Origin of the sequence: Sedimenticola sp. (assembly GCF_050289425.1) — a bacterium.
Lineage (GTDB): Bacteria > Pseudomonadota > Gammaproteobacteria > Chromatiales > Chromatiaceae > Sedimenticola.
The window spans coordinates 1-57,157 of record NZ_JBNKFS010000025.1; the positions used below are offsets into that span (position 1 = coordinate 1).

At 57.6% G+C, this 57,157-nt stretch carries 50 protein-coding genes and 1 pseudogene (1 of these 51 cut by a window edge); 22 read left to right on the top strand and 29 right to left on the bottom strand.

Features of this window, described 5'->3' with window-relative positions; genetic code table 11:
- Positions 1 to 266: 266 nt before the first annotated feature.
- Entirely contained in the window at positions 267 to 470 is a 204-nt protein-coding gene (locus ACQY5R_RS15415; protein ID WP_428609931.1) for a 2-hydroxymuconate tautomerase family protein, read from the bottom strand.
- A 59-nt stretch (positions 471 to 529) separates the two neighbouring features.
- A complete protein-coding gene (locus ACQY5R_RS15420; RefSeq protein ID WP_428609932.1) occupies positions 530 to 1,717 on the bottom strand; it encodes a YbfB/YjiJ family MFS transporter in 1,188 nt (395 codons plus the stop codon).
- 111 nt (positions 1,718 to 1,828) lie between these two features.
- Here ACQY5R_RS15420 and ACQY5R_RS15425 point away from each other — a divergent pair, with 111 nt between their 5' ends.
- Positions 1,829 to 2,671, top strand: a complete 843-nt coding sequence (locus ACQY5R_RS15425) for a LysR family transcriptional regulator (RefSeq protein ID WP_428609933.1) — start codon at positions 1,829 to 1,831, stop codon at positions 2,669 to 2,671.
- Positions 2,672 to 2,807: 136 nt separating this feature from the next.
- Entirely contained in the window at positions 2,808 to 3,236 is a 429-nt protein-coding gene (locus ACQY5R_RS15430) for an acyl-CoA thioesterase (RefSeq protein ID WP_428609935.1), read from the top strand.
- Here ACQY5R_RS15430 and ACQY5R_RS15435 read toward each other — a convergent pair.
- From ACQY5R_RS15435 to ACQY5R_RS15455, 5 genes are all read right to left on the bottom strand, one after another.
- On the bottom strand, positions 3,233 to 4,540 hold the full coding sequence (locus tag ACQY5R_RS15435) for an HD-GYP domain-containing protein (protein WP_428609936.1): 1,308 nt from the start codon (positions 4,538 to 4,540) through the stop codon (positions 3,233 to 3,235). The two genes, ACQY5R_RS15430 and ACQY5R_RS15435, sit on opposite strands and share 4 nt — an antisense overlap.
- Positions 4,541 to 4,560: 20 nt before the next feature.
- The gene (locus tag ACQY5R_RS15440; protein WP_428609938.1) at positions 4,561 to 5,820 is read right to left on the bottom strand and encodes a putative bifunctional diguanylate cyclase/phosphodiesterase; all 1,260 of its coding nucleotides are present in this window, start codon (positions 5,818 to 5,820) and stop codon (positions 4,561 to 4,563) included.
- Between the two features lie 9 nt (positions 5,821 to 5,829).
- Positions 5,830 to 7,077 carry an HD-GYP domain-containing protein gene (locus tag ACQY5R_RS15445; protein ID WP_428609940.1) on the bottom strand — a complete coding sequence of 416 codons (1,248 nt, stop codon included), beginning with the start codon at positions 7,075 to 7,077 and terminating at the stop codon, positions 5,830 to 5,832.
- 234 nt (positions 7,078 to 7,311) lie between these two features.
- Positions 7,312 to 8,223 (bottom strand): cysteine synthase A, encoded by a 912-nt coding sequence (cysK, locus tag ACQY5R_RS15450; protein ID WP_428609941.1) that lies wholly within the window; start codon positions 8,221 to 8,223, stop codon positions 7,312 to 7,314.
- Positions 8,224 to 8,280: 57 nt separating this feature from the next.
- Positions 8,281 to 8,619, bottom strand: a complete 339-nt coding sequence (locus ACQY5R_RS15455) for an AF1514 family protein (RefSeq protein WP_428609943.1) — start codon at positions 8,617 to 8,619, stop codon at positions 8,281 to 8,283.
- A gap of 272 nt (positions 8,620 to 8,891) precedes the next feature.
- On the opposite strand from ACQY5R_RS15455, the gene ACQY5R_RS15460 reads away from it, so the two are divergent.
- Positions 8,892 to 9,785, top strand: a complete 894-nt coding sequence (locus ACQY5R_RS15460; RefSeq protein ID WP_428609944.1) for an HDOD domain-containing protein — start codon at positions 8,892 to 8,894, stop codon at positions 9,783 to 9,785.
- A gap of 70 nt (positions 9,786 to 9,855) precedes the next feature.
- Here ACQY5R_RS15460 and trpD read toward each other — a convergent pair whose 3' ends face one another.
- The 3 genes from trpD to trpE form a co-directional block, all read right to left on the bottom strand.
- Positions 9,856 to 10,878 (bottom strand): anthranilate phosphoribosyltransferase, encoded by a 1,023-nt coding sequence (gene trpD, locus ACQY5R_RS15465; protein WP_428609945.1) that lies wholly within the window; start codon positions 10,876 to 10,878, stop codon positions 9,856 to 9,858.
- Positions 10,879 to 11,107: 229 nt separating this feature from the next.
- Positions 11,108 to 11,689, bottom strand: coding sequence for an anthranilate synthase component II (locus tag ACQY5R_RS15470; protein ID WP_428609946.1), 582 nt, complete (start codon positions 11,687 to 11,689; stop codon positions 11,108 to 11,110).
- Positions 11,690 to 11,691: 2 nt separating this feature from the next.
- On the bottom strand, positions 11,692 to 13,185 hold the full coding sequence (trpE, locus tag ACQY5R_RS15475; protein WP_428609947.1) for an anthranilate synthase component I: 1,494 nt from the start codon (positions 13,183 to 13,185) through the stop codon (positions 11,692 to 11,694).
- A 270-nt stretch (positions 13,186 to 13,455) separates the two neighbouring features.
- Between trpE and ACQY5R_RS15480 the strand changes: the two are divergent.
- Positions 13,456 to 13,857, top strand: a pseudogene (locus tag ACQY5R_RS15480) (EAL domain-containing protein).
- Here the strand turns inward: ACQY5R_RS15480 and ACQY5R_RS15485 are convergent.
- Entirely contained in the window at positions 13,828 to 14,508 is a 681-nt protein-coding gene (locus ACQY5R_RS15485; RefSeq protein ID WP_428609949.1) for a phosphoglycolate phosphatase, read from the bottom strand. The pseudogene ACQY5R_RS15480 and the gene ACQY5R_RS15485 overlap by 30 nt on opposite strands.
- A complete protein-coding gene (rpe, locus tag ACQY5R_RS15490; protein WP_428609951.1) occupies positions 14,505 to 15,191 on the bottom strand; it encodes a ribulose-phosphate 3-epimerase in 687 nt (228 codons plus the stop codon). The genes ACQY5R_RS15485 and rpe overlap by 4 nt, the downstream gene beginning before the upstream one ends.
- Before the next feature lie 230 nt (positions 15,192 to 15,421).
- Between rpe and ACQY5R_RS15495 the strand changes: the two genes are divergently transcribed.
- The 6 genes from ACQY5R_RS15495 (at position 15,422) to ACQY5R_RS15520 (ending at position 21,458) form a co-directional block, all read left to right on the top strand.
- Positions 15,422 to 16,198 (top strand): alpha/beta fold hydrolase, encoded by a 777-nt coding sequence (locus tag ACQY5R_RS15495; protein ID WP_428609953.1) that lies wholly within the window; start codon positions 15,422 to 15,424, stop codon positions 16,196 to 16,198.
- 62 nt (positions 16,199 to 16,260) lie between these two features.
- Positions 16,261 to 16,740, top strand: a complete 480-nt coding sequence (locus ACQY5R_RS15500) for a PaaI family thioesterase (RefSeq protein ID WP_428609955.1) — start codon at positions 16,261 to 16,263, stop codon at positions 16,738 to 16,740.
- A 499-nt stretch (positions 16,741 to 17,239) separates the two neighbouring features.
- A complete protein-coding gene (locus tag ACQY5R_RS15505) occupies positions 17,240 to 18,259 on the top strand; it encodes an amino acid ABC transporter substrate-binding protein (protein WP_428609957.1) in 1,020 nt (339 codons plus the stop codon).
- Positions 18,260 to 18,348: 89 nt separating this feature from the next.
- Entirely contained in the window at positions 18,349 to 19,539 is a 1,191-nt protein-coding gene (locus ACQY5R_RS15510) for an amino acid ABC transporter permease (RefSeq protein WP_428609958.1), read from the top strand.
- Between the two features lie 3 nt (positions 19,540 to 19,542).
- A complete protein-coding gene (locus tag ACQY5R_RS15515) occupies positions 19,543 to 20,643 on the top strand; it encodes an amino acid ABC transporter permease (RefSeq protein WP_428609959.1) in 1,101 nt (366 codons plus the stop codon).
- Between the two features lie 35 nt (positions 20,644 to 20,678).
- On the top strand, positions 20,679 to 21,458 hold the full coding sequence (locus ACQY5R_RS15520; protein WP_428609961.1) for an amino acid ABC transporter ATP-binding protein: 780 nt from the start codon (positions 20,679 to 20,681) through the stop codon (positions 21,456 to 21,458).
- Positions 21,459 to 21,550: 92 nt separating this feature from the next.
- On the opposite strand, the gene ACQY5R_RS15525 is transcribed toward ACQY5R_RS15520, so the two are convergent.
- From ACQY5R_RS15525 to ACQY5R_RS15535, 3 genes are all read right to left on the bottom strand, one after another.
- Complete coding sequence (locus ACQY5R_RS15525; protein ID WP_428609962.1) at positions 21,551 to 22,432, bottom strand: cytochrome-c peroxidase; 882 nt, start codon at positions 22,430 to 22,432, stop codon at positions 21,551 to 21,553.
- Between the two features lie 308 nt (positions 22,433 to 22,740).
- Positions 22,741 to 23,622 carry a fructosamine kinase family protein gene (locus ACQY5R_RS15530; RefSeq protein WP_428609963.1) on the bottom strand — a complete coding sequence of 294 codons (882 nt, stop codon included), beginning with the start codon at positions 23,620 to 23,622 and terminating at the stop codon, positions 22,741 to 22,743.
- A complete protein-coding gene (locus ACQY5R_RS15535; RefSeq protein ID WP_428609965.1) occupies positions 23,619 to 24,236 on the bottom strand; it encodes an HNH endonuclease in 618 nt (205 codons plus the stop codon). Before ACQY5R_RS15535 ends, ACQY5R_RS15530 begins: the two co-directional genes overlap by 4 nt.
- A 597-nt stretch (positions 24,237 to 24,833) precedes the next feature.
- Between ACQY5R_RS15535 and ACQY5R_RS15540 the strand changes: the two genes are divergently transcribed.
- The 3 genes from ACQY5R_RS15540 (at position 24,834) to ACQY5R_RS15550 (ending at position 29,531) form a co-directional block, all read left to right on the top strand.
- Positions 24,834 to 27,035 (top strand): primosomal protein N', encoded by a 2,202-nt coding sequence (locus ACQY5R_RS15540; RefSeq protein WP_428609967.1) that lies wholly within the window; start codon positions 24,834 to 24,836, stop codon positions 27,033 to 27,035.
- A gap of 112 nt (positions 27,036 to 27,147) precedes the next feature.
- On the top strand, positions 27,148 to 28,908 hold the full coding sequence (argS, locus tag ACQY5R_RS15545) for an arginine--tRNA ligase (RefSeq protein ID WP_428609969.1): 1,761 nt from the start codon (positions 27,148 to 27,150) through the stop codon (positions 28,906 to 28,908).
- Positions 28,908 to 29,531: an SPOR domain-containing protein gene (locus ACQY5R_RS15550; protein WP_428609970.1), complete on the top strand. Its 624-nt coding sequence runs from the start codon at positions 28,908 to 28,910 to the stop codon at positions 29,529 to 29,531. Before argS ends, ACQY5R_RS15550 begins: the two co-directional genes overlap by 1 nt.
- Before the next feature lie 23 nt (positions 29,532 to 29,554).
- Here the strand turns inward: ACQY5R_RS15550 and ACQY5R_RS15555 are convergent, their stop codons facing one another.
- From ACQY5R_RS15555 to ACQY5R_RS15570, 4 genes are all read right to left on the bottom strand, one after another.
- Positions 29,555 to 29,791: a FeoC-like transcriptional regulator gene (locus tag ACQY5R_RS15555; RefSeq protein ID WP_428609972.1), complete on the bottom strand. Its 237-nt coding sequence runs from the start codon at positions 29,789 to 29,791 to the stop codon at positions 29,555 to 29,557.
- Positions 29,791 to 32,103 (bottom strand): Fe(2+) transporter permease subunit FeoB, encoded by a 2,313-nt coding sequence (gene feoB / locus ACQY5R_RS15560; RefSeq protein ID WP_428609974.1) that lies wholly within the window; start codon positions 32,101 to 32,103, stop codon positions 29,791 to 29,793. The genes ACQY5R_RS15555 and feoB overlap by 1 nt, the downstream gene beginning before the upstream one ends.
- 42 nt (positions 32,104 to 32,145) lie before the next feature.
- Complete coding sequence (locus tag ACQY5R_RS15565) at positions 32,146 to 32,400, bottom strand: FeoA domain-containing protein (protein ID WP_428609976.1); 255 nt, start codon at positions 32,398 to 32,400, stop codon at positions 32,146 to 32,148.
- Positions 32,401 to 32,549: 149 nt separating this feature from the next.
- Entirely contained in the window at positions 32,550 to 33,269 is a 720-nt protein-coding gene (locus tag ACQY5R_RS15570) for a class I SAM-dependent methyltransferase (RefSeq protein ID WP_428609977.1), read from the bottom strand.
- Positions 33,270 to 33,375: 106 nt separating this feature from the next.
- Here ACQY5R_RS15570 and ACQY5R_RS15575 point away from each other — a divergent pair, with 106 nt between their 5' ends.
- The 3 genes from ACQY5R_RS15575 (at position 33,376) to ACQY5R_RS15585 (ending at position 36,364) form a co-directional block, all read left to right on the top strand.
- Positions 33,376 to 35,136, top strand: a complete 1,761-nt coding sequence (locus ACQY5R_RS15575) for a chloride channel protein (protein WP_428609979.1) — start codon at positions 33,376 to 33,378, stop codon at positions 35,134 to 35,136.
- Between the two features lie 52 nt (positions 35,137 to 35,188).
- Entirely contained in the window at positions 35,189 to 35,842 is a 654-nt protein-coding gene (locus tag ACQY5R_RS15580; RefSeq protein ID WP_428609981.1) for a methyltransferase family protein, read from the top strand.
- A 189-nt stretch (positions 35,843 to 36,031) separates the two neighbouring features.
- Entirely contained in the window at positions 36,032 to 36,364 is a 333-nt protein-coding gene (locus tag ACQY5R_RS15585; protein WP_428609983.1) for a PilZ domain-containing protein, read from the top strand.
- A 56-nt stretch (positions 36,365 to 36,420) separates the two neighbouring features.
- Here the strand turns inward: ACQY5R_RS15585 and ACQY5R_RS15590 are convergent, their stop codons facing one another.
- On the bottom strand, positions 36,421 to 37,389 hold the full coding sequence (locus ACQY5R_RS15590) for a 2-hydroxyacid dehydrogenase (RefSeq protein ID WP_428609985.1): 969 nt from the start codon (positions 37,387 to 37,389) through the stop codon (positions 36,421 to 36,423).
- A 380-nt stretch (positions 37,390 to 37,769) separates the two neighbouring features.
- On the opposite strand from ACQY5R_RS15590, the gene ACQY5R_RS15595 reads away from it, so the two are divergent.
- Entirely contained in the window at positions 37,770 to 41,633 is a 3,864-nt protein-coding gene (locus tag ACQY5R_RS15595) for a DUF3683 domain-containing protein (RefSeq protein WP_428609987.1), read from the top strand.
- Positions 41,634 to 41,744: 111 nt separating this feature from the next.
- On the opposite strand, the gene ACQY5R_RS15600 is transcribed toward ACQY5R_RS15595, so the two are convergent.
- The 3 genes from ACQY5R_RS15600 to ACQY5R_RS15610 are packed head-to-tail and all read right to left on the bottom strand — an operon-like array spanning position 41,745 to position 43,933.
- On the bottom strand, positions 41,745 to 42,407 hold the full coding sequence (locus ACQY5R_RS15600) for a hypothetical protein (RefSeq protein WP_428609988.1): 663 nt from the start codon (positions 42,405 to 42,407) through the stop codon (positions 41,745 to 41,747).
- Between the two features lie 6 nt (positions 42,408 to 42,413).
- The gene (locus ACQY5R_RS15605) at positions 42,414 to 43,517 is read right to left on the bottom strand and encodes an AI-2E family transporter (RefSeq protein WP_428609990.1); all 1,104 of its coding nucleotides are present in this window, start codon (positions 43,515 to 43,517) and stop codon (positions 42,414 to 42,416) included.
- Positions 43,517 to 43,933, bottom strand: coding sequence for a hypothetical protein (locus tag ACQY5R_RS15610; RefSeq protein ID WP_428609991.1), 417 nt, complete (start codon positions 43,931 to 43,933; stop codon positions 43,517 to 43,519). The genes ACQY5R_RS15605 and ACQY5R_RS15610 overlap by 1 nt, the downstream gene beginning before the upstream one ends.
- A gap of 180 nt (positions 43,934 to 44,113) precedes the next feature.
- Here ACQY5R_RS15610 and ACQY5R_RS15615 point away from each other — a divergent pair, with 180 nt between their 5' ends.
- Positions 44,114 to 45,313 (top strand): TraB/GumN family protein, encoded by a 1,200-nt coding sequence (locus tag ACQY5R_RS15615; RefSeq protein WP_428609993.1) that lies wholly within the window; start codon positions 44,114 to 44,116, stop codon positions 45,311 to 45,313.
- Positions 45,314 to 45,400: 87 nt separating this feature from the next.
- On the opposite strand, the gene ACQY5R_RS15620 is transcribed toward ACQY5R_RS15615, so the two are convergent.
- Complete coding sequence (locus tag ACQY5R_RS15620) at positions 45,401 to 48,619, bottom strand: efflux RND transporter permease subunit (protein ID WP_428609994.1); 3,219 nt, start codon at positions 48,617 to 48,619, stop codon at positions 45,401 to 45,403.
- The gene (locus ACQY5R_RS15625) at positions 48,616 to 49,671 is read right to left on the bottom strand and encodes an efflux RND transporter periplasmic adaptor subunit (RefSeq protein WP_428609996.1); all 1,056 of its coding nucleotides are present in this window, start codon (positions 49,669 to 49,671) and stop codon (positions 48,616 to 48,618) included. The genes ACQY5R_RS15620 and ACQY5R_RS15625 overlap by 4 nt, the downstream gene beginning before the upstream one ends.
- 255 nt (positions 49,672 to 49,926) lie before the next feature.
- Between ACQY5R_RS15625 and ACQY5R_RS15630 the strand changes: the two genes are divergently transcribed.
- The 3 genes from ACQY5R_RS15630 to ACQY5R_RS15640 all read left to right on the top strand — a co-directional run bounded on the left by ACQY5R_RS15630 (position 49,927) and on the right by ACQY5R_RS15640 (position 52,347).
- On the top strand, positions 49,927 to 50,850 hold the full coding sequence (locus ACQY5R_RS15630; RefSeq protein WP_428609997.1) for an SPFH domain-containing protein: 924 nt from the start codon (positions 49,927 to 49,929) through the stop codon (positions 50,848 to 50,850).
- Positions 50,850 to 51,302, top strand: coding sequence for an NfeD family protein (locus tag ACQY5R_RS15635; protein WP_428609999.1), 453 nt, complete (start codon positions 50,850 to 50,852; stop codon positions 51,300 to 51,302). Before ACQY5R_RS15630 ends, ACQY5R_RS15635 begins: the two co-directional genes overlap by 1 nt.
- A gap of 70 nt (positions 51,303 to 51,372) precedes the next feature.
- Positions 51,373 to 52,347, top strand: a complete 975-nt coding sequence (locus ACQY5R_RS15640; RefSeq protein ID WP_428610001.1) for a hypothetical protein — start codon at positions 51,373 to 51,375, stop codon at positions 52,345 to 52,347.
- 77 nt (positions 52,348 to 52,424) lie between these two features.
- Here the strand turns inward: ACQY5R_RS15640 and crp are convergent, their stop codons facing one another.
- On the bottom strand, positions 52,425 to 53,078 hold the full coding sequence (gene crp / locus ACQY5R_RS15645) for a cAMP-activated global transcriptional regulator CRP (protein ID WP_428610002.1): 654 nt from the start codon (positions 53,076 to 53,078) through the stop codon (positions 52,425 to 52,427).
- 117 nt (positions 53,079 to 53,195) lie between these two features.
- Here crp and ACQY5R_RS15650 point away from each other — a divergent pair, with 117 nt between their 5' ends.
- The gene (locus ACQY5R_RS15650) at positions 53,196 to 53,612 is read left to right on the top strand and encodes an OsmC family protein (protein ID WP_428610004.1); all 417 of its coding nucleotides are present in this window, start codon (positions 53,196 to 53,198) and stop codon (positions 53,610 to 53,612) included.
- Between the two features lie 99 nt (positions 53,613 to 53,711).
- On the opposite strand, the gene nspC is transcribed toward ACQY5R_RS15650, so the two are convergent.
- The 3 genes from nspC to ACQY5R_RS15665 form a co-directional block, all read right to left on the bottom strand.
- The gene (gene nspC / locus ACQY5R_RS15655) at positions 53,712 to 54,842 is read right to left on the bottom strand and encodes a carboxynorspermidine decarboxylase (RefSeq protein ID WP_428610006.1); all 1,131 of its coding nucleotides are present in this window, start codon (positions 54,840 to 54,842) and stop codon (positions 53,712 to 53,714) included.
- An 18-nt stretch (positions 54,843 to 54,860) separates the two neighbouring features.
- Positions 54,861 to 56,075, bottom strand: a complete 1,215-nt coding sequence (locus tag ACQY5R_RS15660; protein ID WP_428610008.1) for a saccharopine dehydrogenase family protein — start codon at positions 56,073 to 56,075, stop codon at positions 54,861 to 54,863.
- Positions 56,076 to 56,292: 217 nt separating this feature from the next.
- Positions 56,293 to 57,157, bottom strand: partial view of a (Fe-S)-binding protein gene (locus ACQY5R_RS15665; RefSeq protein WP_428610010.1) — the 3' portion only. 323 nt of this gene lie beyond the right edge of the window; the window shows 865 of its 1,188 coding nt (coding positions 324-1,188); its start codon lies off the right edge, out of view; its stop codon occupies positions 56,293 to 56,295.

The following is a 57,157-nucleotide window of genomic DNA, read 5'->3' on the forward strand; positions in this document are numbered from 1 at the left end:
AAACTCGCCGCTGTGCGGCTCAGACAATTTCACGCTTATTCCCGCTCAGCCCTGCGATGCTCGACAGGCCGAACGGGGAAGTGCCCTAACCTGCCGCCGGTGATGCAGATATCACCTGCAGTCAAAATCGGGGGTAGGGGCAGGCCCCCGTGCCTGCCCTTTTTCGACAGCGTCGCTCTGGCTTGTGCAGCCACGGGGGGCCTACTCAGGGGAATTCAGCATCGCGATCTGGGTACGGGGAGGGGACTCCCGTGCGATGGATGTGACTATCTCTTCTCCCGTCGCAGCTCGGTGACTGAACGCCCCCCGATGCCCCAATTGTCGGTCGGCACTTCCTCGATCACGACCACGGTCGTGGCCGGATTTTTATTCAGGGTCTCCTGCAGTAGCCGGGTCACGCCATCTATCAGGATCGCCTTCTGTTCGGCAGTGGCGCCTTCGTTGGTGATTTTGATGTTTACATAAGGCATGGGTCTCTCCTTGTCATGGACAAAAGGTTATAGGAGGGGCGCAATGGCGCCCATCGAGGCTAGCCGGGCTGGGGACAGCGGGTTGTGACCAGCGCCGACCGCTCGCGGGTGCCGATCGCCAGCAGGGTGCCCGCGCCACTCAAGATGGCAGCCAGCCAGAGGGCGACCTGGGGATTTCCACTCTGCACCATCAATTGGCCGGCGACCAGAGGGCCGCTGATCTGGCCGACGCCATAAGAGGTGACCAGCAGGCCCATCAAACGGGCTGGATTGTGCTGGGCCAGGTGTCCGGCCTGGCTCAGCACCATGGCGACAATCCCCATGAAGGTAAAGCCGAAGCAGAGTCCGCCGGCCAGGGTGGCACTGCCGGTTCCCCATAGTGGCAGCAACAGACCGATCGTCTGGATTAGATAGGCGGCCAGCAGGGTCTGTAAGTTGCCCAGACGTGCCGCCCAGCGTACCCAGAGGTAACAGGAGGGGGCCGCCGCCAGGCCGAGTAGCAGCCAGGCTGAGCGGTCGAAACCGGCCAGGTCCGGATTGGTTTGAATAACGGCAATGATGAAGGTGGTGCCCACGGCAAAGCTGGCTCCGGCAAAAAAGTAGCTACCGGTGAGGTAGAGAAACGGTCGTCCCAGCTCCCGCCAGGCAATGGGTTGTCCCGCCTGTGGATGGGATGCCCCACGGCCACCCCGGACCCAAAACCAGGCGGGTAGTACAAACAGTATCCCCAGCAAGGCGCTGGCCCACCAGGTGAGTTTCCAGTTCAATGGGCTGTCCGCCCCTCCCAGTGCCAGGGCGGTAAGCACGATGCCGACCCCGACCCCGCCAAAGTGGACGCCCACCAGTTGCCGGACTCCTTGTCGGGTCAGATACTCCAATACCAGGCTGGTACCGATCACCATACCGGCGGCACTGCTGAGTCCGGAGAGGTAGCGCAACAGGGACCAGACGGGAATCGATTCGGTTAACGGCAGCAGGGCGTTGCAGAGGACGGCCAGGATCAGGCCAGCCCGGAACAGGCGCTCTTTAATCCGGTTGTCGCCCAGGCTGCTGGCCAACAGGGCGCCGCTGAGATAGCCGGCAAAATTCATCGCCGCCAACAGGCCGGCGGTGTCATCGCCCAGCCCAAGGTCCTCCTGCATGCGTGGCAGCGCCGGGGTATAGGTGAAGCGGGCAATGCCCATGGTAAGGATCAGGCTGCTGATCCCGCCCGCCAATACGGCAAGGTTATTGGGTGATCTGTTCAAGACCGTTCTCCTGGAAGGTTATCTGCCTGGAAGCATGAAGGGGCTTGTCTATCAATACAAACGATTTATAATGATCATATCATTCGTAATTAGTGATGTTTGAGGTCTGTTATGGAAGTCAGCAGTCTGCGTATCTTTCTCAGTGTTGCCGAAACCGGGGGTATCTCGGCCGCCGCCGAGAAACTGCATTATGTCCAGTCCAATGTGACGGCCCGGATCAAAAAACTGGAACAGGAACTGGGTGCCGCGCTGTTTGTACGCCAGAGCCGCGGCATGTCCCTGACCGCCGCCGGCCGGGTGCTAAAGGGTTACGCCGAGCGCATTTTGCGCCTGGAGCTACAAGCCTCGGATGCGGTGCGCGGCACCATCAAGGATGGCGGCTCGGTGCGCCTCGGGTCGATGGAGACCACTATGGCGATCCGTTTGCCGGCCATTCTCAAGGCGCTGCATAGCGATATGCCGGCGGCGGAAATCAGTGTCAGCACCGGGCGCACCGAGGGGTTGATCCGGGATGTGCTGGAGCTCCGGCTGGATTGCGCCTATGTCGGGGGGCCGGTGGAGCATCCCGAACTGGAGAGTGAGATTGCCTTCGAAGAAGAGCTGGTGTTGGTCACGGCGCGCCAGGCGGTGTCGCCCAATGTACTGTTGGTGTTTCGTACCGGCTGCGTCTATCGGGCACGGGCCGAGCAGTGGCTGAGGGAGGAGGGTCGGCTGCCCTACTCCATCATGGAGTACGGTACCCTGGAGGGGATTTTGGGCTGTGTCGATGCCGGTCTCGGCTGTACCTTGATGCCGCGGGCGGTGGTGGAGCGTTCAGCCTTCCAGGTCGACGTGGCGGTGACACCGATTCCTGAACATATCGCCCGGATCCAGACCCTGCTGGTCCGCCGCAAGGATACCCCCCTGAACGGCGCGATGCGGAAACTGATTGCCCTGACCGGGGAAAACCGCTGACAGTTTGTTGCTTGCCTGATAGTATCAAATGCGACTATGCTGTATCGCAGCATCAATAAAATACCCTTAATTCATGCGGTTATATTCTGCTCGGCTATGAGTGGGAGAGCGCTTGAGGAGACATAGAGTTATCCCCATGATCAACAATGAATGGCTGAAGCGTGACGATTACCGCTACTTCTATACCATCCCGACGCGCTGGAACGACAACGATCAGTTCGGGCATCTCAATAACGTTATTTACTATCGCCTCTATGAAGCGCTGATCGTGCAGTACCTGACCGAGGCCGGGCTGGATTGGATGCAGGATCCGGTCATTCCCTATGCGGCCGAGAGCTTATGCCGGTTCCGCCGGGCGGTCAGTTTCCCCGATATCCTCGATCTTGGACTGCGTGTCATCAAGGTGGGTCGTACCAGCGTGGCTTACGCCCTGGCCATGTTCCGTCAGGGCGAAGATGAGGCGGCGGCCACTGGGCACTGGGTACATGTCTATGTTGACCGCCAAAGCCAGCAACCGATGCCGGTGCCGGCGTTGATTCGCGAGGCGATGTTGCGGGATGTTTAACCGCCACGGCGTGTGGGGTGATTGAGCAGACCGGCGGCGATGTCCAGGTTTTGTTCAGCCTCGGCTATCCACTGCCGGACGCCGGCCTGATCCGGTTGGCCGGCATTTACCCCTTCGCTACGGCGTCGGTGCATCTCCAGCAGCGTCTTGCGTAGCTGGAAGATGGCTTCCCGCATCAACTCCTCCAATTCAATGAAAGACCCCGGATCGTCGCCGATCATCTGCAGTGTTGCTTCGGTCTGGTGTGGATCGAATCCGGCGCGGCGCAGGGTCTGTTGCAGTTTAATAATGGATGGCCCCAGCAAGCAGGGCTCAGCGCCGTTGAGCGGGGAAGCGGCGGCCTCAACCATCGATTCAGCGCTGGTCACCAGCTGAGAGATCAATTTGAATAGGGTGACAACATTTTCCTTGTGAATCTCGGTTGGAGCACTCTGGTCAGCGCTCTGCGACAGGTGCAGGGCATCCAGGAATACCGATACCGGCTGCGGGTCGAGGGCATCCAGGTTGGTCTTGATGATGGTGCTAAGCTGCCGGAGCGAGTATTTACGCAATGCACCGATGGCAAGTTCAGTGAAGGCGAGCAAGCGGCCGGCCCGACTGATGCGAATGGCCTGGCTACCCTGCGGATAGCCGCTGCCGTCAAGGCGTTCATGGTGTTCCCGGACGGTCCTTGCGACGTGGGGGCGATAGGCGGGAAATTGCTCCAGTATCATGGCGCCGACGATAGGATGGCTACGTACCTGCTGCCAGTGGTCGAGACTGAGGTTCTGTTCCAGCGGCAGATCTCCGATCCCCAGGTGCAACTCTCCCAGGTCGTGCAGCAGGCCGGCGGAGGCCAGCACCTCCAGCTCCTTTTCCGGCAGGCCGAGCTGTTCCCCGATAATCGTAATGGCCAGTAAGACCCGCAGGCTGTGTTCCAGCAGCTCCGGCCGGAGTTTCTGCGCCACCGTCAGTTTGTTCTGCAGCGGCGTCTCCAGATGAATGCGCAGACAACTTAGTCTGATAAACCCCTCACCGCGCATCATACGCAACAACCGACCCATTTCGGTTTCCCGGGCCATCATTTTGTTTCCCAGAGCGATCAGCGCCTGGTGATCGAGCGCGTCCTCGATGCGAGTGGTAAAATCGATCGGCTTGAGCAGCTTATGACTGAGCAGGCGCTGGATGACCTGGCGGTTTATTCGAGCACCTTTAGGCAGCAGTTTGAGACCATCGGCGGACTGAATTTGCTCGGTGCAGATGATCGACTGCACCTCGCCCAATTCAGCCACTTGCTGCAGATAGTTGGAGTCCGGGATGCGCATGCGTAAGGGGCTGTTTCAGGTTAACTATGCGTGGCCGACCAAGTGATGAAATCGGCTTGCGGCATCGGCCGGGCGATATGGTAGCCCTGCATGATGTCACAGCCCAGCTCAAGCAGTATCTGTTGCATCAAGGCCGTCTCGACCCCTTCGGCAACGATATCAAGCTGCAGTTTTCGCGCCATCTGGATAATCGTGCTGACAATATGTTTGTCCAGGTCGTCCTCCGGAATATTGAGGATAAAGGAGCGGTCGATCTTCAGCTCATCGGCCGGCAGTTGTTTGAAGTAAGAGAGTGAGGAGTAGCCGGTGCCAAAGTCGTCGATGGAAACCCGTATGCCATAACTCTGCAATCTTTTCAGGATGGTGGCACTGAGGGCGATGTCCTTCATCAATGACCCCTCGGTGATCTCCAGGGTCAGCAGTTCCGGTCTTGTATCCCAGATGCCGAGGGCGCCGGTTACCGATTTGATGAATCGCTCATCGGTCAAATCGAGTGCCGAGATGTTTACGGCGACGGAGAGTTCCGCATCCGCCCTGCCCCACTCGATACGCTCCCGCAGGGCGGTGTTGAGGCACCACCAGGTCAGCTTCGGCATAATGCCCATACGTTCGGCCACCGGTATGAAACGGTCGGGGGGGATCATGCCATGAACCGGGTGATGCCAGCGCATCAGCGCTTCAGCGCCAAGCAGTTCGCCACTGCGGGATGATATCTTGGGCTGGTAGTGTAGGCTGAGTTGGTCCTGGGCGATGGCCCGGTCCAGATCACCTTCAATATCCCAGTCGGTGACAATGGCGGCTAGATCGTCTTGGGTGTAGATTTGGTAAGGTGTCTGGGTGATCTTCGCCGCTAAAACGGCAATCTCGGCGTAACGGAACAGTTGCTCCGGGTCGGTACTGTGTTCCGGGGAGAGGGAGAGGCCGATCGAGAAGGGCAGTTTGCGCTCTTTGTCGCGGATCTCGATGGGGTTATCAAGTATGCCGGCCAGTTTATTTACCGCGAGCACGGCATGGCCACGATTCAGCAGGCCCGGGATCAGCACGGCAAACTCAAAGCGTCCGGTACGTAGAATCCTGTCGTCGGGTCGAAGTGCGCGGTGAATCTGCCCGAGCAGCTCGACGAGAATCTCTTCTGAAAGCCGGGCGCCGAAGATTCGGCCCATACGCCGTAATCCGTGTAGGCCAATGAGCATCAGTGCGCAATTTTTGTCGGACGTCGCCATCAGCGCCTCAAGATGGGCGAGTAACTGTGCAGGCGTTGAAATGAATTCGTTTAGCATAGTTTGGACTTAGAAGTAGTATTGGCTCTGGTCCAAATCATAGGCGCCCGGTGGCAACCCACGCGATATGGTGGGTAAGGTTGCCGATTCGCTCTCCAGGTCGACACGCAGGTCAATCTCGTAGAACTCGTCCAACAGCTTTTTGTCGGCATCCAGCAATACCATGATTTGTGGTCGCAGACGGAAATGTTCGTTTTGGCTGATTACCACGCCGACGGTGTCGTCACTCAGCTCCACCAGGCTGCCGACCGGGTAGATGCCCACTACCTGGATAAACTGCTCCACCAGCTCAGTCTGAAAATCGACCCCGCGCCATTGGTACAGCCCGTCTATCGCTTCATAGGCCGGAATCGGTTTGCAGAAGGGACGATGGGACGTGATGGCATCGTAGGCGTCCACGATACCGGCAATACGACCAAATAGTGGGATCTGGTCATCTGATAGACCCAGTGGATAACCGCTGCCGTTATGGCGCTCGTGGTGGGTGCGGATCATGTCCAGTACATCTTTGTTGACCCCTTTGGCCTGTTTGACCATTTCCAGGCCAAACAGTACATGCTGCTTCACTGTGTTGAACTCTTCGCTGCTGAGGCGACGCGTGTTGTTGAGCAGAGCTTTAGGGAGCTTGCACTTGCCGATATCGAACAGAAAACAGCCGGTTGCCAACGAGTTGAGCTTTTCTGTTGGCAGTCCCAGGTGGCGACCGAAAGCGACCGCCCACACCGAGCAACTGACAGCATGGTGATAGGTGTAGTTGTCCATGTTTTTCAGGTGGGTCAACCAGATGAAGGCGTCGGGATTGCGTATGATGCTTTGGACCATCGGCTCGATCGATTTCCGCAAAACGGGCAGATTCAGCTTGGCATTGTTTTCCGCATCCCTAAGCAGGGTCTGGTAGGTGTTCTCTACTGATCGGTAGTGGGTTTGGGCGGTCGACAGCTCCTCTTCTCGTGAGGTGGCTTTTTCATAGATGATACGTGGTCGTTGGGTCAGCTTGAGAATTTGTGCGGCGTCAGATTTCGGTTGGTCACCTTCGTCATTGAGCAGGATATGTTTGGGAATGGAGAGCGCTTCGCTCTTAATTACGTCGACATAGACATAATCGCAGTACTGCTTCAGGTGTCTTTGATCCCGTTCCGAAGCGATGCGAAACCCCTGGATAGGATAGGGCGTCTCCAGCCAAGGCCGGTCGAGACTGGAAACATACATGCCCGGCTGCAGGTCATTGACGCGAACTTTTAGGACGGTTATCGGCATCGGGCTATTTAAGCTTGCTGTTCTTAATTAACGGTTATCCGGAAGCGCCCAGCCTTTCCTTGTTTTCTACTTATGGGGTGTGCATGGTTTCCATCAGGCTAAGGGCACATTCCCCTTGCCAGTCGAATCCGCATCCTCCGGGATTTCCTTCTATGTCGGCCGTAACGGTCGGAACTTTATTCGCTCACACGGTTACGGATCTGCCACTTCAATGAGATTGCCTTGAAGGGGCCCTTATGTCCAGAGATCCGTACTGAGGTAGCGTTCGCCGGTGTCCGGCAGCATGGCCAACAACACCTTGTCTCGGAACGTCTCTTCGCGCGCCGCCTTGATCATTCCCACCACGGCAGCTCCGGAAGAGATGCCGGCGAAAATGCCCTCTTGCTGTGCCAGGAAGCGGGTGGTGTCATATGCCTCTTCGGTCGTGATCGAGTAAATACGATCGTAGATCTTGGTGTCCAGGGTTTCCGGGATAAAGCCGGGTGCGGTGCCCATGATTTTGTGCTTGCAGGCGATGCCTTGGGAGAGGATAGGCGAGTCGGCCGGCTCGGTGGCAATAATCTGGATAGCCGGGTTGTACCGGCGCATATATTTGCCGATCCCTGAGATGGTACCGCCGGTGCCGGTGGTGCAGACGATGGCGTCGAGCTGCGTGCCGAAGTCTTCCCATATTTCATCGGCGGTTCCCTGATGGGCATCCGGATTGTCTGGGTTGAAGTGCTGTCCCACGAAGAACCAGCCGTTTTCTGCAGCCAGTCTTTTGGCTTCTTCTATGGCGCCCTTAGTGCCTTTTTCAGCCGGAGTGAGTACCAGTATACCGCCGAAGGCGCGCAGGATGGTTTTGCGCTCTTCGCTCATATCCTCGGCCATTACAAATACGGATGGATATCCTTTTTGGGCTGCAATCATGGCCAGCCCGATACCGGTATTGCCTGAGGTGGGCTCGATAATGGTATCGCCGGGCTTTAGTGTGCCGCGCCGTTCCGCGCACTCGATCATGTTCAGTGCCGGGCGATCCTTGACCGAGCCTGCCGGATTGAAACTTTCCAGTTTGACCCAGAGTTCGGCCGCCAGGATGTCGCTGACTTTGTTTAGGCGGATGACGGGCGTATGACCAATAGTCTGCAGTATATTGTCGTATTTCATCAGGATAGCCGGCTGTTAACGAGCCCGGGATAATAGCCTATTTAGCGCTTTCCTGCCTCAGAGATCGACCGGCAGGTAGAAAAAGACAAAGCGTCCCTGCTGGAAATCGATGCGCAGGGTGGCATGGCGATAGAGGGCATAATCCACGTAGCCGGGGATGGCGCTCCGCTGGTGGCATTCACTGGCGTGTTGGGGGGACTCGAAATCACGGTCCCGGTCGTACCAGGAGAGCAGCATGTGCTCACCGAGTCGGCGTTGTGCCTCCTGGTTAGCCAGTTGCATCGCTTCCTGGTAGTCCTGCGGCGCTTTGTCCGGCTCAAGCGTGACCAGGGTGACACCGCTGTAGTCCGGCTCTGTGGGCAGATGGCAAATACTGTCGGAATGCGGATCGTCCATCGTTGTCTCCGTGTCGTAAAAAGGGGTGTTGCGGTTTTAGGGTTACCGGCAAACGGATGAATCGAAGTAGGATGTGCAAGTAATGATAGAGGCCAAGTTGTCACCCGGAAGGGCGAATTATAGGTAGGCTGAGGCATTGCACAGGGTATCCGGGGGTAATGACTGCTATATTTCCTGGCAGAAAAGTAAAAAATGAGACCTTCCGCACACAGGATTTGCCGCGGCCGGCCGCTATACCTAAAAGGATTATCAGGTTACTGCAGGAGAGAGACATGTCAATGAGTACCGGTGCACAGCCCCATGTGCTACACACTTCCGAACAGTTGGTACAGGATTCCCTTACCCTGATCTCCCTGCCGGCTGCCTATACCCGTCTGCAGGAGGTGATGGCTTCGGAAGACAGCAGCATGAAGGATGTGGCCGATGTGGTCTCGTTGGATCCGGCGCTGGCCGCTCGCCTGCTGCGCATCGCCAACAGCGCTTATTACGGATTGCCCTCGCAGGTGGAGACCATTACCCGGGCGGTGAATATTCTCGGTACCCAGCAGATACATGACCTGGCTTTGGCCACCAGTGTGGCCCAGGCATTCGAAGGATTACCCAATGAACTGATGGATATGAGTACCTTTTGGTACCGGAGCGTCATGTGCGGATTCCTCGCCCGTGAGTTGGCCAGGGCGTCTGGCATACGCGAGACCGAGAGCCTGTTTGTGCGCGGGCTATTGCTGGATATCGGTCACCTGATTCTGTACAGCCGTTTTCCGGATGAGTGCCGTCAGGCGCTGGCGGAGTCGGGAGATGATCTGCTGGGTTTTTACGCGATGGAGCGCCAACTGATCGGTTGTGATGCCAATGAGTTGGGTATGCAGTTGATGAAGGCCTGGAAACTGCCGCAAAGTTTCGTCGATTCCTTCGCCTATCTGCAGCGGCCTGAAAATGCCCAGTCCATCGCTAAACAGGTAGCCGTGCTGAATGTTGCCGCCTGGATCACCCATGGGTTGAATACAGATCTGTTGATGGAGCAGATATTCGATAAGATAGCGCAGCCCGCCTGGGATCTGACGGGGCTCAGTCAGCGCCAGGTGGTGCAGGTGACCGATACGGTTTCCGGAGAAATGATCGAGGCGATGTACCGGATCTTCGCTGTCGACGAGAGTGCGATCTGATATTCCCCGGGATAACCACTTCCGCTACTGATGGCCGATAGCCCGGTGCCAATCCGGGGCATCGACTGTCTCAGTCGAAACTCTGGGTGAGGATGACCAGCCGATCCAGACGATTTCTGGCCTCGCCGCTGGCGATGGCCTGTCCCGCCCGTTCGATCCCTTCGTGTAAAGTATCGGCTACGCCAGCGGTGTAAATGGCTGCGCCGGCGTTGAGTTGAACAATATCCCTGGCGGGTCCGGCCTGGTTGTCCAGCACGTCGCGAATAATGGTCAGGCTGGCGGTGGCGTCTGCCGCCTTCAACTGATCGATCGGGGTCCGTTTCAGGCCGAAGTCTTCCGGTTGGATGCTGAACCGCCTCACCTGCCCCTGTTTCAGCTCCGCCACCTCGGTCCGGTCGCCGATGCTGATTTCGTCCAGCCCATCCCGGGAGTGCACCACCATAACGTGGCGGCTGCCCAGTTTCTGTAGTACCTGGGCCATGGGATCCAACAGCTCTTCGCTGAACACGCCGAGCAACTGGTTGGGGACGCCGGCCGGATTGGTCAGGGGACCGAGCACATTGAAGATGGTGCGGGCGCCCATCTCCCGGCGCGGCCCGATGGAGTGCTTCATGGCGCTGTGATGCCCCGGGGCAAACATAAATCCGACGCCGACCTGGCGTACACACTGCTCCACTTGTTGCGGAGTGAGATCGAGGCGGATGCCGGCAACTTCCAGGGCGTCGGCGGCACCGGATTTGCTGGAGACGGAGCGGTTGCCGTGCTTGGCGACATTGCAGCCGGCTGCCGCGGCAACAAACATCGAGGCGGTGGAGATATTGAAGGTGCCGGACGCGTCGCCGCCGGTGCCGACAATGTCTACCGTATTCGGCAGGTCGCTGATGGCGACACCGCTGGCCAGTTCCCGCATTACGGCTGCTGCAGCCGCAATTTCGGTTACCGACTCCCCTTTCATGCGCAGTCCGATAAGAAAGCCGCCGATCTGCGCCGGGGTGGCGCCGCCGGTCATAATGGTGCGCATCACGCTGGTCATCTCCTCGGCGGAGAGATCTTTGTGCGCCAGTACCTGATTGATCGCCTGTGGCATCTCCATAGTGTTTCCCCTCGACTTTAAACTGTGCGTCCCGTTATCCGGGTAATTTTATTGATCTCTCGCAAAGACGCCAAGAACGCGAAGGAACAGTGCCTTATTTTTAGTTTGTCACGGCAGTTGCCCTTTAGCGTTGCCGCGCCCCCGTGGCGATGGTTAAACGCGGCATTCCGAGGGTGGCTGCTTTCCGTGATCTTTGCGTACTTTGCGTCTTTGCCAGAATAATTTCTGATTATTTACCGGTTAAAAAATTGCGCAGCAAATCGTGTCCGTGTTCGGACAGGATCGATTCCGGATGGTATTGCACACCCTGGACATTCAGTTCGCGATGCCGGATACCCATGATCTCATCCATTTCACCCGCTTCGTCCTGGGTCCAGGCGGTGATCTCCAGGCAGTCCGGCAGGTTGTTCCGGTCGATCACCAGTGAGTGATAGCGGGTGGCGGTGTAGGGATCGTTCAGCCCGTTGAAGATGCCGGCATTGGCGTGGTAGATCAAGGATGTCTTGCCATGCATCACTTCCCGGGCATGGATGATGCGGCCGCCAAAGGCTTGGCCGATCGACTGGTGCCCCAGACAGACACCGAGTATCGGTATCCGGCCGGCAAAATGCCGGATAGCGGCGACCGAGATGCCGGCTTCGTTTGGGGTGCAGGGGCCGGGTGAGATCACGATATGGGCCGGCTGCAGCGACTCGATCTCATCCAGGGTGACGCCATCGTTCCGGTAGACGCGCACGTCTGCGCCCAGCTCGCCGAAGTACTGCACCAGGTTGTAGGTGAAGGAGTCATAGTTATCGATCATCAGTAACATGGCTATGCCTCCCCACAGCTGTTGTTTTCCAGGCCGGCTTCCGCCAGGGTCACGGCACGGAAGACCGCGCGCCCCTTGTTCATGGTTTCGTCCCACTCCATTTGCGGCTGCGAATCGGCCACCACGCCGGCCCCGGCCTGGATGTGCAACTGCTTATCCTTGATCACGGCGGTGCGGATGGCGATGGCGGTATCCATGTTGCCGTTCCAGGAGAGGTAACCGACGGCGCCGGAGTAGATACCGCGCTTGACCGGTTCCAGTTCGTCGATAATCTCCATAGCGCGGATCTTGGGTGCGCCGCTGACGGTACCGGCGGGGAAGGTGGCGCGCAGTACATCGATGGCGTTCATCCCCTCTTTCAGTTCCCCCGTGACATTGGAGACGATATGCATGACGTGGGAGTAGCGCTCCACGATCATTTTATCCGTCAGCTTGACGCTACCGGTTTTTGCGACCCGGCCGGCGTCATTGCGCCCCAGATCGATCAGCATCAAGTGCTCGGCCAGCTCCTTGGGATCGGCCAGCAACTCTTGTTCCAGGGCCAGGTCTTCGGTGTCGGTTTTCCCCCGTGGGCGGGTGCCGGCGATTGGGCGTACCGTCACTTCGCCGTCCTCCAGTCGCGTGAGTATCTCCGGCGAGGAGCCGACGATGTGGAAATCACCCAGATTGTAGAAGTACATGTAGGGGCTGGGATTGAGTCCGCGCAACGCCCGGTAAAGGTCCAGCGGTTGTGCGTGGTAGGGGATCGAGAGGCGTTGCGAGATTACCGTCTGCATGCAGTCCCCGTCCAGGATGTACCGCTTGATCCGCTCTACCGCCTGCTTGAACCCCTGCTCGGTAAAGCCGGAGATGAAATCGGCTTCGTTAATCTGACGGCGTTGGCTGGACGGTTGGTCCGGTAGGCATTCGCGCATCTGTCCTACCACGGTTTTCAGTCGTTGCCGACCGGATTCGTAGGTGCCACCCGTGGTGGGGTCCACGTGTACGATCACATAGAGCCGGCCGCGCAAATTGTCGAACACCACCACTTCGTCCGATACCAGAAGCAGAATATCCGGGGTGCCGATGCTGTCCGGGTTGGGACAGTCAGCCAGTTTGGGTTCGATATAGCGGATGGTGTCATAGCCGAAGTAGCCCACCAGCCCACCGGTGAAGCGGGGCAGATCGGGATGACCGGCCACCCGGTAGCGCTGCTGGAAGGATTCGATAAAGGCCAGGGGATCCTCGACCACATGGGATTCCACTACAGCACCGTCGGCCTCGACGGTAACCTGATGCCCGTTCACGCGTAGCAGCGTGCGGCATGGCAGGCCGATGATCGAATAGCGGCCCCACTTCTCGCCACCCTGCACCGACTCCAGCAGATAAGAGTTGGGGGCATCGGCCAACTTGAGGTAGACGCTTAACGGGGTGTCCAGGTCGGCCAGCACTTCACACATCAGTGGGATGCGGTTATGGCCCTGGGCGGCCAACTGATTGAATTGTTCCGGAGTCATGTGCCTCTCCACACAAGCAAAACTAAAGATAGGGATATCGTGACGCGGGCATCACCAACGCCATCGTGTTCCTGTCTTGTCTATCTCGTGGTGGAGCATGCGGAAGGGCTTATTGCTGTTTAATTTGTGGGAGTAAGATAATCGATTCGAGGCAAACTATCCACCCTGGATTACCGTTTCGCGCTTGAGTAGAGCGATGAAAGGGATACCGGGTACGGTCGATAGTACCAGAGAGGGCTATTCACCGCCCGGTGAAGGCGGGCATTAAGTGTGTTACAGCAGGATTTTGAAACGGCGATGGAGGCGTTGAACCGGTTACGACGGCTCGGCTTTACCCTGACCATTGATGATTTTGGCGTCGGCTATTTCAGTCTCAATAACTTGAGCCGGTTTCCCATTGATGCGTTCAAGATCGATCGTAGTTTTATCGGCGGAGTTTGTGATGATCAGGATGCGGTCGCAATTGTCCAGGCGGTGGTCGGCCTGAGTCACAGCCTGTAACTCAGGGTCGTGGCCGAGGGGTGTGAAACAGCGGGGCAGTTCGATTACCTAAAACGAATCGGCTGTGACCAGGTGCAAGGGTATCTGATCAGTCGACCGCTGCCGGCGGAAGATGTCACGTCGTTTTTTCAAGCCGATTATCTATTCAAACAGTCCCTCGAGTTGCTCTAGCGACTCGATCACCGCATCCGGCTCGGAAGCGCGAATGTCCACCCCATGATTGTATCCATAGGGGACGCAGACAATATCAAACCCGGCGGCCCGGGCCGCTTGTACATCGTTCGATGAGTCACCGACCATCAGGGATGCGGCCGGGCTGATCCCCAGCTGTTCGGCGCTATGCAGTAACGGCAGGGGATCCGGTTTTTTTCTCGGTAGGGTGTCGCCACTGGTGATCAGACTGAAGCAGTCGTGGATTCCCAGCGCCTTTAACAGGGGGCGGGTGAACTGATCGGCCTTGTTGGTTACGCAGGCCAGGGTGTAGCTGCCCTGAATCAGGTGCTCAAGCGCCACTTTTACACCGGCATAGAGCGTCGAACGCTGGCCGTTGTATTGACGATAGAGCGCCATGAAGATGGGGAGTGCCTGCTGATAGTCGCTCTCTTCCGGCTCGCCGTGTAGTTGACCGATCAGGGCGCGCTGTACCAAGCGTTCCACGCCGTTGCCGACCCACTCCCGGACCCGGGATTCGCCCCAGGCCGGACGGCCCAGTTGTTGCATCATGCCGTCGACACAAAAAGCCAAGTCAGGCACGCTGTCCACCAGCGTGCCGTCCAGGTCGAACAGTATCAGTTGCGGCTTTTTCAGTAATCCGGCACTCATGCCTTGGCCAGCTCTTCACGCATTTGGCCGATAATAGAATCATACCGGTGTGGATCGGAGGCACTGGCCTTGCCAAAGATGCCGGAACCGGCAACAAAGGTATCGGCCCCGGCGGCGGCGATCTCACGGATGTTGTCGGCTTTGACGCCGCCATCGATCTCCAGTCGGATATCCCGTCCGGAGGCGTCGATCAGTTGGCGGCAGGCCCGCAGCTTGTCCAGTGCGGCGGGAATAAAGCTCTGTCCGCCAAAGCCGGGGTTGACCGACATGATCAAAATCATGTCAACCTTGTCCAGCACGTAATCCAGGTGGCTAAGTGGGGTGGCCGGATTGAATACCAGCCCGGCTTTGCAGCCGTGGTCGTGGATCAACTGCAGTGAGCGGTCCACGTGTTCGCTCGCTTCCGGATGGAACGTGATATAGGTGGCGCCGGCGGCGGCGAAATCGGGAATGATGCGATCCACCGGTCTCACCATCATGTGGACGTCGATATCCGCAGTGACGCCATGCTTACGTAAGGCTTCACACACCAGCGGGCCGATGGTCAGGTTGGGGACATAGTGGTTATCCATCACATCAAAATGCACAATGTCCGCACCGGCTGCCAACACATTGTCAACTTCCTCGCCCAATCTGGCAAAGTCGGCAGAGAGGATGGATGGTGCTATTTTGTAATCGGTCATGGAACTTCTCCCGTCTGGCCTGGCCGGCCTGTCTTATTGTGAATGGGGGCACTCTACCGCATGCGTCGGTACATTTCACCTGCAAATTTCGTAAGATATTGATTGAGAAGAGTTATTTATGGTTTCTATAAATAAAGCTTAAGCATAATCACCACATTGGTAAGCGACAGGGATCGTCTAAGACCGGGTTATTGGAAAGCGTTGTCGGAGGATATATGGGGATCAGATGGATGTTACTTGCCGTATTGCTGTTTGCGACTCCACTGTGGGCGTCGGATCTGGCTCGGGAGGGGCGCATTGCCAACGAGATTCAAGATATGTTGTTGGTGGGAGAGCCGGTGACGCTGCAGGCGCAAGGCGCCCCCTTTTTTGGTATTTATGCCACAGAGGCGACCGCTTACAGCCAGGGGGCGGTCATTATTCTGCATGGGCGCGGGGCGCATCCTGACTGGGTGGACGTGGTTAATCCGTTACGCTCCCGGCTACCCGAGTATGGTTGGAAGACGCTTTCCATCCAATTGCCGATAGCGGCTTCCGATGCGTCGGACTGGGTCTATCGAGCCTTGATACCGGAAGCCTTCCCCCGTATCACAGCCGCGGTCGAGTTTCTCAAGCAGCAAGGCGTCGCCAACATTGTTCTGATTGGGCACAGCCTGGGTGCCCGTATGGGGGTTGAGTATTTGGCTCAGACCGCCCCGGATGAGCTCCGGGCCTTTGTGGCAATCGGCTTACCGGCGGAGGTGGCAGAGGCGGATACCGGCACCTTGGGCGCATTGAAAAAACTGACCCTGCCGGTACTCGATATCTATGGTAGTCGCGATATCGATTCGGTGCTTGACACGGTACCTGCCCGTGCCGCATCTGCCAGGCAGGCCGGTAATACCGCCTACCGACAGCACCAGGTTGCCGGCGCCGATCATTTTTTCAATGGCTTGAGCGACACCTTGATTGCTGAAGTACGTGCCTGGCTGGGACGGGTGGCGCCCGGTGAAACCGTCAACCGCTGATTATATTGACGTTAACGCAAACGTTAACTAAGGTTTGGCCAGGAGTGACTGGAGAAAACCCGATGAGACAGAGCCGCCACAGTGATTCGCTGATTTTTGAACCGCGCAATCCCGATTATGCCCAGCGGGTGCGGGAGGCGTTCGCCGGCCAGGCGATGCTGGCGTCGCTCGGTGTGGAGTTGGCGCGAATCGAGCCGGGCTTCTGTGAATTGCAACTCCCCTACCGACCGGATATCAGTCAGAACCACGGCTATTTCCATGGCGGGGCGATCGCCACGCTGGCGGATGTGTCGGGGGGATTTGCCGGTTGGAGTTTGTTGCCGGAGGGGATGTGGATCGTTACCGTGGAGTATAAAACCAATATCGTTGCGCCGGGTCGGGGTGAGCGCCTGATTGGTCGTGGCCGCGTTGTCAGGGCGGGACGTTCTTTGACCACCACGGAAATCGAGATCATTGCCGTCAATCAGGGGCGGGAGACGCTCTGTGCCACGGCACTGCAAACCTTGATGGCGGTAGAGGCCAAACCTGAGGTTATCGGATAGCGAATGCAGGATGGGTATCCGGGGAAGGGGTTGGAGGCCGGGAATAATCTGTCTATCCGCTACCTCAATCCCTATTGGATTTTACGATTAGTACTTTTATTTCCAGTCGGCTGCCGCGGATTGCGTTCTGTTCAAGACACGCCGGACCCTTAAAGTCCATGGAGATTGAAAGGGTAACCCTGGAAATAGGGCCCCTTGTTTGCTTCGCTACTCCTTATATGTGTCATCTTGTAATTGATGCGCAGCAGCATTTTTCTCGATGCCGAAATTCACAAATAGGCTTGCAGATCGCACTCTGTAGGGCTAGAGTTTGTTCGACTTAGCATGTTGTGCATCAGTACTTTAGCATTTTTGGATAAACGTCTGATCTCAATGTGATCTGTTGGTACGAAATCGTCGTTGCTGAGGAGGATCAGCGCGCGATGGGCAGAACCGCTGCACGTGCCGGAATACATCAAACCGATGTCAACAATATCTCTCACAAGGGGAAAACTGTACCATGAAGAAAATTCATGTAATCGCCTCGGCAGTCGCTCTGACTGCAGCCATGTCAACCAACGCCTTTGCCGGTGCCACCCTCGATGAAGTTAAAAAGAAAGGGTTTGTGCAATGTGGTGTCAGTACCGGTCTGCCCGGTTTCTCTACGGCCGATGAAAAAGGTAACTGGTCGGGTCTGGACGTGGATGTTTGTCGTGCCGTGGCGGCAGCCGTGTTCGGCGATGCAAGTAAGGTCAAATTTACACCACTGACCGCCAAGGAACGTTTTACCGCGCTGCAATCCGGCGAGATCGACATGCTCTCTCGTAATACCACCTGGACTCTGACTCGTGATTCGTCTTTGGGCCTCAATTTTGCGGGCGTCAACTACTATGACGGTCAAGGCTTTATGGTGACCAAGAAACTGGGAGTGAAGAGTGCACTGGAGCTGAATGGTGCCTCTTTCTGTATTCAGGCGGGTACCACGACAGAACTCAATCTGGCTGATTACTTCCGCGCCAACGATATGTCCTACACCCCGGTAACCTTCGACTCTTCTGACGAAACCGTCAAGGCGTTTGATGCCGGCCGTTGTGACGCACTGACGTCCGACCAGTCGCAACTGTACGCATTGCGCATCAAACTGGGTAATCCGGATGGTGCGCTGGTGCTGCCCGAAGTGATTTCCAAAGAGCCGCTGGGGCCGGTTACCGCACAGGGTGACGACGAGTGGTACAAGATTGTCCGCTGGTCCTTGTTTGCCATGCTGAATGCCGAGGAATTGGGGATCAATTCAGGCAATGTGGATGAAAATATGTCCAGTGCCAACCCCAATGTTCGCCGTCTGTTAGGTAAGGAAGGTATCAAGGGAAGTGGTCTTGGTCTCTCTGACAACTGGGCGGCCGACATTATTAAACAGGTCGGTAACTACGCTGAGGCGTTTGAACGCAATGTCGGTATGGGCAGTCCGTTGAAGATCGCCCGTGGTCAGAATGCGCTCTGGAACAAAGGTGGCCTGCAGTACGCACCGCCTATCCGCTAAGTAACGTGCCCGAGCACGCTTAGGGAGCCACAGGGTGGGTCAATACTGCCCTGTGGCTTACTTGCTTTAACTGCCCTGAAGGTATTTTTATGGCGGATGAACAACGGACAGTGCTGGAACCCGCAAAACCGGCACTCTGGAGACGACCGGCTGTCCGGTCGCTTTTTTTCCAGATCCTGCTGGTAACCGGCATCGGACTATTTGGCTACACCATTTTTCAAAATACGCTCCACAACATGGAGCAACGTGGCATCAGTACCGGTTTTGGCTTTCTCAATAACGAGGCCGGTTTCGGTATTTTGATGACCCTGATCCCCTTCGATGAGACGTACACCTACGGGCGCACCTTCCTGGTGGGTTTGCTTAACACCTTGTTGGTCGCGTCATTGGGTATCTTTTTTGCCACCATTATCGGTTTCATCATGGGTGTGGCGAGACTATCCAAGAATTGGATTATCTCAAAACTGGCAACAGTCTATATTGAGACGTTCCGCAATATCCCCCTGCTGCTGCAGATCATGTTTTGGTATTTTGCCGTGCTTAGGCCGCTTCCCGGTCCCCGTCAAAGCATGATTTTCAACGATACGCTGTTTCTCAATAATCGCGGACTTTACATGCCAAGCCCCATTTTTGAGCAGGGTTTCTGGCTGGTAGTCGTGGCCCTAGGGGTGGCGATCATGGCCAGTATCCTGGTGGTTCGCTGGGCACATAAGCGACAGGAAGAGACCGGTGAACAGTTTCATACAGTTTATGCGTCTATCGGGTTGATTGTCGGCTTGCCGCTGTTGACGTTTATGATGCTGGGTATGCCTTTGAGTTGGGATTTTCCCGTACTGCAGCGTTTCAATATGGGCGGCGGTATGGTGATTATTCCCGAGCTGGCGGCGCTATTGGTTGCGTTGAGTATCTATACCGGAACATTCATTGCGGAAGCGGTCCGCTCCGGAATTCTGGCCGTCAGCCATGGTCAGACGGAAGCCGCTCATGCGCTGGGACTGCGTCCCGGTCCCACCTTGCGCCTGGTGATCATCCCTCAGGCACTGCGAGTGATTATTCCCCAGTTAACCAGTCAATACCTGAACCTGACCAAGAACTCCTCGCTGGCGACAGCGATTGGGTATCCCGACCTGGTGGCGGTGTTTGCAGGAACTACCTTGAACCAGACCGGACAGGCTGTAGAGGTGATCGCCATGACCATGGGCGTCTATCTCACGGTCAGCCTGACGATCTCGCTGTTCATGAACTGGTATAACAAACGTATTCAACTGGTGGAGAGGTAAACCATGACAGTTCATACCCCCCATCCCGATCTGCCACCGCCCACTTTGAGTGTCGGCGTGCTCGGTTGGTTGAGGAGCAATCTGTTTTCTTCGCCAATACATTCGGTGCTGAGTCTGTTTGCGATCTATCTGATTTACCTCACGGTCCCACCGGTCATCAGCTGGGTGTTTCTCGATTCCACCTGGGTCGGCGAGACCCGTGAAGCCTGTACTGGCGATGCGGGCGCCTGTTGGGTGTTTGTCAAGGTGCGCATGAATCAGTTTATGTATGGCTTTTTTCCAGAGTCGGAGTACTGGCGAATCAATCTGGCCTTTGGTCTATTGATCGTGATGGCGATCCCCTTGTTTATCAAAAAGTTTCAGCATAAGGGCAAGCTGGCCGGCTTCATTTTGGTGTTCTACCCCATCATTACTTTCCAACTCTTCTCCGGCGGTCATTTCGGCCTGACCCATGTAGAGACGAGTAGATGGGGCGGATTGAGCTTAACCCTGATTTTGGCCGGAGTCGGCATTGTTGCCTCGTTGCCATTGGGTATTGTGCTGGCGTTGGGAAGGCGTTCAAAGATGCCCATCGTCAGGTCGGTCTGTGTGGTGTTTATCGAGTTTTGGCGCGGCGTGCCGTTGATCACCGTGCTGTTCATGTCCTCGGTAATGCTGCCGCTGTTTTTGCCGGAAGGGACCAACTTCGACAAATTGCTTCGGGCCATGATCGGTATTGCCCTGTTTCAGTCGGCCTATATGGCCGAAGTTATCCGTGGTGGTTTGGCGGCGATACCGAAGGGGCAGTATGAAGCGGGTGAGGCGCTGGGACTCAGTTACTGGAAAAGTATGGGACTGATCATTCTGCCCCAGGCGTTGAAGCTGGTGATTCCCGGCATCGTCAACACCTTTATCGCCCTGTTCAAGGACACCACGCTGGTGCTGATTATCGGGCTGTTCGATTTGCTGGCCATTATCCAGCAAGCCTTTGCCGATCCGGATTGGCTGGGGTTCTCGATTGAAGGTTATGTATTTGCCGCCAGCATTTTCTGGATCTTCTGCTTCAGTATGTCCCGTTACAGTATGGCCCTGGAAAAGAAACTTCACACCGGCCATGCCCGGTAACACTAACGAATACGCAAGAGAGTTGGAGACACACTATGTCTGAAACCGACAACGCAACCGGCAAGCCGCAGGTATCCGATGACCTGACCATTGAGCTGCGGGGTGTACACAAGTGGTATGGTCAGTTCCACGTCCTCAAGGACATTAACCTGGAGGTGACTCGTGGTGAGCGCATTGTAATCTGTGGGCCTTCAGGGTCCGGAAAGTCGACCATGATCCGTTGTATCAATCGTCTGGAGGAGCACCAGCAGGGACAGATTATTGTCGACGGTACCGAGTTGACCGATGACGTCAAACATATCGATCAAGTGCGCAAAGAGGTGGGGATGGTGTTCCAGCACTTTAATCTATTCCCACATCTGACTGTGTTGGAGAACTGCTGTTTGGCACCGATCTGGGTGCGCAAGATGCCACGTAAGGAGGCAGAGGCGGTCGCCATGAGGTACCTGGAGAAGGTGAAGATTCCGGAGCAGGCAAAGAAGTATCCGGGACAGCTCTCCGGTGGGCAGCAGCAGCGTGTGGCGATTGCCCGCAGTCTCTGCATGAATCCGCATATCATGCTTTTCGATGAGCCGACCTCCGCGCTGGATCCGGAGATGATCAAGGAAGTGTTGGATACCATGATCGAACTGGCGGAAAGCGGCATGACCATGCTCTGTGTGACCCATGAGATGGGCTTTGCCAAAACCGTGGCCAATCGGGTGATCTTCATGGATGCCGGTGAAATCATCGAGCAGAACGAGCCCCACGAATTTTTCAACAATCCTCAGTCTGACCGGACCCAACTGTTCCTCAGTCAGATTTTGCAACACTAAGGTAATCTATACAGACTGGACAGCTTGTCCGCATAAAAAAGCCCGGCCAATGGCCGGGCTTTTTTTCTATACATACTTAATGCAGGGGCTCTCTATTCGAAAGGTTTGGGTTGAGGTGTCTTGTCTGTTGAAGGGGGCAGGATCGGCATCTGGAATGAAGGCTGATCGCCGGTCAATGTCTTCAGGAAAGCCACAACCTTGGCGTTCTCATCCGGGGTGAATTGCTTCCCCAATTGCAGCCGCCCCATCAGGTTTACCGCTTCAGTAAGGGTCTCGGCCCCGCCATCATGGAAGTAGGGGTAGGTCATCTCGACATTTCGCAAGGTCGGTACCTTGAACTTGAAGCGGTCCGCGTCCTTGCCGGTTACACCGCTGAGCCCCTGGGCCGTGCTGTTTGCTTTATACGGTTCCACCACACCCATTTTCTGGAAAGAGGAGCCACCCACCGCGGGGCCGTTATGGCAAGCGGTACAGCCGCTTCCTTTGAATAGGTTATAGCCTGCTATTTCCTTGCTGGTCAGCGCCTCCTTGTTACCCAGTAGCCACTGATCAAAGCGGGAATTGGGGGTAACCAGGGTTTTCTCAAATTCTGCAATGGCCTGTGTCACCTCGTCGATGGTGATCTTGTCGGTTCCAAAGACTTGCCTGAATTGGACAACGTACTGTGGTATCGACTCCAGCACATCGATGGCAAGCGTATGCGTCGATGCCATTTCACCCGGATTGGCAATCGGTCCGCCGGCTTGCGCCTTGAGATCGGCAGCTCGCCCGTCCCAGAACTGGGCGACATTCATGCTGGAGTTGAGCACGGTCGGGGCATTGATCGGGCCCTGCTGCCAGTTATGGCCGATCGATGTTTTTAGGTTATCGGTGCCGCCCATGCTCAGGTTGTGGCAGGAGTTGCAAGAGATGAAGCCGGATTTGGAGAGGCGGGGGTCAAAGTAGAGTTTTTTGCCAAGCTCAACCTGAGCCAAATTGATCTCTTTGACTGGCGTGATGGGAGAGATGGGCTCGTTGGCCCACGAGGTTGGTATGCCTGCCGCTGTAAAAACAGTGCAGGCAAACATTAGGTGAGTATTAATTCTCATTTTAAAACCTCTTTTTAAGTTTATAGTTAATCGCTTTTTTAGAACCGGACTAATAATAAACTTAGTATAAGCAAGGTTTAATTGCGCCAGGTCAATATTTCCCCGGTTTTCGCGGGCATCGGTAGCCCGTCTGGCTCTTCGCAAAATGAATTTGGATTGGATCGGTGGTTTTTATCGGATTGGCGAGGGGCGGGTTAATCCTCCAGTTCCGCCAGTAACCGGTCGATCAGGGTCAGCGCCTGCTGGCCGTAACCGCCACCGAACAGGTTGAGGTGATTGAGAATATGGTAGAGGTTGTACAGCTGTTTGCGCGTCTTATAGCCTGCGTCCAGCGGCCACGCTTCGTTATAGGCGTCGTAAAAACCGTTGGGGAAACCGCCGAATAGTTCGGTCATGGCGAGATCGGTTTCCCGGTCGCCGAAATAGACGGCGGGATCGTAGATAACCGGATGTCCCTGGTCGTCATAGGCAAAGTTACCTGACCAAAGATCACCATGTAGCAGTGAGGGCGCGGGCTGATGGTTCAGGAGATCGGGTAGTCGCGCCAGTAATCGATCCCCGCGTGTTTGCAGCGGCCCGCGGTGTCCATGCGCTGCCGCGAGCTGCAGTTGAAAACCGAGGCGCTGGTCATGCCAAAAATCCACCCAGCTCCCGTTCCAGTCGTTGGGTTGTGGTGTGGCACCGAGGGTATTGGGCCGCCTCCAGCCATGGCGGTCATGGGTGGTGCGATGGAGCGCGGCCAACTGCCGCCCGGCCCGCTGCGGGTCTCCGTGGTGTGTCAATGGGATGAATTCCAGGACCAGATAGGCGCTCGATTTAAACTGTCCATAGCAGACCACTTGCGGGATGCGCAGGGCATGGGCGGCATTCAGCGCCTGAAGCCCGTCTACTTCGTTATCGAACATGGCGAAGCTGTCTGCCTGATTCAGTTTGACGAAATAGGCTTGCTCCCCAATGGTAAGTTTTAGAGCCTGGTTGATGCAGCCGCCACCGAGGGGCGAGGTGGCATATTGAGTTGTGGCGCGGCCGGTGATCTGTTTGACGATATGCGCCAGACTGGCGTCCCCCGCCTTCATTCCGTCGTGAGGGTTAAATCATCCCTCCCCAGGCGCCGATGCAGCGGGCTGGTGCGGGGGAAATGGGCGCGCAGAAACTCCATTTGATCAGCCAGAACGTTATGGCCCTGGAGATAGATGTATTCGGCGTGGGTGGGGATGAAGGGGATGGCCAGCAGCTGCATGCCAGCATCTTCCGGAGTGCGGCCGGCCTTGTGGTTATTGCAGCGGATGCAGGCGGTAACCACGTTGTTCCAGTGGTCGGGCCCGCCCAGGCTCAAGGGGCGGATATGGTCCCTGGAAAGCTGTTTTTTTGGGAAGCGCTGACCACAATAGAGGCAGATATGTCCATCGCGCTGAAACAGGGTGTGATTATTCAGTGGCGGGATGTAGCCGGTGCGCATCTTTTCCAATGCCCGGCTGTTGCCCTCTGTTGCAATGATGGAATTGACGTCTACATGGCTTTGTATATGGGTTATGGCATTGATGCCGCCATGAATCCGATACAGTACCCGACCGCAGGTATAGGCGATCTGATCGAGGAAGTGCAGGCGCACGGCGTCACGGTAGTCGACCCACTCAAGGGGCATGCCGGCCAGATCGGTACGAAGTATAAGTTGTTGAAGCCCTGCCATTTCAAAAGCCCTGATAATTGAACATTTAGTTAGCATAGTTTGGTAGGGCTTGCAAATAGGCCGCGGTTCTCTCTTACTTTTTGTGTCCGTTGCGGATTATGGCCGCGAGGGGTTCTATCCTGTCCGAATCGGGGTTGCTGCGAATGTCTGTTCGTGTTGCTTGGCGGGGTGGAAAAAGTGGCTTGTTGGGCAAAAAAACGGTTGACAATAGGAAAATGAACGTTCAATAGGCGGGGTGTTATGCACAGTTGCGGTGCAGCAAAGGCGGATTGCGGTAAAAAGCGGCGGTTTTCTTCATTAGTAAATGCTTAATCTAATTAACATATTGATTATTATGAAATTGTTAAAGCTGGTAATTTTTTTGTCAGATTAACAAAAATGTAATGATTTACTGGCTTGGCAGCCAATTCCAACGGTTTTTTAACAGAGTTATCCACAGCTTCTGTGGATAAAGCCAATTGTCTGTTGTGGAATAGGCAGTTAGCGCATGATGCCACAAAAAATGCCTGTCTGGCCGGCGGTGTAAGGAGGTCAATCGAGCACTGAAATGCCTGCCGCATTAGTGTTAATTCAGCTGGAGTCAGGTAGCATTCCGCCATGCCTGAACAACAGATCCTACGCGTGGCTGTGCCTGCCCCGCTTTATCACTGTTTTGACTACCTGCCCCCTGCCGATGCTGACATCGAACGTCTGGTTCCGGGGGTACGGCTGCGCGTGCCGTTTGGCCGCGGGGAGCGCTGTGCGGTATTGCTGGAGGTGGTCACCACCGCTGAAATGGATGGCCGTCGCTTGAAGCGTGCGTTGGCTGTGCTGGATGCCACTCCCCTGTTTACCCCGTCCGATCTCTCCTTGTTGAATTGGGCGGCCGGTTATTATCAGCATCCTATTGGTGAAGTGGTCGCCAATGCCTTGCCGGTGCGCTTACGTAAGGGAGAGGCGCCGGTCTCGGTGTTACAGAAGACCTGGTCCCTGACGCCATGTGGCAGACTGCAGGATCCGTCCGCGCTCAGGCGCGCGCCGAAGCAAGCCGAATTGCTGGCGTTATTACAGGCATCCCCCGGGCAGCGTCTCACCCAGGAGCAGTTGCAGCAGTGTGGGACATACCGTCAAACCTTGCAGGTGTTGCAGCAGAAAGGCTGGATCGAGTCGGGAGAAGGTATGCCGGAGGCCGCTCCCCGGCCGTCGCCGTCTGCGTCACCCCCTCTCAATACGGATCAACAGCACGCCGTTAACGCTGTTGAGCTGGGGCAGTTTGGAACCTATCTGCTGGACGGGGTGACCGGCAGTGGCAAGACCGAGGTCTACCTGGCGCTGGTTGAACGAGTGCTGGCAAGTGGGCGGCAGGCGCTGGTACTGGTACCCGAGATCGGTTTGACGCCACAGTTGATACGTCGCTTTGAACGTCGTTTGGGAATGGGTTTGGCAATCCTTCACTCCGGTCTGGCCGAAGGTGAGCGTGAACGTGCCTGGCATCTCGCCCGCTTGGGCCAGGCATCGGTGGTACTGGGTACCCGCTCCGCTTTGCTGACGCCGATGCCAAGGCTGGGCCTGATCGTCGTGGATGAGGAACACGATCTCTCGTTTAAACAGCAAGATGGATTTCGCTATTCGGCTCGTGACCTGGCGGTGATCCGGGCTCAGCGTAGCGACTGTCCGGCGATGCTCGGTTCCGCTACTCCTTCGCTGGAGACGCTACAGAATGCCCGCAGTGGTCGCTATCAGCATCTGCATCTGACGCGACGGGCCGGTGATGCCCAGCCGGCTCGCATGGATCTCCTGGATATTCGCTCGGTACGTCTGGAGGCAGGGTTGTCGCCGCTGTTGATCCAGATGCTCAGGCAGACGCTGGACGCCGGGAATCAGGCGCTGCTGTTTATCAACCGGCGCGGTTATGCGCCGATTATGACTTGCCACGCCTGTGGTTGGGTGGCGCAGTGTCGTCGTTGTGATGCGCGCCTGACGCTGCATGCGGCCAGCCGACTACTGTGGTGTCATCACTGCGGTTCGCAGCGGCGCCAGGATGACAAGTGTCCCGAGTGTGGCGATACGGATCTGCGAACCCTCGGACAGGGTACTGAACGGGTTGAAGAGGTGTTGGCCAATTGGTTTCCCGATGTGGGGATTGCTCGTATCGACCGCGACACCACGCGCCGCAAAGGCAGTCTCGATCAGCTATTGAACGGCATCAGGAACGGTAAGTACTCGCTCCTGCTGGGTACCCAGATGCTGGCGAAGGGTCACCACTTTCCGAACGTCACCCTGGTGGGTATTCTCGATGTCGATCAGGGATTGTTCGGCGCCGACTTTCGGGCCGCTGAGCGGATGGCGCAGTTGATTGTGCAGGTGGCTGGCCGGGCGGGGCGGGCGGAGAAGCCCGGTCGGGTATTGATCCAGACCCGGCACCCGGATCATCCCATGATGCAGCGACTGGTGCGGCAGGGCTACGCGGCCTTTGCCAGCGATATGTTGGAAGAGCGTGAAGCGGCCGCTTTCCCCCCTTTCAGTTATCAAGCCCTGCTGCGGGCGGAAGCCCCGCAAGAATCGGCGCCGCGAGAGTTTCTGGAGCAGGCCTATGCGTTGGCGGAGACGCTCTCGACGGGGCAAGTGGAACTGTGGGGACCGGTGCCTGCGCCGATGGAGCGACGGGCGGGGCGCTTCCGTGCCCACCTGCTGTTGCAGGCCGATCAGCGTGGCGAGCTGCAGCGGCTGCTCGCCCGTTGGGTGAGCCAATTGGCGACGCTGAAATCGGCCCGACGGGTACGTTGGTCGATCGATGTGGATCCGCAAGAGATGTTTTGAGTCCAACCCTCCCGGTTTCGCCTTAATTAAACCCGCCGCGGTACCCTGGCAGTTACCCTGTAACCGGCTTTGTTGTATCCTTACCCGTTTCCGTTTTTCCGTTGAGTAGAAGATGAAGAACCTGATACAGCAGTTGGTTTCCCAGGCCCTGGACGCAGTCGCTGCCGAGGGCGGAATGGGTGATGCGCCGATTCCCCAGCCGATTATCGAGCGCGCCCGTGATCAACGTCATGGGGATTTCGCTTGCAATGTGGCGCTGGTGTTGGCCAAGGCGGCACGCTGTAAACCGCGCGACTTGGCTGACCGGCTGATTGCGGCGCTGCCCGCCTCACCGGCAATTGCCAAGGTGGAGATCGCCGGCCCCGGATTTATCAACTTCACGCTGGCGGAAGATGCGTATCGCGCGGTGGTCAATGAGGTGCTGAGCCGCGGCCAGGAATATGGCCGCAGTACGCTGGGCCAGGGCAAGCGCATCCAGGTGGAGTTTGTCTCCGCCAATCCTACCGGGCCGTTGCATGTTGGGCATGGCCGTGGCGCCGCTTACGGTGCCGTGGTGGCGGACCTGTTGCAAGCGGTGGGCTACGACGTGCACCGGGAATACTATGTCAATGATGCCGGCCGGCAGATGGATATCCTGGCTACCAGCGTCTGGCTGCGTTACCTGGAACTGTGTGATGAAACCATCCCCTTTCCCGCCAACGGCTACCGGGGTGACTATGTATGGGATATCGCCGCCACCTTGCATCGGGAGCACGGCGACGGCTACCGTTGTGCCGCCGATACGGTGTTTGAGGGTGTGGCGGCCGATGAACCGGCCGGTGGCGACAAGGAGAAGCATATCGACGGCCTGATCGAACAGGCCAAAAAACTGTTGGGTGACAACCGCTACCGCTATGTCTTTGAGCTCGCCCTCAATACCATCCTGGATGATATACGGGATGATCTTGGTCAGTTCGGTGTCACCTACCAGGAATGGTACTCGGAGCGTAGCCTGACCGAGTCAGGTGCCGTCAACAAGACGTTGCAACGGTTGCGCGACTCCGGTCACGTCTACGAAAAGGGCGGTGCGCTCTGGTTCAAATCCACCGACTTCGGTGATGAGAAGGACCGGGTCGTCGTGCGGGACAACGGTCAGACCACCTACTTCGCGTCCGATATCGCCTATCACATGGATAAGCTGGAGCGCGGTTTTGAACGGGTGATCGATGTCTGGGGTGCCGATCATCACGGCTATGTGCCGCGGGTCAAGGCCGCGATGCAGGCGGTGGGCGACGACCCGACGCGGCTGGATGTCCTGCTCGTGCAGTTTGCCATTCTCTATCGCGGTGGAGAACGGGTGCAGATGTCGACCCGCTCCGGCTCCTTCGTGACCCTGCGCGAGTTGCGCAAAGAGGTCGGTTCGGACGCGGCGCGTTTTTTCTATGTGATGCGCAAGTGCGAACAGCATATGGATTTTGACCTGGATTTGGCCAAGTCCCAATCCAGCGATAATCCGGTCTATTACGTGCAGTACGCCCATGCCCGGGTCTGCAGCGTGTTGCGGCAAGCCGCGGAAAAAGGTATCCCGGTGGAGATTACCCCGGGTGAACAGAACCTGGAGCGGCTGACCGAGGCCCATGAGCAGGCGCTATTAAAGACCCTGGCCCGTTATCCGGAAGTGGTTGAAAGCTCAGCACTGAACGAGGAGCCGCACCAGCTGACCCACTATGTGCGGGACTTGGCCAACGATTTCCACACTTACTACAACGCCCACCAGTTCCTGGTGGAGGATGAGGCATTGCGTGATGCACGGATCAAATTGATCCTGGCGGTGCGCCAGGTTTTGCGTAACGGCCTCAATCTGTTGGGGGTCTCCGCGCCGGAGAAGATGTAATGCCGCGGGATTACAAGAGTCGGGCGACCGCGCAGAAAAAAGCCAAGCGACAGCCGGTAGCCGGTTGGGTGTGGTTTATCGGTGGCCTGCTGGTGGGGCTGTTTGTCTGTCTGTTGGCCTGGCTCAAGCTGGCGCCGGAGGGACCGCAAAAGCCGCGGCCGGCGATCGTTGACCGGTCGCGCAGTGCACCGGAAGAGCGCGTGAAGCGGGCCGAACCTGAACCTCCCAAAGAGCAGTCAAAACCCAAACCGCGCTTCGACTTCTATACCATCTTGCCGGAGATGGAGGTGGTGGTACCGGACCCGGAGCCGGAGAAAGAGTTGCCGGCGAACCCCGCCGGTAACGGAGCGGCCCCTGTGGTCACCGGCGGCAAAAGCGGTGCGGCGTCTGCTTATTACATGCTGCAGATGGGCTCATTCCGAAAATTCACCGATGCGGATAAGCTCAAGGCGAGTCTGGCCCTGGTGGGGATCGAGGCGGAGATCCAGAAGTTCACGCTGGATGGTGGCGAAGTGTTCCATCGGGTACGCAGTGGTCCCTACACCAGCAGCCAGGTGAACACCTTGCGTGCGCGGTTGGCGCAGAACAACATCAACAGCCTGGTGATCAAACTGAAGAAATAAGCGGGCGCGCTAGGGACCCCGGCTCAGGATCCCGATTTCCCGCCGGCGACCCATTCATAAAACTCCATGCTATCCGGCTGGCATTTGCCACACTGGCTGCTACAGCCCGCGTCGACCTGTTGGAGGTGCACTTTGCCCTTGCGGATCCAGGTTGCGAGCATGCCCCGTGTCGCGTCCGGTGTCGCCCCCAGATGCAGAGCGATATCGGAGAGGCAGACCGGCCCCCGGTTTTGCAGGTAGCGTTTGATATCAGCGAGCATCAGGCTGCCGCCTTATTGTCCGTCAACGATTGAGACTGCGTACCGCGGTTGCTCCAGATGCGCAGGCCGACCATGACCGTCGTGATGAACAGGCTCAGCCCGATGATCCAGGCCGCGGAGCTGACGAGGTGACGCTCGAAGGTAGCGGCTTGATAGAAGATGGTGGAGGTGGTGTAGGCCACACCGGTGGTCCAGATGGCGACAAACCCGGCCCAGGCGCCGCCGGCTTCACGCACAATCGCGCCAATGGTGGCGACGCAGGGGAAATAGAGCAGGATGAATAACAGGTAAGCGAAGGCCCCGGCCTGGCCGTCAAAGCGGGCAGCCATGGCGCCGAACGTGCCGCTGTTGACCGCCTGTGCCTGGGCGGCGCCTTCCAGCGAACTGATATCGCCCAGATCCAGACCCAACGGATCGAGCAAGGTGTCGCGAATGGCGGCCAGGTTTTCCGGGATGGTGGCTACGGCTTCACCGAGGCGTGTCCAGAGATGGAAGGGCGGAGTCTCTCCTGTCAGGCCGGCATCTTGCTCCGCCAGTCGGGTATAGAGCGAGTCCAACGTACCCACTACCGCCTCTTTGGCCAGTACACCGGTAAAGATGCCGACGGTGGCCGGCCAGTTTTCCTGCTTGATGCCGAGCGGTGCGAACAGCGGCGTGACCGCTTTGCCCATTTCACTTAGCACCGACTGGTTGCTGTCCTGGGCGCCAAAGCTGCCGTCGACGCTGATGGAGTTGAGCACATTCAGTGCCAGTACCATGACCACAATCACCTTGCCGGCATCGCGGATGAACAGTTTGACCCGATCCCAGGTGCGTAACATCACCCCCTTCAAGGTAGGGAGGTGGTAGGGTGGCAACTCCATCATAAAGCCGCTGCTCTCTCCGGAAAGCAGCGTGCGCCGCATAATCATGCCGGTGAGCACCGCGATGAGTATGCCGATCAGATAGAGCAGAAACACCAGATTCTGGCCGTTACTGGGAAAGAAAGCGGCCGCGAACAGGGCATACACCGGCAGCCGTGCGCCGCACGACATGAAGGGGTTCATCAGGATGGTGAGTTTGCGTTCGCGCTGGTTTTCCAGGGTGCGGGTGGCCATGACCGCCGGCACATTGCAGCCGAAACCGACGATCAGGGGAACGAAGGCCTTACCCGGCAGGCCGATAGTACGCATGGCGCGGTCCATCACGAAAGCGGCCCGTGCCATGTAGCCGGTATCTTCCAGTACGGACAGGAACAGATAGAGACAGGCAATGATGGGGATGAAGGTGGAGACCACCTGGATACCGCCGCCCAATCCGTCCGCGATAAACACCCGCGCCCAGGGCGGTAGCCCAAGCTGGGCCAGCCAGTGGTTTGCGCCCTCCACCAATACCGCGCCTACGGCAATATCGAAGAAATCGATAAAGGCACCACCGATGTTGATGGTGAACATGAACACCAAGTACATCAACAGCATAAAGATCGGGATACCGGCGACCTTGTTGAGGACCACCCGGTCGATCCGATCGGATAGGGTGCGGCCGAGCATCCCCTGTTCGCGGACGACCCGTTGCGCCAAGCTATGGGCATGGCTGTAGCGGGCATCGGCGATATGGATGTCCGCCTCTTCCCCGGCCCGGTCCTGGATGCGCTGTTGCCACTGCTGGATCAGCGGACGTATGCCCTCGCCTGCCAGGGAGAAGGCGTGGCTGTCGTTTTCCAATAGCTTGAGTGCCAGCCAGCGGCGGTTGGCCGCGACGGGCTCCCCTTCCATGTGAGCGGTGATGTCGCTGATTGCCTCTTCCACGCAGGCTTCATGAGTGACCTGAAACAGTGGTTCGGTCTCACCGGTCAGCGCCTGGATCGCTTGCTTCAACTGCTCGATGCCCTCGCCCGTTACCGCGACTACGGGTACGACGGGGCAGCCCAACTCTTGACTGAGCAGGTCGATATCCACCTCGATACCGCGCTTGCGGGCGACATCCATCATATTGAGCGCCACGATGATCGGTATCCCCATCTCGCGCAACTGCACGCTGAAATAGAGATTGCGCTCCAGATTGGAGGCATCCAACACATTAATGATCAACTCGGCGTCGCGGGAGAGCAGATAGTCGCGGGTCACCTGCTCGTCGATCGAGGAGGCGTCCAGGGAGTAGATGCCCGGTAGGTCGATGATAGCTACGTCTTGCCCCGCCAGCGTGAAACGGCCCTCCTTGCGGTCCACGGTCACCCCGGGCCAGTTGCCGGTTTTTTGTCGGATGCCGGTAAAGGCGTTGAACAGGGCGGATTTGCCGCAATTGGGGTTGCCCCCGAGGGCGATGGTGATCACAGTCTCCTCCGGTGACCGGGTGCGCCGGCACGTGGAATGGTGCTATCGATTGAGCGGCTGCATCAGTAGTTTTTCAGCCACACTGCTGCCGAGGGCAACCCGGGTCCCGGCGTTGGCTACCACCACGCCACGGTTGCGCTGCTGCAGTACGCTGATCTCGGAACCGACACGCAGGCCCAGGCCAAGCAGGCGTCGGGCCAGTCCTTTGTCTCCCTGGATCCGGGTGATACGGGCGTGCACCCCGGCCGGGACCTGGTCCAGAGTGACCGGATTATCGTTGGATACGGCGGTGTCCATGACAGCGACATCTCAATAAGAATGATTTACGTTAAATTTATCACCGAAGTATATCAGTAACAACTAATTAACCTGAAAAACTTCATTTTGCTCAAGGTTATCTTCCCGTCCAGCTGTTGGGCTGTAGCTTGGGGATGTTGGCAGCGGAGTCAGCAGCGGTTTTCCGGTTTTTTCAGCAGGTCCACCCGCGAGGGCTTGAGAAAGTGGGCGCCCTCCTCGCTCATGTGGCGGTTGAAGGCGTCGCGAATACGATTGTAGAGGGCGTCGTCAATTCGATGTTCGGTGTGGGTGACCCGGATCATCCGTTCATCGAACTCGGAAAAGTCTCGGTACTGTCCGGGGGCGTTGAAAAAGATCTGTTGCACCAGCGCCAGCTCACCTCTTTCCACGCTGCTGCAAATTGCCTCGAAGGCGGCTTCGCGCACCAGTTTTTCATCATGGAACAAACGCAGTATATCGTTGAAATCACCCGCGTAGACCGGTTCCGATATATATGCCAGTCCGCCAGGTTTGAGTACCCGGGCCACTTCGGACAGCGCCTGGGTCATTAGCGGTATTGGCACATGGTGTAGTGATTTCAGCATCACCACCACGTCAACACTGTCCGAGTCCAGGTTGATTGCCTCGGCTCCGCCGGCACGGAAACTGACCCTGGGGAGGTCGTCGATCAGCAGGTTTTTTTCATGCTGTATGGCATCCACCTCCGTGGCGATGATGCGGCTGGGCTGGAAGCGTTCGGCCAACTGCCGGGTCATCCAGGCGCGTCCACAGCCCAATTCCAGGACCAGCCGGTCACGGAGCGGTAGATGGCGCTGAATAATCTCCAGCTCTGTGGCAGTCTGATAGTTTTCCGGGGCGTTGATCTGCATGCGGCTGTTCCTGTTTCAGTTTGTCCGGCAGAATCCGCTAATAAATAAGTCGGATCACTGCTTGGGGTTCTGGCGAGTATGTTGATATTGGATAGCCTATAACACAATGAGAAAAAACAATCTAAAGCAGCGTATCAATAGCTGGGGTGGTGACCGACTGGAGCATTTACGTCTACATCTGTCACGCCACGATGCCTTGTTGCAACTCTCACTGCTGGGGTTGTTGACCGGCTTTTTTGCGGGCTTTGTGATTGTGCTGTTCCGGGTTGTGGTGGAACAGACCCAGGCGGGTTTTTTGCCGGAGGGTCTGGTGGAGAACTACGAGGCGCTCGCCCCCTGGCTGCGTTTTCTGTTGCCCGTTGGCGGGGCACTGTGCATCGCCCTGTTCTTTCAGTGGTATGCCAAAGGTGAAACAGTATTGGGCGTCACCTATGTGATGGAGCGGATGGCCTACCACCAGGGCTATATGACGTTGCGCAGTTTTGTGCTGCAGTTCGTTGGTGCCGCCACGGCTATCATCAGCGGCCATTCCGTCGGGCGCGAAGGGCCCCATATCCTGCTGGGGGCAGCGGCCGGCAGTCTGCTCGGCCAACGCCTCTCGCTGCCGAACAACAGCATCCGTACCCTGCTGGGTTGCGGTACTGCCGCCGGGATCGCCGCCTCCTTCAATACTCCCCTGGCGGGCGTGATCTTTGCCCTGGAAGTAGTGATGATGGAGTACTCGCTGGTCAGCTTTATTCCGGTCATCCTGGCGGCGGTAACCGCCACCGGTATCTCCATTGCCGTTTTCGGCAATGCCCCGGCATTCGAGATACCACCGCTGACGCCGCCCTCACTGGCCGAGATCCCGGTGGTGGTGTTGCTCGGCCTGCTGGTAGGCGTCCTGTCGGCGCTGTTTATCCAGCTGATGCAGACGACCATGGCAAGGGTGGTGCGGGTGGCTTACTGGCAGCGCATTCTGTACGCCGGACTACTGATGGGAGGCGTCGGCTATTTGGTGCCAGAGTCCATGGGAATCGGCTACGACACCGTCAACAGTGCGCTACTGGGCGAATTGGGTATTGGCCTGCTGGCGGTGATTCTGCTGGCCAAGCTGCTGGCCACCGTGGCTTGTCTGGGCCTGGGGGTGCCGGGCGGCAATATAGGTCCGCTGCTGTTCCTGGGCGGCTGCCTGGGCAGTTTGATCGGTCAGATCGCCACCCAGGTGTTCCACCACGATACCCTGGGGGTCGGTTTCTACGCGTTGCTGGGCATGGGGGCCATGATGGGGGCTACGCTGCAGGCGCCGCTGGCGGCGCTCACCGCTATGATGGAGTTGACTTATTCGCCCCATGCCATCATGCCGGGCATGTTGGCGATCGTGGTAGCAGGACTGGTCGTCACCCATCTGTTCGGCAAAGAGTCGTTGTTCCTCACCCTGATGCGTGCGATCGGCAAGGATTATGATACCAATCCGGTGATGTTGGCGTTACGTCGCGCCGGTGTGGCCAGCGTTATGCGCAAACGCTTTGCCCGGTCGCCGCAACGCATCAGTCACGACAGAGCGAAAGCCTTGCTGCGGGATGAGCCTGAATGGCTGCTGATCCAGGGTGAGGCAGATCCGGTGCGCCTTATGCCGGCGGTAGATCTGGTACGCTACCTGAAGGCTGACCAAGGGCATGTGACGGGAGAGATCGATCTGCTGGAGATTCCGGGACAGCGAATTGATGTGGCCCCCATCTATCTTCAGGCTACCCTGCAGGAAGCGTTGGAGCGTCTCAACGGCGGTGTTGATGCGCTGTATGTCGAGCGCGTGACGGCGCCGGGCATCCGGCGCATCTATGGGGTGCTGACCCGCGAGCAGGTGGAGTCTGCCTATAAGCTCTGATCGATCGACGCATCCGGCATGATGCTATCTAACAACTTTGGAAGGGAGTGCGATGGGGCTGAATTCTGCACAGATCGTGATCCTGTGTACCATCTGGCTGGTGTACGGGCTGGTGCATTCAATCACCGCCTCACTCACGCTTAAGCGATGGGTAGCCAGGCGTTGGCCGGCGTGCATGCCGCTGTACCGGCTGGCGTTCAACCTGTTGGCGTTGGTTGCGCTGATCCCGCCGTTGTTGCTGATCTATCGTTGGCAGGGCGATTGGCTTTGGCGATGGACCGGGGCAGGTTGGTATGTGGCCAACGGTTTGGCGCTGGCGGCAATAGGGGGCTTTGCCTGGTCGCTACGCTACTATGATGGCGCTGAATTCGTCGGGTTGAGGCAGTGGCGTGAAAGGGAGACGCAAGTGGAAGATCAGGAACGCTTCTATATCTCGCCGCTGCACCGCTTTGTGCGCCACCCCTGGTATTTTTTGGGGCTCGTTATCCTCTGGACCCGTGACATGGATGAAGTCTTTCTTGTGTCGAGTCTGATGATCACCGGTTATTTCATCATCGGCTCCCGCCTCGAGGAGCGCAAGTTACTGATTTATCATGGGGAACCCTACCGTCGCTACCGGGAGAGGGTGGCGGCGCTGTTTCCCCTCCCCGGCCGATATCTGACCAAGGAACAGGCGAAGGCCCTGACCGGTGATCTGACGGATTAAAAAAACGCCGGCAAACCCTTCAGTATCCGGGAAAATGGTCGACCCATAGGGATGATAGGTTTTTCCGGCATGGGGGATGTGACTGTGTCGGCGGGCGGCGGGCGATATATCGGGCATAGTTTGTCCAGGCGTCCGTGGCGCGTCGCCATAATCCAGGGGACTTGTACAATTATCCGACAGGGGTGAGTAATGCAGGACTATTCAGAGAAGCGGGATTTTTATCGTATGGCCGTGGACTGTGCGGCGCGTTATCGGGTGGATGGAACCGGCTCGGTCCAGGACGCGACAGTCAAGGATCTCAGTGCCGGGGGCGTGCAACTGCGTACCCAGCATGAGGTGGCCGCCGGCGTGACCCTCAATGTGGAGATTCAACCTGGAAAGGCGATTACCCCGCCCCTGCATGCCGTTGCCAAAGTAATTCGCTGTAGTCCGGCTGAAGAGGGGCCGGGTGGCGAGTATTTGGTCGCCTGCAGTATTGAGCGGATGCTGTCAGTGGATGAGGCGGGCGCCGATTTCCCCTGATCGCGGCTAGCGCTATCCAACCCCGGCCAGTCCGGGCTGTCCATGCTCCAAGACCTTCAACGGCTCTCGATGCGATTCGCCGAGCCGCCCGCCAAATAATCCCTGATATTCTCCGTCACCCCGTCCAGCAGACGTTGGCGTGCCTCTCGACTGGCCCAGGCATTGTGCGGGGTGACGATGAGATTGGGTATGTCGGCCTGCAGCAGCGGGTTACCCTCCACAGGTGGCTCTTGGGTGAGGACATCTACCCCGGCTCCCCCCAACTGGTTTTTACGCAGTGCATCGGCCAGGGCCTGTTCGTCGACGATCCCGCCCCGTGCCGTGTTGATCAACAGGGCGTTTGGTCGCATCAGCGCCAGTTCGGCGGCGCCGATCAAATGGTGAGTGTCCGGTGTCAGGGGACAGTGCAGGGTGAGTATATCCACCTCGGGTAGCAGTTCTCGCAGTGGTAGCCGCCCGGGCTGGGGTTCGCCGCCCGGGCGTTGCGCCAGCAGGATGCGCATGTCAAACGCCTCGGCAATCCTGGCTACGCCTTTCCCCAGGGTACCGTAGCCGACAATCCCCAAGGTTTTACCGGCGATTTCACGAATCGGGTAATCCATCAGGCAAAACAGATCGCTGCGCTGCCAGTCGCCTCGTCGCACCGCGGTCTGGTACTCCAGCAGATGGGTGCAGAGTGCCAGGATCAGGCTAAATGTGTGTTGCGCGACCGTGGCGGTGCCGTAGCCGGTGACGTTGGTGACGGCGATGCCCTGTTCCGCCGCTGCCGTCAGGTCGATGTGATTGGTGCCGGTGGCGGCTGCACATATCAGCTTGAGGTGGCGACTCTCCGTTATCAGTGTGTGGTTCAGCACTACCTTGTTGCTGACGATCAGTGCCGCCTCCCGGGTTCGCTCGAGACACTGCTCAGGTGACGTGTTGTCGTAGAATCGCCATTTGTATGGAGTGGCTTCCAGGGTGCTAAGGTCCAGGTCGCCCCGGTCCAACGTGCTGGCATCGAGAAATACGGCTTGCTGTTGCGGCATGATCGGTTTTCCAAAGGCTGTATGCAGAATGATGGGTTCGTTGGGGTTAGCCTTGATTCTAACAGCGGGTGGGAAGTGTGATCAGGGTCAGTTGGGATAATTTTCATATTATCACTGTGTTGGATTGTCCTCGGCTGAAGTCAGGCGGCATTAAACTCTACTGTGTGCCCTGCTCACCGGCGGCGGTTGCCCTTCGCTGCCAGGTCCAGTGAAACTTACCCTGCCTTTTCAAGGGGTTTGGTTGTGCTGTCAGGCATACAAGACCTACTGTTTCAGTCCGGATTGCGCTAAAATACCCGCCTCACCTGTACAGATGGCGCTGTGCGTACCCAAACCGCTGATATCACGAGTGACTCTCTCCTTCAGAGTTGATAGATCCTATGGCCGATCCTGTAATCGAACCCCAGCGTATCCGCGAGATACCCTATAACTACACGTCGTTTTCCGATCGTGAGATCGTGATCCGCTTTCTCGGCGAAGAGATGTGGCGGGTAATCGAAACGCTGCGCGGTAGTCGTCGCACCGGGCGATCGGCGCGCATGCTCTATGAGGTGCTGGGGGATATGTGGGTGGTGGTGCGCAACCCCTATCTGCAGGATGACCTGCTGATGGATACAGCACGAAGGGGCGCTCTGATTGATGCGCTCAAGCATCGATTGGATCAATTTGAGTCCCGCACCAACGGTAACGCGGATGCCATCCGGCTACTGGATGCCGCACGGGTGGCGGTGGAAAAGTTTTCCGCCTGTTTCCAGCATAACCAGGATCTGCGCCGTCGGGTGAGCCGGGCGTTGTCAAAAATTACCCGGCGGGACAATATCGATTTCGGCGGCCTGGCGCGGGTCTCCCATGCTACCGATGCCACCGACTGGCGTGTCGAAGTCCCTTTTGTGGTGATTTGCCCGGATCGGGAAGATGAGGTGGCGGCGATCGTGCGTAGTTGCATCGAATGCGGCTTGACTATTATCCCGCGCGGTGGCGGTACCGGTTATACCGGATCGGCCGTGCCGTTGGATCCCTACTGTGCGGTGATCAATACCGAAAAGCTGGAGCAATTGGGCGCGGTCGAGTACCGCGAACTGCCTGGAGTCGAAGGGAAGGTGCCGACGGTTGAGACCGGCGCCGGGGTGGTGACCAAGCGGGTCTCCGATCTGGCTGCGGAGCACGGGCTCGCCTTTGCCGTGGATCCCACCTCGCAAAATGCCTCCACCATCGGCGGCAATATCGCCATGAATGCTGGTGGCAAGAAGGCGGTGCTGTGGGGTACCACCCTGGACAACCTCGCCTCCTGGCGCATGGTGATGCCGGACTCCAACTGGTTGGAGGTGGAGCGGCTAAACCACAACCTGGGCAAGATCCACGAGCAGGATCAGGTCCGTTTTCGCGTTACCCGCTATCAGGCCGACGGCAAGAACCCGGTCGGTGAGCCGGAGATCCTGGAGATGCCCGGCGCCAGTTTCCGCAAGGCGGGACTGGGCAAGGATGTGACCGACAAGTTCCTCTCCGGCCTGCCCGGAGTGCAGAAGGAGGGCTGCGACGGCCTGATCACGTCAGCCCGCTTTATCCTGCATCGTATGCCGGATCATGTGCGTACCGTCTGCATGGAGTTTTTTGGTTCCGACCTCTCTAAAGCGGTTCCGGCCATTATCGAAATTCGCGACTCCATCGGCGCCACCAAGGGGGTCGAGATGGTGGGGTTGGAACACCTGGACGAACGTTATATCAAGGCAGTCAAGTACAGCACCAAAGCACCGCGCCGGGAACGGCCGAAAATGGTGTTGATCACCGATCTGGTGTCGGATGATGAAGACGCGGTGGCGAAAGCGGCTTCCGAGGTGGTGCGGCTGGTGAATGCCCGCGAGGGCGAGGGATTCATCGCCGTTAGCCCCGAGGCGCGTCGGCGTTTCTGGCTTGACCGCAGCCGCACCGCGGCCATCTCCGCCCACACCAACGCCTTCAAAGTGAATGAGGATGTGGTGATCCCGCTGGAGCGATTGGCGGAGTACAGCCGGGGCATCGAACAGATCAATATCGAGCAGTCGATCAGCAACAAGCTGCAGATCATGCGCGCGGTGCTCAATTATCTGGGCGGACCGATGCCGGAACTGCGGTTGCCGGAGGAGTACGAGGAGTCGGAGGAGAGCCGCGCCATCCTGCGAGCCAAGCGGGACGCCGCTTGCGAAGTGGTGGCTACGGCCGAGCAGCGCTGGCGGCAGATTCTGGAAAACCTGGAGGCCCCTGCAGACGCCCACCGCAATCTGTTACGGGAAAAGGAGCTGCCTAAACTGCAGCCGGGCGACAGCCTGCTGGACATGATGCTGCGGCGCGACCTGGTGCAGAATTACCGCAAGGAGGTGCAGGCGCGGCTAAACGAGATCTTCGCCGGCCAGGAGATGCTGGCGGTGCAGGAGCGTCTCAATAGTATCCACGCCGAGATCCGCGATGCGCGCCTGTTCGTGGCGCTGCACATGCATGCCGGCGACGGCAACGTGCACACCAACATCCCGGTGCATTCGCACAACTACGAGATGTTGCATGAGTCCGAGCGGATGGTGGAGCGCATCATGGCGCTGGCCAAGTCACTGGATGGCGTCATCTCCGGCGAGCACGGTATCGGCTTGACCAAGATCCAGTTCATGGAGGCCGACAAGCTGCGTGACTTTGTCGCCTACAAGGAGCGGGTCGATCCGCAGCGCCATTTCAATCGCGGCAAGCTGATGCCCGGTTCCAACCTGGACGGCGCCTACACGCCGTCCCTGCGACTGGTACAGCAGGAGGCGATCATCCTGGAGGCGAGCGAACTGGGCGAACTCAACGATGACATCAAACACTGTCTGCGTTGCGGCAAGTGCAAGCCGGTCTGCATGACCCATGTACCGCGTGCCAACCTGCTCTATTCGCCGCGCAATAAGATCCTCGGCACCGGCCTGATCATTGAGGCGTTCCTCTACGAGGAACAGACCCGGCGCGGTATCTCATTACGCCATTTTGAAGAGATGAACGACGTGGCGGATCACTGCACCATTTGCCACAAGTGCCTTAACCCCTGCCCGGTCAATATCGATTTCGGCGATGTCACCGTGCGCATGCGCAAGATCCTTACCGAACAGGGCAAGAAGCGACACAATATCGGCACCTGGGCGGCCATGTCGTTTCTCAATACCACCGATCCCCGCACCATCCGCAGCTTGCGCAAGGGGATGCTGGAGTGGGGCTTCAAGGGTTTGACTCTGGGTCATGCGGTGTTCAAGCAGGCAGGCATGCTGGGACGCGGCAAGCAGATCCCCCACGCCACCACCGGACGCCCGGAGCCTAAATCACTGGTGGTGGAACTGGTGCGTCGGCCGATCCGCGTAGAGCTGCCGAAGAAAACCACCCGCGCCCTGCTCGGTATCGAAGAGACCGGTATGATTCCGATCTTCCGGGATCCGGCCAAGGTTAACGATGACTCGGATGCCATCTTCTATTTTCCCGGTTGCGGCTCCGAACGGCTGTTCAGTGATGTGGGGCTGGCGACAATCGCCATGCTCTATGAACTGGGCAACGAAGTGGTGTTGCCCCCAGGCTATCTCTGTTGCGGTTATCCGCAGACCGCCGCCGGTCAGCATGACAAGGGGCTGGAGATTACCACCGGTAATCGGGTGCTGTTCCACCGCGTCGCCAATACCCTCAACTACATGGATATCAAGACGGTGATCGTCTCTTGCGGTACCTGTATCGATCAACTGATGAAGTATGAGTTCGAGAAGATCTTCCCCGGCTGCCGGTTGCTGGATATCCATGAGTACCTGATGGAGAAGGGCGTGGTGCTGGGTGACTCGAAAGGTACCGAGTATCTCTATCACGATCCTTGCCACAGTCCGATCAAACAGTATAACCCCACCGAGGTGGCGTCCAAGCTGATGGACAAAAAGGTGCTGTTGTCCGACCGTTGTTGTGGCGAAGCGGGCACCCTGGGCACGGCGCGCCCGGATATCGCCAGCCAGTTGCGTTATCGCAAGGTGGAAGAGTTGGAGCAAGGCATCCAGGCATTAAGCGGGAATGATCGGGCGGTGAACGGCAACGTGAAGATGCTCACTTCGTGTCCTGCCTGTACCCAGGGGCTCAACCGTTACAAGGATGAGACCGGATTGGAGGTCTCCTATATCGTTGAAGAACTGGCCAAGGATCGACTTGGTGATGACTGGCAAAAGAGTTTTGTTGAGCGGGCGTTGCAAGGCGGCATCGAGCGGGTGCTGTTGTAGGATTTGTAGGGCGGAGGCTGTAGGGGCAGGCCCCTGTGCCTGCCCGGCCTGAGCGTTACACCGACTGGCGGGTAACCACGGAGGATTGCCCCTATGATTTGCAAACCCGGTTCAATTGTTTCGGTGACGTGCCAGTTCCTGCAGCCGTGCCCGCGCTTCGTCCGGCACGTCTGCTGTTTCCTCCAGTAGGGCTTTACCGGCCTCGATCAATGCCTCCAACTGGGGTTGGTCAAACAGGGAGCAGGCCGCCTGCAGTGCCTCGGGTGAGTCGGAGAGCAGGCTCGGCAGCAGTTCGTGTTCTGCAATCACCGATTCCGGATCCAGCAGATCGGCCACCAACGGGTAAGTCAGTAACGCATAGTGGGCGGCACGAGCCGCCTCTTCGTCGGCCAACTCCTGCAGCGCCACCGCATCGTTACCGGCGCCTTTTCTAACGGCTTGCATGACCACCGCCACCAGTTTTTCGACCCCTTCGCGGATTTCCCGCTGATCATCCGCCATACGTGCGGCTTGTTCGTAAGTTTGGTCCAGGCGCTCCTTGATGGAGAGGATCAGTTCGCTATCCGCACTGTCCGGGAGCTGTATCGCTTCATGCACCAGGCTGCGAAAGTGGCTGATGAATGCCACCAACTCTTCGTGATCCAGACGCTGGGCTTCTTCCAGTTGGGATTCGGTGATGCGGCGCTCCGCTTGTGGGAAGAGCGGGTTGTGTTGTTTGCGGAGCAGGTGGCGCTCACGTTTGCCGGGAAAGGTGCTGAATCGAAGTGATGACATAGGATACTACTCGTCGCTCTCTTGTTTGTGGGGTAGCCGCCAGCGCAGTAAACCACCTGTTTTGGGTGAATCCGTCTCGTCGACGATCTCGGGGCCGAGCAGGATAGCCAGCCAACGGGTGTCGTCGCTGCTGTCCAGGGCGATCTTGATGGTCATGGTCAAGGGCACCGATAAGAACATGCCGACGGTGCCCAGGATCCAGCCCCAAAACACCAGGGAGAGAAATACCACCAGGCTGGAGAGCCCCAGGCCTTTGCCCATGAAGCGGGGCTCGATTACATTGCCGACCAGGTTGTTGGCCAGCAGATAGCCCAGTGCGGCCCAGGCGGTGCCGCCTGGGCCCAGTTGCACCAGCGCCAGTAGCAAGGCGGGAATGGCGGCGATAATGGAGCCGATATTGGGCACGAAATTGAGGAAGAAGGCGATCACGCCCCACAGCACCGGGTAATCCACGCCCACCACCAGCAGCCAGAGATAGATCATCACACCGGTCAGCAGGCTGGTGCCGGTCTTGATCACCATGTAGCGCTTGATGTTGTCGATAAACTGGTCGAAGTGAATGAAGGATTGCTCCGGATTATCCAATATGCGATGCAGCTTGGCCGGGAAGCTGGAAGCCTCCAGCAAGATAAACACTACCGTGAGCAGGATCAGGAAGGTGTTGGTGAGCAGCCCGCCTAAACTGCTGAGCCCCTGCGCCGCCATCGACATCGCCTTGGCCGGGTTGAGTAGTTTGGAGAAGGTTTGTTCCGGCAGTGTCACCCCCATTCCTGACAACCATTGCAGACCTTCACCGGTCAGTGTTTTGAGCTTGATCTGATAGTTGGGCAGTTGGGATGAAAAGTCATCGACAGCATTACCGACCAGTACGCCCAGCAGCAGGCCGATAGAGGCGATCGCCAGGATCACCAGGATAATCGCGATCACCGAAGGGACCCGGTATCGGCGCAGAAAGAACAGTGCCGGTGCGGCGATGATGGCGATAAAGCCGGAGAGCAGGAAGGGTACCAGCACACTTTGCGCTTCGCGCATACCGGCGACCACGATGACAAAGGCTGCCGTGGTCAGCAGCAGCTGACCGCCATTAGCCGGTCGGGTCGCGTCAGGCATTAGCGATACTCGGGAATCGGGTTGATGCGAAACCAAGCTTCGGTCTCCGGGTCATACTCCCAGAGCTGCCGGTCATGAACGGTCTTTTCTACCTGCCGGTCATCAAAGATAAAGCCGATGACGGCGGTCTGGGTAGCCTGGGTTTCCGATACCTGGCTGGGTTGGCGAATCACCTTGTAGTCGGTGACGCTGACGTTCTTCAGGTTGGTCGGGACCGGCGTCTTGGCGGCAATGTCTTTGCGCAGGAAGTTATAGGCCTGGCCCGGGTAGCCCCAGCGCACAGTCGACTGATAAGCCTTCAGGGTGTCTTGCAGCGTCTCCGCTTTTTTGTCCTGCATGAGGTTCAGAGTCTTGCACCCCGTGAGCAGGATGAGGAGTGCCAAGGTGCTGATTATTCTTGTGGTGGTTCCAATCATTGTTCACTCCTTGTTTGATGCCGGCAGTGTAACCCGGATCAGAAAAAAATTGTACGCAGCCTATTTTATATCGGGTTTTTCTGCCGGCTGGTGAGACCGGGCGCATAACTGACTGACAGAGGAAAGACAAAAAGGCGTCGTAGGGGGTATCATGCGCGGCTTGTCAGGGAGCCAAATTTGATGTCACAACAGCTAGAACAGGAGCCTCTGGTCGAGGTCCAGGTCGGAAACAGTCGGGTCACCTTGCTGGGGACGGCTCATGTCTCCCGGGCCAGCGCCGACAAAGTCAACGAGTTGCTGGATAGCGGCACTTATGATGCGGTGGCGGTGGAGCTTTGCCCCAGTCGTTTTCATGCCATTCTGGATCCGGATGCGCTGTCACGCATGGACCTGTTCAAGGTGATCCGCGAAGGCAAAGTCAGTATGGTGGCGGCCAACCTGGCACTGGGTGCCTATCAGCAGCGGCTGGCCGAGCAGTTCGATATTGAACCGGGTGCGGAGCAGTTGGCGGCGATTCGTCACGCCCAGGCACACCACAAGCCGGTACTGCTGGTCGATCGCGAGATCGGGGTCACCCTGAAACGGGTGCTGCACAATGTACCCTGGTGGAAGCGCTTCGCGCTGTTTGCCGGTTTGCTGGGTAGCCTTATCTCCCGAGATGAGGTCAGTGAAGCGGATATCGAGGGGCTGAAAGAGGGCGATGTGCTGGAGCATACCTTCGCCGAATTTGCCGAAGACCGCCAGGATCTGTTTGTGCCGCTGATTGATGAGCGGGACCGCTACATGGCGGCGCGTCTGCTGCAAGAGCTGCAGGAGCAATCGCCGGAGCGGGTACTGGCTGTGGTGGGGGCCGGGCACCTGAAGGGTATTCAGTCCTATCTTGCCGCCGGTATGGAGCGGCCGGCCTGGGTGATCGAAAAACTGGATCACCTCCCCTCCCCCAGTCGCTGGCCGAAGCTGATCCCCTGGCTGATTGTGGCGCTGATTGTCAGCGGCTTTGCGATCGGTTTTATGCGAAGTCCCGCGCTGGGTTGGCAGTTGGTGATGGATTGGGTACTGATCAACGGTGTACTGTCGGCGCTGGGTGCATTGCTGGCAGCCGGCCATCCGCTAACCATCCTCACGGCGTTCGTGGCGGCTCCTATCACTTCGCTCAATCCGACGGTCGGGGCCGGTATGGTAACGGCTGCCGCGGAGATCTATCTGCGCAAGCCGCAAGTCGGGGATTTCAGTCGCCTCAAACATGACACTACCGAAGTGCGGGGTTGGTGGCGCAACCGGGTATCCCGCACCTTGCTGGTATTCCTGTTTAGTACGCTGGGCTCGGCTGCCGGAACTTATCTGGCCGGATTTCGCATTTTCGAGCGGTTGGCAGGGTGATGAACACGGTCTTCCTGTGTTGGCGTTGCGGGATTTGCGCATAGGGCAGGCACGGGGCCTGCCCCTAGGGTGGGAGAGAAATCTATCTTAGCGGCTGGTGATCTGTTCAATCCGGTTCTGCATGGCGGCGTAATAGACCACCGGGATCACCACCAGAGTGAGCAGGGTGGAGACCAGCAGGCCAAAGATCAGGGAGACAGCCAATCCACTAAAGATTGGGTCGTCCAGGATGAAGAAGGCGCCGGCCATCGCCGCCAGGGCAGTCAGGATGATCGGCTTGGCCCGCACCACCGCTGACAGTACCACCGCTTCCGCCAGCGGCATCCCTTCCCGTACCTGTTGATTGATGAAGTCCACCAGCAAGATGGAATTGCGTACGATGATACCGGCCAGGGCGATCATGCCAATCATCGATGTCGCGGTAAACTGGCGATCCAACAGGGCGTGACCCGGTAAGATACCGATCAGGGTCAGCGGGATCGGTGCCATGATCACCAGGGGCACCAGATAGGAACGGAACTGGGCCACCACCAGCAAGTAGATCAGCAGCAGACCCACCGAGTAAGCGATGCCCATGTCACGGAAGGTTTCATAGGTGACTTGCCATTCGCCGTCCCATTTCAGGCTGTACTCATACGGATTCTCCGGTTGGCTGAGAAACCACTGCTCCAAACCGTTATCGGTTTTCAACTGTTCCGAGATGGCGAACAGGCCGTAGAGGGGGCTGTCGGTTTTACCGGCCATATCGCCGGTCACATAGACCACCGGCAGCAGGTCTTTATGGTAAATGGCGTGGGCGCGACGGCTTTCCAGTGGGGAAACAATCTCCGACAGGGGAATCCAGTTTCCGCTGTGACTGCGGATAGGCAGGGTGAGCAACTGAGTCAGGTCCGTCTTGTCCCCAGGGTGGTACTCCACCCGGATCGGCACCGCATACTTGAGATTTTCTCCATGCAGGTAACTGACATCTTCGCCGGTCAGCAGCATGCCGAGGGTACGGGTGATCTCCGACTGGGCAATGCCGAGCCGGGTCGCCTTGGCCCGGTCGACCTGCAGAATGATCTTTTCGGACGGATACTCCACTGAGTCATCGACGTCGATAATATCGGGTGTGCGCTGGAACAGCTCGCGTAGCGCTTTGGCCTGGCGGATCTGGCCGTCGTAGTCGATGCCATAGACTTCCGCCACCAATGGCGCCTGAACCGGCGGTCCGGGGGGCAGTTCCACGATCTTGGCGTTACCGTCGAAGCGGCGGGCGATCGCTTGCAGTGGTTCCCGCACGGCCAAGGCTACGTCATGGCTCTTGCGTTCACGTTGTTTCTTGTCCACCAGATTGACCTGAATATCCCCCAGATGGGCCCCCTTGCGCAGATAGTATTGCCGGACCAGACCATTAAAGCTGATCGGCGCAGAGGTGCCGGCATAGACTTGATAATCGGTCACTTCGGCGACCTGGCCGAGATATTGGCCCATGCTATCCAGTACCTGGGCGGTGCGCTCCAGGCTGGTTCCCTCCGGCATATCCAGCATCACCTGAAACTCCGACTTGTTGTCGAACGGCAGCATCTTCAATACCACCGACTGGTTGGCCACCAAGGCGAACGAGCCGACAATCAGGATCAACACCGACAACAGCAGTAGCCAACGCATGGTTCTGCCCCGGCGTCCGGCGAGGAACGGGGGCATGATGCGGTTGAAGAGGCGCCGCATCGTGGGGTTGGTCGAGTCGCCAGCACGGTGTTCGTGGCTCTGATGGGCCATGTGGCCAAGTGCCTTGTTGGTGAGCCAGGGGGTAAAGATAAAGGCCACCGCCAGGGAGATCAGCATACCCAGGCTGGCATTGATCGGGATGGGGCTCATGTAAGGTCCCATCAACCCGGTGACGAAAGCCATCGGTAGCAGTGCGGCGATGACCGTGAAGGTCGCCAGGATGGTGGGGCCCCCTACCTCGTCGACGGCGGCCGGTATGGCTTGCAGCAGATTGCGCCCCCCCATTGCCAGATGCCGATGGATATTCTCCACCACCACGATGGCATCATCCACCAGGATACCGATGGAAAAGATCAGGGCGAACAGGGAGACCCGGTTGAGGGTGAACCCCCAGGCCCAGGAGGCAAACAGGGTGATAGCCAGGGTTACCACCACGGCCGCGCCGACGATCAGGGATTCGCGCCAACCGAGGGCAAACAGCACCAGTATCACCACCGAGACGGTGGCGAAGATCAGCTTGCTGATCAATTTCTTCGCCTTGGTATCGGCGGTTTCGCCGTAATTGCGCGTGACGGTGGCCTTGACATCGTCGGGGATGAAAGTGCCCTGTAACTGATTGAAACGCTGGATTACCGCGTTGGCGATATCCACAGCGTTGGTGCCGGGTTTCTTGGCGATAGCAATAGTGACGGCCGGGGTCGTCTCCGCCATGTGAAGCTGCGTTTCGGCTGCGCCGCGTCCGGTCCCCAGCCAGACATATTGATCCGGCTGATCCGGTCCCGGCCGGATCTGTGCCACGTCACGCAGAAACACCGGTTTACCGGCGTGACTCGCCACCACCAGATCACCGATCTCTTCACTGTTGGTGAGGAAGCTCCCGGCTTGTACCAGGATCTCCCGGTTGTCGCGGGTAACCGTGAGGTCATCCCGGACGCTGTTGCCCGACTGCAAACTCTGGCGAAGCTGGTTAAGGTCGATGTGGTAGCCGGCCAACGCATCCGGGTCGAGGTGCACACTGACTATCCGGGTAGGTGCACCGATCGTGTAGATGTCCCGGGTACCGGGGACACGTTTCAGTTCCGCTTCGATGGCGTGGGCGACTTGTCCCAGTTCGTAGGCGCCGGTACGAGGGTTGTCCGATCTCAGCGTCAGGGTCACGATGGGTACATCGTCTATCCCTTTTGGTTTGATGATCGGTTGCCCCACTTCCAGGTTGGGTGGCAGCCAATCCTGGTTGGAAAAAACCTTGTTGTAGAGGCGCACAATGGCGTCGGTGCGCTCGACCCCTACCCGATACTGCAGGGTGAGTACGGCCATACCGGGACGGGCGGTCGAATAGATGTGCTTGATCTCTTCGATTTCTGAGAGTACCTGCTCGGCCGGCGTGGCCACCAGGTTTTCAATTTCGGTTGCGCTGGCACCGGGAAACGGGATGAAGACGTTGGCAAAGGTGACGTTGATCTGCGGCTCCTCTTCCCGTGGTGTGACCAGAATGGCGAACAGGCCCAGCAGCAGTCCGACCAGGGCCAGTAGTGGCGTAATCTCGGTGGAGAGGAAGCGCTCGGCGATACGGCCCGAGAGTCCGAGTCTACTCATGGGTGGTTCCCTTGGCTGGCGGGTGCCGATTGCAGTTTCAGACGACGCCCCGCCTCGACCGGATCAAGGGCTACCCGTTCACCGGCTTCCAGGCCGGAGAGTACAGATATCTGGGTGCCGTTGCGTTTGTGTCCGGTCTGGATATGGCGTAGCGAGAGTTGCTGATTATCGCCCACGACATAGACGGCCGTCACTTCGCTGCGGTAGACCACGCTGTCCATAGGGACCAGGAGTTGTTGCATTTTGCCGATCTCAAAGCGGGTCTTTACCAGCATGCCGGGAAACAGTCCCGACACACCTTTGGGAAGCTGCAATCTCACCTTGAAGGTGCCGCTGCTGGGGTCGGCAAAGGGGAAGATGGTGACGTCACTGGCTTCAATGATTTCGGCGTCCGGAAGGAGCACACGGGCTGTGGTCTGCTTGCGAATGGCCGGAATCAGGCTCTGGGGGACATCGACGGAGACCCGGAGTTGGTCCAGGGAGATGCCGCTGATCAGCCGCTGTCCCGGAGAGGCGGTCTCGCCTGTTTCGATCAGCCGCTCGGTGACGATGCCGGCATAGGGTGCGCGGATACGGGTATATTCAAGCTGTTCTCGGGCCTGGTTCAGGGCCGCGGCGGCGGCGTCCTGGCGGGCCCGGGATGCCTTCAGGTTTGCCGTTGCCTTATCCATGGCCGATTGCGCCACCAGTTTGCGCTGAAAGATCTCCCGGGTTCTTTCGTACTCCCGGCTGGCCTCTTGCATAACGGCGTTGGCCGCCTTTAGCTCTGCTTCGGCCTGCTCCAGGCGGGCGCGCTGCTCGGTATCCTTGAGCCGGATGATGACGGCGCCTTGCTCGACAAAGTCATCCACATCTACCAGGATCTCCACCACTTGGCCGCTGGTCTGGGCTGAAATAGTGGATTGATTGATCGCCTCAACCACTCCATCCAAGCGGTACTCATGCGGGACCGTGGTCGATTCAACGCTGCCGGTAGCCAACGGTTCGCTGGCGATGGCTGGAGCCAGAGGGAGGATAATGAACAGTAGCAGGCTGAGTGTGAGACGTCGCATCTGTGGCCGTTCTCCTTGTTATGGTCAGCAGTCCGCAGGCTGAATGGATGGCGCCAAAAAAGCAGGTAAGTGGGTGGCTTTTAACGGCTTATGCTATTCGCCCGGTCTGCTTTTATCCTACCGCGACTGGCCGCTTCGGGATAGGGATTCGTCAGCCGTTTTATCAGTGGGATCGCCATAGTGTCGACGATATCCATACTCTCTGGCATGGCGCGGGGGTATACTCGGCGGGGAATTAAACAATGGAGAAACGCAATGGAACTCTTTGCAGTCGCGGTACTGGTACTGGCGGTGGTAATTGTGGTGTTGGGCGCCAAGCGGGTACCGCAGGGAATGGAATATACGGTGGAACGGTTTGGCCGCTATACCAAGACGTTGCGCCCCGGCCTGAATCTGATCGTGCCGTTGGTGGACAGCATCGGTGCCAAGCTGAATATGATGGAGCAAGTGCTGGACGTACCTTCCCAGGAGGTGATCACCAAGGACAATGCCATGGTGACGGTGGATGGGGTGGTCTTCTACCAGGTGCTGGATGCCGCTAAAGCCGCTTATGAAGTGAGTCAACTGACTTACGCTATCCTCAATCTCACCATGACCAATATCCGTACCGTGATGGGCTCCATGGATCTGGATGAGCTGCTCTCCATGCGTGATCAGATCAATGCGAAACTGCTTGAGGTGGTGGATGACGCCACGACCCCCTGGGGTATCAAAGTGACCCGCATCGAGATCAAGGATATCTCGCCGCCTCGAGACTTGGTGGATTCTATGGCCAGGCAGATGAAGGCGGAGCGGGAAAAACGGGCGCAGATCCTGGAAGCGGAAGGCCATCGTCAATCAGCTATCCTCAAGGCAGAGGGCGAAAAGCAGGCCGCTATTCTGGAGGCGGAAGGTGAGCGGGAAGCGGCATTCCGGGAGGCCGAGGCGCGGGAAAGGTTGGCGGAAGCGGAAGCCAAGGCGACCATGATGGTTTCCCAGGCGATTGCGAAGGGTGATGTTAATGCCATCAACTATTTTGTTGCGCAGAAATACACCGAGGCGCTGAAGGAGATTGCCTCCGCCCCCAACCAGAAACTGATTATGATGCCGCTAGAGGCTTCCAGCTTAATTGGCTCGGTGGCGGGAATCGCCGAGATTGCACGGGAAGCCTCCGGTAAAATGTCCCAGGGTGAAGCGTGATGGAGCTACTTGAATCTGCCACCTATTGGCACTGGTGGGTATTGGGGATTGTTCTGGTGGTACTGGAGGTGTTCTCCCCAGGGGTGTTCTTTATCTGGATGGCGGTCTCCGCCGGCATTGTGGGCTTGGCCATGCTGGTACTGCCGGGATTGGGCTGGGAGATACAGATACTGATCTTTGCGCTGTTCAGCGTAGGCGCCATCGTGGCGTGGCGACTTTATCTGGTAAGGCACCCCACCCAGAGCGATCAGCCAAGGCTAAACCGCCGCGGAGAGCAGTATATCGACCGGATATTCACCCTCAGTGAACCGATTCTTAACGGACAGGGCAAGATTAAGGTGGATGACAGCACCTGGAAAATTCACGGTGATGATTGCCCTGCCGGGACCCGGGTCAAGGTGGTAGGGGTAGATGGTGTGGTGTTGCAGGTGAAGGCGGTTGGCGGGGTATAGTGGAATCCCCTTGTTTGCCTATGCTAGCCTTAGCCTGTCCTCTCAATCGGTATCGACAAAAATCAGAATAATGGCAATTTCCAAGTATCGACTGGTATTCACGGGAAAACTGCTCAAGGGTCATAAGCACCCTGAAGTGCAGCAGGCGCTTGCTCAGTTGCTCAAAATCCCCTTGGATCAGGCCGGCCATCTGATTCAGGGATACCGGTTCAGGATTAACCGAACGCTGGACAAGGCCAAGGCTGAGCGCCTGTTGAAAAAGATCCGGGCGCGTGGGGCAGACTGTTCTATCGAGCCGGTGGGTTTTGAGCCGGACAATGCCGGTGACGTGGTCGACACGACAAAAGCGGAGCAGGCAGACGCCGTTACGGAGCCGTCGACAGCACCGGATGAGGCGTTGTCGCTGGACCTGCCTGAATTGACGGCGGAGGACGACCAGACGCGCCCCCTGGCAACTGTCCAGCCTGAGGCGGCCGAGCAGGAAGACGAGGAGATCGTGCTGGATACCTCGATGCCGGACCCGATACCGATGGCCGATCGCGCTGCCTATAAGCCGGACGATGATTCAGAAAATGTCGGTACCTTTTACGAGCGTAGCACGGTTGCCGAATCTGCCGAACAGGCGAGCCAGGACAGGCGTAAGCGACTGATTTTGGTGGCTGTATTATTGGCGGTTGTCGTCGCGGCGGCAGTATGGTTTCTGCTACCGATGTTGCCGGATTCGGCTCCTCCGCCAGTGGTCGCCTCGGCCCCGGCAGCACCGGTCAATCCGCAGCGGGTGGAGACCAATCGCCGACTGGAACAGCTCAAACACAACGTCAAGGTGTGGATGATCCAATACGGATCCGGATTCAACCCCGCTCAGGTAACCCTCGACCGCTTGCAAAAGGATCTGGGTATTGATGAGAAATCCATGCAGGATGGTTGGGGTACCGCGTTGCGGTTTGAGCCGGATGCGGGACGTTATCGGGTGATCTCAGCCGGTCCCGATAAGCAATTTGGAACCTCGGATGACCTAAAGCGGGAAGAAGCAGTAATAAAATAGTCGTGGCGGTGAAGGGTTGTGCGCAAGACGGCCCTGTTCGGCAGGGCTTGGTATCGCGGGGAGCGGCAGGCTACTGGTCAGCGCGTCCCGAATACCACAATGGTTTTGCCTTTCACGTAGACGAGTCCCTGCTCTTCCAGATTCTTCAGTACCCGCCCCGCCATTTCTCGTGAACAACCCACTATTCGACCTATCTCCTGACGTGTGATGCGGATTTGCATGCCGTCAGGATGCGTCATGGCATCCGGCTGTTTACACAACTCCAACAGCGTGCCGGCAACCCGTCCGGTCACATCCAGAAATGCCAGGTGACCGACCTTGCGGCTGGTGTGGATCAGTCGCTGGGTCAGCTGACCACCCAGGGCGTAGAGGATATCCTTGGCGTGAGCCCGTAGTTCACCGTCGAATAGCTGTTCCAGGCGTGCATAGCTGATTTCGGCCAGCATGCAGTCGGAGCGGGTACGAACCAGAACGCTCCGGTTGGACTGGGAAATGAAAAGGCCCATCTCTCCGATGAAATCACCTTTGTTGAGGTAGGTGAGGATAATCTCCTTTCCGTCTTCATCCTCGATCAATATGGTGACTGAGCCATCGACTATATAATAGAGAATATCAGCCCGATCGCCCGGATGGATAATATCCGTTTTCGCTGGGTAGCGGCGTCTGTGGCAGAACGACAGAAACGGCTTGAGGAAGGCGGGTTCCTGTTCTGGTGGCTTGATAATGCTCATGTGCGACCTTCTGGTTAAGGGCTGGGAATGAAACGTTCCACATAGGATTCTAGGTGAGCTCCTCCCGATTGTCGATCTATGCTAGGCTGCAAACCTTTATTAACTTGCGAGTATGTGATGAAAGCACGGGTAAAATGGGTTGAACAGACCCTTATGGTAGGTGAAACCGGGAGTGGGCATGCCATTGTGATGGATGGCCCCCCCGATTTTGGTGGCAGAAACCTGGGTGCCAGACCGATGGAGATGTTGCTTCTGGGTTTGGGCGGCTGCACGCAGTTCGATGTCGTGCATATTCTTCGCAAGGGCCGGCACACTGTCACGCTGTGCGAGGTGGAGCTGGAAGCCGAGCGTGCCGAGACCGAACCCAAGGTGTTTACCAAAATCCATGTCCACTTCAAACTTGCTGGCCCCGGCCTTACCGAAAAGGCGGTAGAGCGGGCGGTTAAATTGAGTGCGGAGAAGTACTGTTCTGCCTCCATTATGCTGGGACAGATGGCGGAAATAAGTCACGATTTTGAGCTGGTGACGCTCTGATCGGCTCGCGTTAGATGCGCTATATATGGAAGGACCTGGTAATGCTCGGGACTGTGCAACGCGGTTCCAATTTATCAGGGGCAGATTGGTTTGTACGCATCAGGAAAGCCGGTTCTTAAACTCCTGATAGCCAAAGGTGCGGACCATTCTTAGTCTGTCGTCTGAGGTCCAGATGGCCAGGGAGGGCAAGTTGACGCCATTGAATGTGGTGTTTTTAACGAAGGTGTAGTGGATCATGTCTTCCAGTACGATCTTGTCCCCTACCTGCAGAGGCTGCGCAAAGGCGTAGTCTCCGATGACATCACCCGCCAGGCAGGTGTTCCCTCCCAGTCGATAGGTGTAGGGTGCCGTTCCCGGCTCTCCGGCACCGCGGACGGCAGGACGATAGGGCATCTCCAGTACGTCCGGCATATGGGCGGCGGCCGAGGTGTCGAGTATGGCGATATCCATGTTGTTGCGCACGATATCCAATACCGAGGCAACCAGGGGGCCGGTCTGCCAGCCGACTGCCCCGCCGGGCTCCAGGTAGACTTCGACGTCGTAGCGCTCACGAAAATCGCGCACCAGACGGATCAGTAGTTCCACATCGTAATCTTTGCGGGTCATTAGATGTCCCCCGCCGAAGTTGATCCACTTCATCTGTGGAATCCAGTTGCCGAACCGCTCTTCGAAAGCTTTCAGGGTCCGCTCCAGGCTGTCTGCACCGCACTCGCACAGGGCGTGAAAGTGGAGTCCTTCGATGCCGTCCAGTGCCTCTGGATGGAACTCTTCCGGGACGACACCCAGCCGTGAAGTGCTGCCGCAGGGGTTGTACATATCAACGTCCACCTCCGCGACCTGTGGATTGACCCGAATGGCGCATGAGACCCCGGCAGCAAGCGCCCGTGGGCCAAATCGTTCCCATTGGCTAAAGGAGTTGAAGGTGATGTGATGTGCCAGCCGCAAAATTTCCGGGAACTCGGAATCGGTGTAGGCGGGCGCGTAGACGTGCACCTCCTTGCCAAACTCTTCCGCGGCGAGTCGTGCCTCATTCAATGAACTGGCGGTGCAGCCGTGCAGTACCTCCCGAATAATCGGAAAGGTGCTCCACATGGCGTAGCCTTTCAGCGCCAGGATGATCTTGCCGCCCGATTCGCGCTGCACCCTTTCCATCACAGCCAGATTGGCGCGCAGCTTAACCTCTTCCAGTACATAGCAGGGGGTTGGAATTCGGGAGATATCCAGAGTCATGGTATGGCTGGCCGTGCTTTACTCGGGAAGGGCGTCGACATCGATGTCCGTTTCGATATCGGTCCAGGGTAAGCCATGCTGATTGAGTGCGTCCATAAAGGGGTCGGGATCGAACTCCTCCATGTTCCAGACGCCGGGTTTCATCCATTTTCCGGTCAGCATCATCATGGCGCCGATCATGGCCGGTACACCAGTGGTGTAGGAGACGCCCTGTGCATTGGTTTCCCGGTAACACTCCTGATGATCGCAGATGTTGTAGACGTAGCGGGAGACCGGTTGGCCATCCTTGCTGCCTTTGACGATACACCCGATGTTGGTCTTGCCGACGGTGCGTGGCCCGAGGGAAGCGGGATCGGGCAATAGTGCCTTGAGAAACTGAATTGGGACTATTTCGCGGCCTTCGAACATGATCGGTTCAATCGAGTCCAGGCCGATATTTCTGAACACCTCCAAGTGTTTCAGATAAGCGTCGCCAAAGGTCATCCAGAAGCGCATGCGCTTGATGCCTTGGATGTTCTTGGAGAGCGACTCCATCTCTTCGTGATACAGCAGGTACATCTTTTTCGGACCTACCTGCTCAAAATTGAACGTGTGGTGGATCTCCATGGGTCGGGTCTCCACCCAGACACCATTTTCGAAATAGCGTCCATTGGCGGTCACTTCGCGGATGTTGATCTCGGGGTTGAAATTGGTAGCGAAGGCGTAGCCGTGGTCGCCGCCGTTACAATCCAGGATGTCCACGGTATCGATCTGATCGAAGTGGTGTTTCTGCATATGGGCGCAGAAGACGTTGGTGACACCGGGGTCAAAACCGGAGCCGAGCAAAGCCATCAGGCCAGCCTGCTCAAAGCGCTCCCGATAGGCCCACTGCCATTTATATTCAAACTTGGCCTCATCCAGCGGTTCGTAATTGGCTGTGTCCAGGTAATGCACGCCGGTCTCCAGGCAGGCATCCATGATGGTCAGATCCTGGTATGGCAGTGCGACATTGATGACCATCGCTGGATCGACCTGCTTAATCAGGGTTACCAGTTCGGGTACATTGTCGGCGTCAACTTGTGCGGTATGAATAGTTGTGCCAGTCTTTTCCGCTACCTCAGCGGCAATTTGATCACACTTGGATTGGGTGCGACTGGCCAGGTGAATTTCGCTGAATACGTCGGGGATCTGGGCGCATTTGTGCGTGACAACCCGACCTACGCCGCCAGCTCCGATAATCAATACAGTACTCATCGTATATGCGTTCCTTGAGTTAAAGGGAGAAAACCAAACGCAGGGCGCCTTCTGTCACAGTTTAGTGTCCAAGTATGACATTTCATATCGGTTCCGACTGGATAGTCGGGACCGACTATCGGGTGGCTGGTTCACGGGACGCCAGAGGGGCGCAATAATAGCAGTTGAACAGAGTACAGTCATCAGACATGTGAGCTGAAACCGCGACGCCTATCGATCACTGTTTTCCACCATTCAGACTTTCGTTGATCAGCTCGATAGGGTGCATGGACCGGATGGGCAGCCCCGCCTGGCGGATACTGCTGGCAAATTGGAGGGCGCATCCGCTGTTGCTGGTTGCCAGGATCCGTGGAGACTGTTCCCGTACCTGTTGCATGGCTCGATTGGCCAGCGCATCAGCCATATCCGGCTGCTCCTGCAAATAGCTGCCTGCCGCGCCACAACATTGGATTTGGTCGAGCAGGGTGAGTCGAATTCCCGGAATCCGGCGTAACAGCTCGGCCGGTTCGTCGGCTGCTTTTATCTGGTGCCGCAGGGTACAAGGGGTATGCAGACTGACAGCGTAGTCAAGTGGAGAGAGTTTTGCCGAATCAGGCCAGTCGCAACGGTTGAGAAATTGGCTGATCTCAAATAGCGGTGCCGCCAGGGGGTGTTGCATCAGTTGCGCGCCGCAGCCGCTGGCCAGATAGATAATCGCTTCCAGGTTTTGCTCGGCGAATGCCTGTTGATTACCCAGTGTCATCGCTTCAGCTTTATGGGGTTCGCCTGAATGCTGGTGCATGGCTCCACAGCAACCCTGATTTTTAGGGATGACCACCGCATAACCGAGACGCGTGAGCACCGCAATGGCGGCATCCAGCGCGCTGCGGTCAATCAGCCTCCCGGCGCACCCGGTAAATAACCCGACACGCCCCTGCTGGGTGGCGGCGGGTTGGTAGAGGTGCTTCCAGTTTCCCACTCTAGGGGGGACGGGCAGCAGGGCGTCCAGTCGCCGCAAGCGGTGACTGCCTAGTAGGCGGAGCAGTGGCCGGAGTCCAGAAAAACGGTAGAGCCACAAAGCTATCCGGCTCCAGCGTCGGTAA

Coding starts and splice junctions, on each gene's coding strand:
- ACQY5R_RS15415 (WP_428609931.1), bottom strand. CDS start 470: ATGCCTTATGTAAACATCAAAATCACCAACGAAGGCGCCACTGCCGAA.
- ACQY5R_RS15425 (WP_428609933.1), top strand. CDS start 1,829: ATGGAAGTCAGCAGTCTGCGTATCTTTCTCAGTGTTGCCGAAACCGGG.
- ACQY5R_RS15430 (WP_428609935.1), top strand. CDS start 2,808: ATGATCAACAATGAATGGCTGAAGCGTGACGATTACCGCTACTTCTAT.
- ACQY5R_RS15435 (WP_428609936.1), bottom strand. CDS start 4,540: ATGCGCATCCCGGACTCCAACTATCTGCAGCAAGTGGCTGAATTGGGC.
- ACQY5R_RS15440 (WP_428609938.1), bottom strand. CDS start 5,820: ATGCTAAACGAATTCATTTCAACGCCTGCACAGTTACTCGCCCATCTT.
- ACQY5R_RS15445 (WP_428609940.1), bottom strand. CDS start 7,077: ATGCCGATAACCGTCCTAAAAGTTCGCGTCAATGACCTGCAGCCGGGC.
- cysK (WP_428609941.1), bottom strand. CDS start 8,223: ATGAAATACGACAATATACTGCAGACTATTGGTCATACGCCCGTCATC.
- ACQY5R_RS15455 (WP_428609943.1), bottom strand. CDS start 8,619: ATGGACGATCCGCATTCCGACAGTATTTGCCATCTGCCCACAGAGCCG.
- ACQY5R_RS15460 (WP_428609944.1), top strand. CDS start 8,892: ATGTCAATGAGTACCGGTGCACAGCCCCATGTGCTACACACTTCCGAA.
- trpD (WP_428609945.1), bottom strand. CDS start 10,878: ATGGAGATGCCACAGGCGATCAATCAGGTACTGGCGCACAAAGATCTC.
- ACQY5R_RS15470 (WP_428609946.1), bottom strand. CDS start 11,689: ATGTTACTGATGATCGATAACTATGACTCCTTCACCTACAACCTGGTG.
- trpE (WP_428609947.1), bottom strand. CDS start 13,185: ATGACTCCGGAACAATTCAATCAGTTGGCCGCCCAGGGCCATAACCGC.
- ACQY5R_RS15485 (WP_428609949.1), bottom strand. CDS start 14,508: ATGAGTGCCGGATTACTGAAAAAGCCGCAACTGATACTGTTCGACCTG.
- rpe (WP_428609951.1), bottom strand. CDS start 15,191: ATGACCGATTACAAAATAGCACCATCCATCCTCTCTGCCGACTTTGCC.
- ACQY5R_RS15495 (WP_428609953.1), top strand. CDS start 15,422: ATGTTACTTGCCGTATTGCTGTTTGCGACTCCACTGTGGGCGTCGGAT.
- ACQY5R_RS15500 (WP_428609955.1), top strand. CDS start 16,261: ATGAGACAGAGCCGCCACAGTGATTCGCTGATTTTTGAACCGCGCAAT.
- ACQY5R_RS15505 (WP_428609957.1), top strand. CDS start 17,240: ATGAAGAAAATTCATGTAATCGCCTCGGCAGTCGCTCTGACTGCAGCC.
- ACQY5R_RS15510 (WP_428609958.1), top strand. CDS start 18,349: ATGGCGGATGAACAACGGACAGTGCTGGAACCCGCAAAACCGGCACTC.
- ACQY5R_RS15515 (WP_428609959.1), top strand. CDS start 19,543: ATGACAGTTCATACCCCCCATCCCGATCTGCCACCGCCCACTTTGAGT.
- ACQY5R_RS15520 (WP_428609961.1), top strand. CDS start 20,679: ATGTCTGAAACCGACAACGCAACCGGCAAGCCGCAGGTATCCGATGAC.
- ACQY5R_RS15530 (WP_428609963.1), bottom strand. CDS start 23,622: ATGAAGGCGGGGGACGCCAGTCTGGCGCATATCGTCAAACAGATCACC.
- ACQY5R_RS15535 (WP_428609965.1), bottom strand. CDS start 24,236: ATGGCAGGGCTTCAACAACTTATACTTCGTACCGATCTGGCCGGCATG.
- ACQY5R_RS15540 (WP_428609967.1), top strand. CDS start 24,834: ATGCCTGAACAACAGATCCTACGCGTGGCTGTGCCTGCCCCGCTTTAT.
- argS (WP_428609969.1), top strand. CDS start 27,148: ATGAAGAACCTGATACAGCAGTTGGTTTCCCAGGCCCTGGACGCAGTC.
- ACQY5R_RS15550 (WP_428609970.1), top strand. CDS start 28,908: ATGCCGCGGGATTACAAGAGTCGGGCGACCGCGCAGAAAAAAGCCAAG.
- ACQY5R_RS15555 (WP_428609972.1), bottom strand. CDS start 29,791: ATGCTCGCTGATATCAAACGCTACCTGCAAAACCGGGGGCCGGTCTGC.
- ACQY5R_RS15565 (WP_428609976.1), bottom strand. CDS start 32,400: ATGGACACCGCCGTATCCAACGATAATCCGGTCACTCTGGACCAGGTC.
- ACQY5R_RS15570 (WP_428609977.1), bottom strand. CDS start 33,269: ATGCAGATCAACGCCCCGGAAAACTATCAGACTGCCACAGAGCTGGAG.
- ACQY5R_RS15575 (WP_428609979.1), top strand. CDS start 33,376: ATGAGAAAAAACAATCTAAAGCAGCGTATCAATAGCTGGGGTGGTGAC.
- ACQY5R_RS15580 (WP_428609981.1), top strand. CDS start 35,189: ATGGGGCTGAATTCTGCACAGATCGTGATCCTGTGTACCATCTGGCTG.
- ACQY5R_RS15585 (WP_428609983.1), top strand. CDS start 36,032: ATGCAGGACTATTCAGAGAAGCGGGATTTTTATCGTATGGCCGTGGAC.
- ACQY5R_RS15590 (WP_428609985.1), bottom strand. CDS start 37,389: ATGCCGCAACAGCAAGCCGTATTTCTCGATGCCAGCACGTTGGACCGG.
- ACQY5R_RS15595 (WP_428609987.1), top strand. CDS start 37,770: ATGGCCGATCCTGTAATCGAACCCCAGCGTATCCGCGAGATACCCTAT.
- ACQY5R_RS15600 (WP_428609988.1), bottom strand. CDS start 42,407: ATGTCATCACTTCGATTCAGCACCTTTCCCGGCAAACGTGAGCGCCAC.
- ACQY5R_RS15605 (WP_428609990.1), bottom strand. CDS start 43,517: ATGCCTGACGCGACCCGACCGGCTAATGGCGGTCAGCTGCTGCTGACC.
- ACQY5R_RS15610 (WP_428609991.1), bottom strand. CDS start 43,933: ATGATTGGAACCACCACAAGAATAATCAGCACCTTGGCACTCCTCATC.
- ACQY5R_RS15615 (WP_428609993.1), top strand. CDS start 44,114: ATGTCACAACAGCTAGAACAGGAGCCTCTGGTCGAGGTCCAGGTCGGA.
- ACQY5R_RS15620 (WP_428609994.1), bottom strand. CDS start 48,619: ATGAGTAGACTCGGACTCTCGGGCCGTATCGCCGAGCGCTTCCTCTCC.
- ACQY5R_RS15625 (WP_428609996.1), bottom strand. CDS start 49,671: ATGCGACGTCTCACACTCAGCCTGCTACTGTTCATTATCCTCCCTCTG.
- ACQY5R_RS15630 (WP_428609997.1), top strand. CDS start 49,927: ATGGAACTCTTTGCAGTCGCGGTACTGGTACTGGCGGTGGTAATTGTG.
- ACQY5R_RS15635 (WP_428609999.1), top strand. CDS start 50,850: ATGGAGCTACTTGAATCTGCCACCTATTGGCACTGGTGGGTATTGGGG.
- ACQY5R_RS15640 (WP_428610001.1), top strand. CDS start 51,373: ATGGCAATTTCCAAGTATCGACTGGTATTCACGGGAAAACTGCTCAAG.
- crp (WP_428610002.1), bottom strand. CDS start 53,078: ATGAGCATTATCAAGCCACCAGAACAGGAACCCGCCTTCCTCAAGCCG.
- ACQY5R_RS15650 (WP_428610004.1), top strand. CDS start 53,196: ATGAAAGCACGGGTAAAATGGGTTGAACAGACCCTTATGGTAGGTGAA.
- nspC (WP_428610006.1), bottom strand. CDS start 54,842: ATGACTCTGGATATCTCCCGAATTCCAACCCCCTGCTATGTACTGGAA.
- ACQY5R_RS15660 (WP_428610008.1), bottom strand. CDS start 56,075: ATGAGTACTGTATTGATTATCGGAGCTGGCGGCGTAGGTCGGGTTGTC.